The 40,740-nt window shown below is 72.4% G+C and carries 42 protein-coding genes; 22 read left to right on the top strand and 20 right to left on the bottom strand.

Going from position 1 to position 40,740, the window contains the following annotated elements; translation table 11 throughout:
* Positions 1-21: 21 nt before the first annotated feature.
* Positions 22-273, top strand: coding sequence for a hypothetical protein (locus E1165_RS12230; protein ID WP_132390865.1), 252 nt, complete (start codon positions 22-24; stop codon positions 271-273).
* A gap of 24 nt (positions 274-297) precedes the next feature.
* Entirely contained in the window at positions 298-504 is a 207-nt protein-coding gene (locus E1165_RS12225; protein WP_132390863.1) for a hypothetical protein, read from the top strand.
* A gap of 81 nt (positions 505-585) precedes the next feature.
* On the opposite strand, the gene E1165_RS12220 is transcribed toward E1165_RS12225, so the two are convergent.
* The 3 genes from E1165_RS12220 to E1165_RS12210 are packed head-to-tail and all read right to left on the bottom strand — an operon-like array spanning position 586 to position 1,793.
* On the bottom strand, positions 586-1,119 hold the full coding sequence (locus E1165_RS12220) for a DUF1360 domain-containing protein (RefSeq protein WP_132390869.1): 534 nt from the start codon (positions 1,117-1,119) through the stop codon (positions 586-588).
* A gap of 39 nt (positions 1,120-1,158) precedes the next feature.
* Positions 1,159-1,485 (bottom strand): hypothetical protein, encoded by a 327-nt coding sequence (locus E1165_RS12215; RefSeq protein ID WP_132390861.1) that lies wholly within the window; start codon positions 1,483-1,485, stop codon positions 1,159-1,161.
* Positions 1,482-1,793 (bottom strand): DUF6158 family protein, encoded by a 312-nt coding sequence (locus E1165_RS12210; RefSeq protein ID WP_132390859.1) that lies wholly within the window; start codon positions 1,791-1,793, stop codon positions 1,482-1,484. Before E1165_RS12210 ends, E1165_RS12215 begins: the two co-directional genes overlap by 4 nt.
* 116 nt (positions 1,794-1,909) lie before the next feature.
* Between E1165_RS12210 and E1165_RS12205 the strand changes: the two genes are divergently transcribed.
* Together E1165_RS12205 and E1165_RS12200 are read left to right on the top strand one after the other, a co-directional pair.
* Positions 1,910-2,323, top strand: a complete 414-nt coding sequence (locus E1165_RS12205) for a hypothetical protein (protein WP_207916854.1) — start codon at positions 1,910-1,912, stop codon at positions 2,321-2,323.
* A gap of 26 nt (positions 2,324-2,349) precedes the next feature.
* Positions 2,350-2,679, top strand: coding sequence for a DUF3817 domain-containing protein (locus tag E1165_RS12200; RefSeq protein ID WP_132390855.1), 330 nt, complete (start codon positions 2,350-2,352; stop codon positions 2,677-2,679).
* Positions 2,680-2,692: 13 nt separating this feature from the next.
* On the opposite strand, the gene E1165_RS12195 is transcribed toward E1165_RS12200, so the two are convergent.
* Positions 2,693-3,205 (bottom strand): DUF6232 family protein, encoded by a 513-nt coding sequence (locus E1165_RS12195; protein ID WP_132390853.1) that lies wholly within the window; start codon positions 3,203-3,205, stop codon positions 2,693-2,695.
* 470 nt (positions 3,206-3,675) lie between these two features.
* Between E1165_RS12195 and E1165_RS12190 the strand changes: the two genes are divergently transcribed.
* A complete protein-coding gene (locus E1165_RS12190; protein ID WP_132390851.1) occupies positions 3,676-4,653 on the top strand; it encodes a C40 family peptidase in 978 nt (325 codons plus the stop codon).
* 73 nt (positions 4,654-4,726) lie between these two features.
* On the opposite strand, the gene E1165_RS12185 is transcribed toward E1165_RS12190, so the two are convergent.
* Entirely contained in the window at positions 4,727-5,716 is a 990-nt protein-coding gene (locus E1165_RS12185; protein ID WP_132390849.1) for an RNA polymerase sigma factor RpoD/SigA, read from the bottom strand.
* 578 nt (positions 5,717-6,294) lie between these two features.
* Positions 6,295-7,203 (bottom strand): MurR/RpiR family transcriptional regulator, encoded by a 909-nt coding sequence (locus E1165_RS12175; RefSeq protein WP_132390845.1) that lies wholly within the window; start codon positions 7,201-7,203, stop codon positions 6,295-6,297.
* Positions 7,204-7,274: 71 nt separating this feature from the next.
* Between E1165_RS12175 and E1165_RS12170 the strand changes: the two genes are divergently transcribed.
* On the top strand, positions 7,275-7,964 hold the full coding sequence (locus E1165_RS12170; RefSeq protein ID WP_132390843.1) for an SDR family NAD(P)-dependent oxidoreductase: 690 nt from the start codon (positions 7,275-7,277) through the stop codon (positions 7,962-7,964).
* Here the strand turns inward: E1165_RS12170 and E1165_RS12165 are convergent.
* The gene (locus E1165_RS12165) at positions 7,949-8,695 is read right to left on the bottom strand and encodes a dTMP kinase (RefSeq protein WP_132390841.1); all 747 of its coding nucleotides are present in this window, start codon (positions 8,693-8,695) and stop codon (positions 7,949-7,951) included. The genes E1165_RS12170 and E1165_RS12165 overlap by 16 nt on opposite strands.
* On the opposite strand from E1165_RS12165, the gene E1165_RS12160 reads away from it, so the two are divergent.
* From E1165_RS12160 to E1165_RS12125, 9 genes are all read left to right on the top strand, one after another.
* On the top strand, positions 8,600-9,469 hold the full coding sequence (locus E1165_RS12160) for a nucleotidyltransferase (RefSeq protein WP_371687333.1): 870 nt from the start codon (positions 8,600-8,602) through the stop codon (positions 9,467-9,469). The two genes, E1165_RS12165 and E1165_RS12160, sit on opposite strands and share 96 nt — an antisense overlap.
* Before the next feature lie 53 nt (positions 9,470-9,522).
* A complete protein-coding gene (locus E1165_RS12155) occupies positions 9,523-9,732 on the top strand; it encodes a hypothetical protein (RefSeq protein WP_243704723.1) in 210 nt (69 codons plus the stop codon).
* Positions 9,733-9,745: 13 nt separating this feature from the next.
* The gene (locus tag E1165_RS12150; protein ID WP_132390835.1) at positions 9,746-10,474 is read left to right on the top strand and encodes a metallophosphoesterase; all 729 of its coding nucleotides are present in this window, start codon (positions 9,746-9,748) and stop codon (positions 10,472-10,474) included.
* A 42-nt stretch (positions 10,475-10,516) separates the two neighbouring features.
* Positions 10,517-10,660, top strand: a complete 144-nt coding sequence (locus E1165_RS28940; RefSeq protein ID WP_165521906.1) for a GPGG-motif small membrane protein — start codon at positions 10,517-10,519, stop codon at positions 10,658-10,660.
* A gap of 441 nt (positions 10,661-11,101) precedes the next feature.
* The gene (locus E1165_RS12145; protein ID WP_132390833.1) at positions 11,102-12,442 is read left to right on the top strand and encodes an ABC transporter substrate-binding protein; all 1,341 of its coding nucleotides are present in this window, start codon (positions 11,102-11,104) and stop codon (positions 12,440-12,442) included.
* Between the two features lie 68 nt (positions 12,443-12,510).
* A complete protein-coding gene (locus tag E1165_RS12140; RefSeq protein ID WP_132390831.1) occupies positions 12,511-13,560 on the top strand; it encodes a carbohydrate ABC transporter permease in 1,050 nt (349 codons plus the stop codon).
* 1 nt (position 13,561) lies between these two features.
* Positions 13,562-14,524, top strand: coding sequence for a carbohydrate ABC transporter permease (locus tag E1165_RS12135; RefSeq protein ID WP_132390829.1), 963 nt, complete (start codon positions 13,562-13,564; stop codon positions 14,522-14,524).
* Between the two features lie 64 nt (positions 14,525-14,588).
* A complete protein-coding gene (locus E1165_RS12130) occupies positions 14,589-15,644 on the top strand; it encodes a LacI family DNA-binding transcriptional regulator (protein WP_132390827.1) in 1,056 nt (351 codons plus the stop codon).
* Positions 15,645-15,686: 42 nt separating this feature from the next.
* Positions 15,687-17,357: a glycoside hydrolase family 13 protein gene (locus E1165_RS12125; RefSeq protein WP_132390825.1), complete on the top strand. Its 1,671-nt coding sequence runs from the start codon at positions 15,687-15,689 to the stop codon at positions 17,355-17,357.
* Between the two features lie 109 nt (positions 17,358-17,466).
* Here E1165_RS12125 and E1165_RS12120 read toward each other — a convergent pair whose 3' ends face one another.
* The 3 genes from E1165_RS12120 to xylA form a co-directional block, all read right to left on the bottom strand.
* Positions 17,467-18,879 carry an MFS transporter gene (locus E1165_RS12120; protein WP_132390823.1) on the bottom strand — a complete coding sequence of 471 codons (1,413 nt, stop codon included), beginning with the start codon at positions 18,877-18,879 and terminating at the stop codon, positions 17,467-17,469.
* 61 nt (positions 18,880-18,940) lie between these two features.
* Positions 18,941-20,398: a xylulokinase gene (gene xylB / locus E1165_RS12115; RefSeq protein WP_132390821.1), complete on the bottom strand. Its 1,458-nt coding sequence runs from the start codon at positions 20,396-20,398 to the stop codon at positions 18,941-18,943.
* 11 nt (positions 20,399-20,409) lie between these two features.
* Positions 20,410-21,597 (bottom strand): xylose isomerase, encoded by a 1,188-nt coding sequence (gene xylA, locus E1165_RS12110; RefSeq protein WP_132390819.1) that lies wholly within the window; start codon positions 21,595-21,597, stop codon positions 20,410-20,412.
* 53 nt (positions 21,598-21,650) lie between these two features.
* Here xylA and E1165_RS12105 point away from each other — a divergent pair, with 53 nt between their 5' ends.
* Entirely contained in the window at positions 21,651-22,910 is a 1,260-nt protein-coding gene (locus E1165_RS12105; protein WP_132390817.1) for an ROK family protein, read from the top strand.
* A 49-nt stretch (positions 22,911-22,959) separates the two neighbouring features.
* On the opposite strand, the gene E1165_RS12100 is transcribed toward E1165_RS12105, so the two are convergent.
* Positions 22,960-23,481: a MarR family winged helix-turn-helix transcriptional regulator gene (locus E1165_RS12100; RefSeq protein ID WP_132390815.1), complete on the bottom strand. Its 522-nt coding sequence runs from the start codon at positions 23,479-23,481 to the stop codon at positions 22,960-22,962.
* Between the two features lie 96 nt (positions 23,482-23,577).
* On the opposite strand from E1165_RS12100, the gene E1165_RS12095 reads away from it, so the two are divergent.
* Positions 23,578-24,708 (top strand): PP2C family protein-serine/threonine phosphatase, encoded by a 1,131-nt coding sequence (locus tag E1165_RS12095; protein WP_132390813.1) that lies wholly within the window; start codon positions 23,578-23,580, stop codon positions 24,706-24,708.
* 10 nt (positions 24,709-24,718) lie between these two features.
* Here the strand turns inward: E1165_RS12095 and E1165_RS12090 are convergent, their stop codons facing one another.
* From E1165_RS12090 to E1165_RS12055, 8 genes are all read right to left on the bottom strand, one after another.
* Positions 24,719-26,203: a sugar transferase gene (locus E1165_RS12090; RefSeq protein ID WP_132390811.1), complete on the bottom strand. Its 1,485-nt coding sequence runs from the start codon at positions 26,201-26,203 to the stop codon at positions 24,719-24,721.
* Positions 26,204-26,402: 199 nt separating this feature from the next.
* Positions 26,403-28,145, bottom strand: a complete 1,743-nt coding sequence (locus E1165_RS12085; protein WP_207916850.1) for a substrate-binding domain-containing protein — start codon at positions 28,143-28,145, stop codon at positions 26,403-26,405.
* Between the two features lie 164 nt (positions 28,146-28,309).
* Positions 28,310-29,341: a lactonase family protein gene (locus E1165_RS12080; RefSeq protein WP_207916848.1), complete on the bottom strand. Its 1,032-nt coding sequence runs from the start codon at positions 29,339-29,341 to the stop codon at positions 28,310-28,312.
* Between the two features lie 164 nt (positions 29,342-29,505).
* A complete protein-coding gene (locus tag E1165_RS12075; protein WP_132390807.1) occupies positions 29,506-30,108 on the bottom strand; it encodes an ATP/GTP-binding protein in 603 nt (200 codons plus the stop codon).
* Complete coding sequence (locus E1165_RS12070) at positions 30,089-30,469, bottom strand: DUF742 domain-containing protein (protein ID WP_132390805.1); 381 nt, start codon at positions 30,467-30,469, stop codon at positions 30,089-30,091. Before E1165_RS12070 ends, E1165_RS12075 begins: the two co-directional genes overlap by 20 nt.
* On the bottom strand, positions 30,459-30,881 hold the full coding sequence (locus E1165_RS12065; protein ID WP_132390803.1) for a roadblock/LC7 domain-containing protein: 423 nt from the start codon (positions 30,879-30,881) through the stop codon (positions 30,459-30,461). The genes E1165_RS12070 and E1165_RS12065 overlap by 11 nt, the downstream gene beginning before the upstream one ends.
* Entirely contained in the window at positions 30,881-33,214 is a 2,334-nt protein-coding gene (locus E1165_RS12060; RefSeq protein ID WP_132390801.1) for a nitrate- and nitrite sensing domain-containing protein, read from the bottom strand. The genes E1165_RS12065 and E1165_RS12060 overlap by 1 nt, the downstream gene beginning before the upstream one ends.
* A 218-nt stretch (positions 33,215-33,432) precedes the next feature.
* Complete coding sequence (locus E1165_RS12055; protein ID WP_132390799.1) at positions 33,433-34,932, bottom strand: catalase; 1,500 nt, start codon at positions 34,930-34,932, stop codon at positions 33,433-33,435.
* Positions 34,933-35,199: 267 nt separating this feature from the next.
* Here E1165_RS12055 and E1165_RS12050 point away from each other — a divergent pair, with 267 nt between their 5' ends.
* The 5 genes from E1165_RS12050 to E1165_RS12030 all read left to right on the top strand — a co-directional run bounded on the left by E1165_RS12050 (position 35,200) and on the right by E1165_RS12030 (position 39,342).
* Positions 35,200-35,793, top strand: coding sequence for a hypothetical protein (locus tag E1165_RS12050; RefSeq protein WP_132390797.1), 594 nt, complete (start codon positions 35,200-35,202; stop codon positions 35,791-35,793).
* A 10-nt stretch (positions 35,794-35,803) separates the two neighbouring features.
* Positions 35,804-36,736: a hypothetical protein gene (locus tag E1165_RS12045; RefSeq protein ID WP_132390795.1), complete on the top strand. Its 933-nt coding sequence runs from the start codon at positions 35,804-35,806 to the stop codon at positions 36,734-36,736.
* Between the two features lie 124 nt (positions 36,737-36,860).
* The gene (locus E1165_RS12040) at positions 36,861-38,519 is read left to right on the top strand and encodes a sodium:solute symporter family protein (protein ID WP_132390793.1); all 1,659 of its coding nucleotides are present in this window, start codon (positions 36,861-36,863) and stop codon (positions 38,517-38,519) included.
* 62 nt (positions 38,520-38,581) lie between these two features.
* Positions 38,582-38,887: a hypothetical protein gene (locus E1165_RS12035; RefSeq protein ID WP_132390791.1), complete on the top strand. Its 306-nt coding sequence runs from the start codon at positions 38,582-38,584 to the stop codon at positions 38,885-38,887.
* Positions 38,888-38,958: 71 nt separating this feature from the next.
* Positions 38,959-39,342, top strand: a complete 384-nt coding sequence (locus E1165_RS12030; RefSeq protein ID WP_132390789.1) for a hypothetical protein — start codon at positions 38,959-38,961, stop codon at positions 39,340-39,342.
* 110 nt (positions 39,343-39,452) lie between these two features.
* On the opposite strand, the gene E1165_RS12025 is transcribed toward E1165_RS12030, so the two are convergent.
* A partial coding sequence (locus tag E1165_RS12025; protein WP_132390787.1) for a glycoside hydrolase family 6 protein occupies positions 39,453-40,740 on the bottom strand: 1,288 nt, incomplete at its 5' end.

Genomic DNA, 40,740 nt, shown 5'->3' with positions numbered 1-40,740 from the left:
CGGGCGGGTAGGTGTGCCGGCGTGACCGAAGACGTTCCCGTGACCGACGCGCCCGTGACCGACGCCGCCGTCGACGAGCCCGACACGCGGCGCATCGACGAGCTGCTCAGGGACCTCTACCGCGGCCAGGAACGGATCAGCCAGGCGGACATCTACCGCCGGGCCGTCGCGGCGGAACTGCCCGCGCGGCTGCTCACCCGGATCAACGCGCTGCCGCAGGGCGAGTACGCGGTGGACGAGGTCGCCGACCTGCTCGGCGGCTCGGTCATCTGACACCCCCCGGGAGAGGAGACCACGATGTCCGACCGCGAGGCGCACCGCGAGGTGCCGGCGCTCGGCCAGCCACCGGAGGGTACGGACACCCTCCCCGAGCCGGACTTCGCCAACGAGCACGACCGCACCGCCGTGGACCGCGACGTCATCACCGGCGCCGACGACGACGTACGGGAGCCGGAGGCCGCGCGCGGCTGGGCCGGCGAGGACCACGGCACCGTCCCCACCTGACGGGAGGCGCGGGGCCGGCGCAGCCGGCCGGGGCGCGCGGACGGGGCCGGCGACGTCGCCGGCCCCGTCCGCGCGTCCGGTTCACCTCTCGTCGTGGGGCCGGCCCTCGGCGGCCTGCTGCGCGATCGCGTACCCCATTTGGAGGAAGTCCGACGCGGCCACCGCGGTCAGCGCGGTGGCGACCAGACGGGTCAGTCGGGGCGCCAGCACCAGTCCGCCGGTCAGGCCGGTGGCGATCCACACCGCCAGACAGAACGGGCAGCTCAGCAGCTCGCCGATGGCGTGCCGGGTCGGGCTGCCGGAGTCCCGGACCTGCTCCATCACCTCGCCGCTGCCGATCGGGTGGTCGTAGCGGGTGAACGGGGCCCGCAGCGGGCTGGTGACGGCGTCCTTGGTGAGCAGCCGGCTCAGCTTGTGCGTGGCGATGCCGAGCAGCACCACGTCGACGGTGGCCGGCCGCTCCGGCACGGGCCGGCCGGTTGCCCTGACCAGCCCGGCCAGGGACGCGGTCACGGCCGCGTAGCTGCCCATCGCCTTCAGGTACCCGTCCAGCGGACGGTTCTCGTGCGGCGCGTACGCCCGGCGCAGCCGCGCCACCCGTTGTTTCACACCCATCCCGGCCACGCCGGCCTCCTCGTGCTCGTCGGGGTCCGCTCAACCGGCGGTCAGGTTGTCGGCCACCTCACCGGCGAGGTTGGCCAGGGCCTCGTCGGCCAGGCCGTCGGGTCCGTCCCCGGTCAGGTCGAGCCGGACCCGGGAGCCCCCGGCGTCGGCCGGCTCCACCTTGATCTCGGCGGACCAACCGGGGGCGGAGTCGTTGCTCCACCGCGCCCACAGCTGCTCGGTGCTGGTCTGCGGGCGTCCCCCGCCGCCGGACCGCAACGGCTCGGGCAGCCACGCCGACACCCGGTCGGGGTCGGTCGCCGTGCTGAACACCACCTCGGGTGGGGCGGACATCCCCTGCTCGGCGCGCGTCGTCATGAGGCGTCCCGCAACCGGCTCGGGTCGACCTCGCGTCCCGGGTTGCGGGCCAGGTACTCGGTCTCCAGTTCCGCGGTGCGGCGCAGGTGGGTGGCGAGGGCCGAGTCCGACGCGTGGCGCAGGGTGTCCAGCCGGGTGCGGTGCAGGCTGTGCAGCTCGCGGATCAGGTCCTCGTCGTCGAGTTCTCCCGGGTCGATGCCGGGCAGGTCCTCGTCCACGTCCACGGCCGTGGCGGCGTGGTCGCCGTCCCACTCGGTCATCCGTTGCTCCGGGCTGACCTCGCCGGATTGGCGTACTGATTCGGTCATGTCGCCCCCCTGGGCTCGTCTGGGCTGGCATCTAGACGGATGCCCACACCACCTGTCACCAAACCACCTACGACACCGCGTCGGAGATGCCTGGCCGTCCCGGTACGCTCGATGCCATGAAACGGCTCTGGACACCGGGGTGGATCGCCCGCCACGTGGCCATGGTCGTGCTGGTGGTCGGCTTCCTGGCGCTTGGCTGGTGGCAGATCAGCCGCGCCGCCTCGGGCAACACCCTCAGTTGGGCGTACGCCGTGGAGTGGCCGATCTTCGCCGGCTTCGTGGTCTTCGTCTGGTGGCGGGAGGTGCGGCACGCACTGCGTGGCGGGGACGCCGCCGCGGAGCCGGTCGCCAGAGCGAGCGATCCCGTGACCGTCGGTGACGGCGCGGTCCCGGCGGTACGCCGTCCCGTGCGGGTGTCCCGGGCGCCAGCGGTCGAGGTACCGGAGGACACCGACCTGGCCGCGTACAACCGCTACCTGACCTGGTTGAACGCCAATCCGGGCGCGAGGCCCGGTGACTATCCCGGCTGAGCGCCGGCGTGGAAGGACGGACGACGGTGGGCGCAGCCCTTACCCGGTACCGCGTGATCGCCTGGATCGTGGGCGTGGCGCTGGTCGTGCTGGTGCTGATCGGCATGCCGCTGAAGTACGCGTTCGACGAGCCGATCGTGGTGGCGGTCGTCGGCACGGCGCACGGCTGGCTCTACATGGTCTACCTGGCCGCCACCTTCGACCTGGGTCGCCGGGTCAACTGGCCCTTGAAGCGGATGCTGCTGGTGATGCTCGCCGGCACGGTCCCGTTCGTGTCGTTCGTGGCCGAACGGAAGGTCACCCGGGGGCTCGCGGCCCGTCCGGAGCCGACCCGCGAGCCGCTGCCCACCGCCTGAGCGCGCCCGCCGCTCAGCGGTCCGGCCGCCAGAATCCGGTCGTCGTCGCCTGCTCGGCGTCGGCGTACCGGTGTTCCCGCAGCGCTCGGGCGAGCGCCGCCGCGACCCGCGCGAACTCTCCGGCGTCGTCGCTGCTGAACAGCAGCACCTCGACGCCCCGGCAGTGCCCCCACAACTCGTACGCGGGGGGCCGCCAGCGATCCCCGGCCAGCGCCAGCAGCACGGGCAGCGTCCAGACCACCCCCAGCGCCAGGTACGCCCCGGCGGTGAGCCGGTGCAGTCCTCCGGTGAAGCCGAGCAGGACACCGACGGCGGCGATGGCGGCGGCGGTGGCCGCCACGACGCGGACCGCCAGCCGGTCGTGCGGCCCCCGGCCGGTGCGTAGGTGGGTGAGTTCGGCGACCAGGAAGCTGCTCCGGCCGACGGTGAACCGTTCGGTGGTGACCACGATTCCCGGGCGGGCGTAGAGCAGGGTGCTACGTCGCTGGTCCCGCGGTGGGCGGGTGGCGGAACGGTGTGCCTGCACGGCGTACTCCCCCCGGCCGGCGGTGCCGGTGCTCCCGCCATCGCCACCGGCGTACGGCGGGATTCCCGGCCTCAGGGCTCCATTCTGTGGCGCTGGTGCCAGCCTCGCCCGGCGAGATCCGACCCGCGCGCCGGGGGGCATGCCGTGAGTTGACCTCCATTTCCCCTTTGTCGGACAAGTGGCGGGGGGCACCGACAGCATCCGCCCGGAACGACAAAACGGGCTTTTTGCTTAAGGCGGTCGAGTTCGCCGACTCCAGCGACACATCGGCCACGGTCACGTCACTCAGCGCAGCAGCACTTCCTGCCCCTTTGCCAACTTTTGCCCCTGCTTCCCCACCAGCGGCTCCCGTCACGGGTTAGGTTGGGCAGGCCGGCCTGGTCCACCGCCATCCGTCCGGATGGCCCCGGGTCGGTGTCGCCGGAGGGGTCAGCACCCTCCGGAGACTCCTGGAGAGGAGCCTTCCGCTCTTGCCGTCCTTACGGATGCTGGTGCGAACGCTCACGGTCGCCGGCCTCTCGGCCGCGCTGATCGCCCCGTCAGCGATGGCTCGGGCCGAGCCCTCCGTCGCCGAGCTGACCGCACGGATCGAGAAGTCCTCGACGGAACTGGAACAGATCGTCGAGTCGTACAACAAGCTCAACGAGGAGATCAAGGCGAACAAGGCGACCGCAGTCCGGTTGCAGGCCCAGATCGGGCCGCTGGAAACGCAGACCGCCCAGAGTCGGGCCGAGGTCGGCGCGATGGCCGCGACCGCGTACAAGACCGGCGGACTGCGGACCGCACGCGCGCTGCTCGAACCGGGCGGCCCGGCCACCCTGATGGACCGGCTGAGCACGATCGACCAGCTCACCCGGGACCGCCAGGAACGGATCAGCGGCTTCACCGACAACCAGCGCAGGCTGTTGGACGAGAAGTCCCGGCTCGACGCGACCCTGGCCCGGGAGGCCGCGCAGGCCCGCGCCATGGGGAACACGAAGAAGAAGATCGAACGCGATCTGGCGAAGCTGTACGAGATGCGCCGGGCGGCGTACGGACGGGCCACCGAGGCGCCGGCGTCCCGGCCGGCGGACCGGCCCGCCGGCGACGCGCCGGCGGTCCCCGGCAGCGCCGGGGCGGCGGTGCGCTACGCGTACGGGGCCATCGGCAAGCCGTACGCCTGGGGAGCCGACGGCCCCGACGGGTACGACTGTTCGGGCCTGACCTCCGCCGCCTGGCGGGCGGCCGGCAAGTCCCTGCCGCACAACACCCGGATGCAGTGGGGCGTGGTGGCACACATCGGCCGTGGCGAGCTCCGCCCCGGCGACCTCGTCTTCTACAGCGGCCTCGGGCACGTGGCCCTCTACGTCGGCGGCGGGCAGATCATCGACGCGCCCAGTGCGGGACGCAACGTGCTCAAGCGGGGCATGAACATCATGCCGATCCAGGGGTACGGCCGGGTCCGGTAACCGGCGGCGCGTACACCAACGGCCGGCGTCCCCCATCGGACGCCGGCCGTTGGCCGTTGTTGTCGTCGTTCGGTCAGGCGGCCTGCAGCCCCTCGGCCCGGGCCAGCTCGCGGAGCCGGCCGAGCGCCTGGATCTCCAGCTGGCGGATCCGCTCCCGGGAGAGCGAGAAGCGCGACGCGACCTCGGTCAGCGAGTGCTCCCGCCCGTCCTCCAGGCCGTACCGGGCCCGCATGATGCCGGCGGACCGATCGTCGAGGTGGTTGAGCAGGCCCTCGATGCGCTGCCGCTCCAGGCCGGTGAGGACGATCTCCTCCGGCGACGGGGCGTCGCTGTCGGCGACCAGGTCACCGAGGTTGGTGTCGCCGTCGTCGCCCACCGGGGTGTCCAGCGAGACGGTGTCCTGCGACCAGCGGACCAGTTCATTGACCCGCTCGACGGTGACCCCGAGGGCCGCCGCGATCTGCTCCGGCTCCGGGTCGCTGCCCAGTTCGCGGGTGAGCTGCCGGGCCACGTTACGCATCCGGTTGACGTCCTCCACCAGGTGCACGGGCAGTCGGACCGTACGCTCCTGCTGGGCGATCGCCCGGCTGATGGCCTGACGGATCCACCAGGTGGCGTAGGTGGAGAACTTGTAGCCGCGCTCGTAGTCGAACTTCTCGACGGCGCGGACCAGACCCGTGTTGCCCTCCTGGATGAGGTCCAGCATGGGCATCCCGGAGCGCACGTAGCGACGGGCGATCGAGACGACCAGCCGCAGGTTGGCCCGGATGAACAGATCCTTGGCCCGTTCGCCCTCGACGACGAGGCGCTCCAGCTCCTCCCGGTCGACGCCCGCGGGGACGCGATCCTCGCCGAGCAGGTGCTCGGCGTAGAGGCCGGCCTCGATGGCCTTGGAGAGATCGACCTCCTTGGCGGCGTCCAGCAACGGCGTCCGGGAGATCTCGTGAAGGTAGACGCCGACCAGGTCACGCTCCTCGGCGACCTCGTCGGTGCGCATGCCGATATTCTTGTCCACGTTGCCCACGGTCCCCTCGCTCGCGCCGGTTGCCCGGTTCCTTGCCATCCCCACGTCCGTCAGCCCTTCCCCGCAACCTCCGATGTGCCCGTCGGTGCTGACACCTACACAACAGATGAGACGTGTCGGGGATTCCATGTCGTGGGTCGAAAGTGTCACGAATGCCTGAGTACCAGCTGAAAGCTCGGTCCACGTTTGCTGTCAGCACCTCGCTCGTGATCAACTGGTAGACACCACGAACGGGCTGGCGGGTCAGGAGAGACCTCCTCCGCCACCAGGCATCGCATCATTGCGACGACCCGTGACGCAGCGACCCTCGTCACCGCCCGGCTGCGATCCTGGTCACTGCCAATCACGCGCCGGTGGACCGGTCGGTTCATCCACGCACGGTGGATTACCCCACGGCATGGACAACAATCCGTGGCGTGGTGGACGTCCCGCGCCCGACGTGTTCCGCGTCTCACCCGGTCCCGGCGGGGATCAGCAGGCCCCGGTCGAGGCACGGATCAGCGGCCGAGCCCCGGCACGGCCCCGGTGCGTCAGCCGGCCGCCGGAGGCGGTTGTGGCACCCGTCACGTCGATTATCAGGTTCGGGCGCACCCGCCCGGGGTGCGCCGTCCCGGCCGTCATGCCCGCCTCCGGCCGGCCCGGTGCGCGTCGGCCGCGTCGGCGGTCGCCGCCAGGGCCTCGCGGGCCCGGGCGCGGCCGCGGGCGGCCACCGCGACGAAGAGCACGTCGACCACGGTGAGCTGGGCGAGACGGCTGGCCGTCGGCCCCGAGCGGTAGGTGGTCTCGCGGGTCGCGGTGGTGAGCACGAAGTCCGCCACGTCGGTGATCGGCGAACGGGGGAAGTTGGTCAACGCGACGGTGCAGGCGCCCCGGGCCCGGGCCCGGGCCAGCACCTCGACGACGGCGGTGGTGGCGCCGGTGTGCGAGATGCCGATGGCGACGTCGCCCCGGCCGAGCAGCGCGGCGGAGGCCAGGGCTGTTTGGCCGTCCGGGAAGTAGCACACGGTGCGACCGATGCGGTGCAGCTTCTGCTGGAGGTCGGCGGCGACGACGCCACTGCCCCCGGCACCGTAGACGTCGGTGCGGCCGGCGGCGGCGATCGCGGCCACCACCCGCTCGCAGACCGCCGGGTCCAGCTGCTCGGCGGTCTCCTCCACCGCCCTGGCGTCGTGGAACGCGATGGTGGCGATGATCTGCGCCAGGTCGGCTCCGGGCGGGATGTCGCCGCCGGCCATCCGGGCGTCCGGCGGCGCGATCCGGCGGGCCGCGTCGGCGGCGAGCCGGATGCGCAGCTGCGGGTAGCCGGCCATGCCCACGGACCGGCAGAACCGGATCACGGTGGCCTCGGAGGTGTCGGCGGCGGTGGCCAGGTCGGTGATGGTCCGGTGCGCGGCGCCGGCCGGGTCGGCCACGACGAGCCGGGCCACCCGCTGCTCGGCGGGGGACAGTGAGGGGAGCAGGCCGTTGATGTGGACGATCAGCCCACCGGACCCGGCGCTCGCAGAAACCTTCGCGCTTTTCGCCACGTACGAAAATTACTTACAGCGCGGACGGGCGTCAATGATCGCCACGGCACGACGGGGTTACCGTATGGCCCATGTCGGAACGCAGCGTGCTGGTCACCGGGGGAACGGGTGGACTCGGCGGGGCGGTGACGGCCGCCTTCGCGCAGGCGGGCTGGCGGGTGGTCGTACCGCAGCGGGAGAGCCTGCCCCCGGCCGGCCCGGCGGCCGGCGTGGTGCGCCCCACCGCCGACCTGATGGACCCGGTCGCGGTGGCCCGGGCGGTCGAGGTCGCCGCCGGGGACCCGGCCGCGCCGCTGCGCGCGGTGGTCAACCTCGTCGGCGGGTACGCCAGCGGCGGCAGGGTGCACGAGACCCCGGTCGAGGAGTTCGAGCGGATGCTGGCGATCAACCTGCGCCCCACCTACCTCGTCACCCAGGCGGCGCTGCCGTACCTGATGGCGGCCGGTGGCGGCGCGGTGGTCTGCGTCTCCGCCCGGGCCGCGCTCGCCCCCTTCCCGGGCGCCGCCGGGTACGCGACCGCGAAGGCGGCGGTGCTCGCCTTCGCCAACGCGGTCGCGGTCGAGTACCGGAGCGCCGGAGTGCGCTGTAACACGGTGCTGCCGAGCGTCATCGACACCCCGGCCAACCGCGCCGCCCAGCCCGGGGCCGACCACCGCCGCTGGGTCGACCCTGCCGAGATCGCCCCGGTGGTGCGCTTCCTCGCCTCGGACGAGTCCGCCCCGACCAGCGGCGCGGCCGTCCCGGTCTACGGCCGGGCCTGAACCGCGACCGGCCGGCCCACCAGGTGCCGGCCGAGACCGGCCGAGGGGGCGTCGCCGGACGGCCCGACATCCGGCGCCGCGTCGGGCGAGGGCGCGGCCGACGGCAGCCACTCCGCCAGGTGCGCCTGGATCCGCCGGGACACCTCCTCCGGCGCGCCGGAGGCGTCCACCAGCACGAAGCCGGGGTACTCCGGCAGCGTGCGGTACGCCGCGTCGGCGGCGGTCAGCCAGCCCATGGTCTCGTGGTCGGTGCCCCGGCGCTCGATCCGCCGGTAGGCCTCGGCCGGGTCGACCGTGAGCAGGAAGGTCACCTGCGGCGGCGGGAAGACCCGGTACCCGGCCCGGGCGAGCCACTCCCAGCGCCCCCCGCCGTGGGCGCGGATGCTGGCGTACTGGCAGACGGCGTAGCGGTCCATCACCGCCACCCGGCCGGTCACCAGGCTGCCCAGCAGGGCCGCGGCGATGGCGAGCCAGCGCAGCACGGACTCCACGGCCAGCACCCCGTTGCGCCCGAGCAGGCGCTGCGCGTCGGGGCGGCCGAGCCGGTTGGCCAGCCGGCCGAGCCAGCGCCGACCGCCGGCGTTGCGGTGGTAGGTGGCGGGCCGGCCCGCCGCGGTGAGCGCGTCGGCGAGACGGTGCGCCTGGGTGGTCTTGCCCGAACCGTCGATGCCGACCAGGGCGACCCGGCGCAGTCGGGCCGTACCGCCGGTCGACTGCTGTGTTCTGGCCACCTTCCACAGACTATCCGACGTGCGCTCCCCTGCCCGGGTGGTTCGTCCCGGTCCGCCCCTCGCCGCCCGCTCTGCCGGGCCACGGAGGTGTGGGCGGGCAGCCTGCCGGGTACGCGATGTCATTTCCGACCACCTGTCCACCTTGACCACGATCGACGGGAGACCCAGATGGCCGAGCGCGGGGACGAGAGTCTGTTGCACACCCTCAAACGGGTCGCCGCCGTGCTCAAGCAGAACGAGATCCCCTTCGCGCTCGGCGGCAGCTTCGCCGTGTACGCGCACGGCGGGCACTCCAGCGAGCACGACGTCGACTTCCTGATCCGTGAGGAGGACGTCGAACGGGCGCTGGAGACGCTCACCGCAGAGGGCTTCACCGCCGAGCGGCCACCGGAGGACTGGCTCGTCAAGGTCTACGACGAGGGACGGATGGTGGACCTGATCCACCGGCCCATCGAGACCCCGGTGACGGAGGAGACCTTCGCCGACACCGTGGTCCGCCCGGTCGACGCCATCCACCTGCCGGTGCTCTCGGCCACCCGGCTGATGGTGCACAAGCTGCTCAGCTTCTCCCAGCACTACTGCGACTTCGCCCGGGGACTGCCGCTGGCCCGCTCGTTGCGGGAACAGATCGACTGGGAACGGGTACGGAGGGAGACGCAGCACTCGCCGTACGCGGAGGCGTTCCTGGTGCTGCTGGACCGGCTGGAAGTGGTCCCGTACGCCGGCACCCCGGTGCCGTACGCCAGGACGCCCGAAGGAAAGGAGACACTGTGACCGAGCATGGCACCGGCCCACCGGACGAGTACGTCGAGGCGGAGATCCACCGGATGCTCGCCGAGGATCCCGCCGTCGCCGAGCAGGGCATCACCGTCGTCCGCCGGGAGCGCGGTCTGGTCCTGTACGGCGAGGTGGAGAGCCCGCACCGACGGGAGGAGATCCTGCGCCGGGTTTCCGAACGCTTCCCGGACGTGCCGGTCACCAGCGACATCGGGGTGATCCGCACCCAGGCGCCGACCCAGGTCGAGGAGCTGCCGTGAGGAGGAGCCGACGATGATCCGGATCGCCGCCGTCGGCGACGTCCACCTGGACGAGGACGTGGTCGGCCGGTTCCGGCCGGCCCTGGAGGAACTGCCGGACTGTGCCGACGTGCTGCTGCTCGCCGGCGACCTGACCCGGCACGGCACCGAGGCCGAGGCGCGCTGCGTGGCCCGCGAGTTCGGCGACCTGGGCGTGCCGGTGATCACCGTGCTCGGCAACCACGACCACCAGTGCGACCAGGTGCCGCAGGTGGTGAAGGTGCTGGAGGACGCGGGGATCACGGTCCTGGAGGGGACCGGCACGGTGCTGGAGTCCCCGGGCGGGCGGCTCGGCGTCGCCGGGGTGAAGGGCTTCGGCGGCGGCTTCGCGGGCCGGTGCGCCAGCGACTTCGGCGAGCCGGAGATGAAGGCCTTCGTCCGGACGACCAACGAGAGCGCGGACGCGCTCGGCCGGGCGCTGCGCGGGCTGGACTGCGACGTGCTGGTCGCGCTCACCCACTACTCCCCCGTGCCGGACACTCTCGCCGGCGAACCCCTGGAGATCTACCCGTTCCTCGGTTGCTACCAGCTCGGCCAGGCGATCGATTCCGCACCGACCGCGCTGGCCCTGCACGGGCACGCCCACCACGGCACCGAGCGCGGCACCACCCCGGGCGGGGTGCGGGTGCGCAACGTCGCCCACCCGGTTATCAAGCAGGCGTACAGCGTCTTCCACCTGGGAGATCGAGATCATGTCGACTGACCGTGAGGTTTCCGGAATCACTGGCGCGGGTACTTGACAGCCATGGAGCTGATTCTCTGGATTCTCGCAGTCGTACTGGTGGTCTCCGGCATTCTCGCGCTCTTCCGCCGGCAGATCCTGTGGGGCATCGTCCTCATCGTGGTCGGCCTGCTGGTCGGCCCGGGTGGTGTCAGCATCTTCAATTGACGTCGGTTGACCGCGTCACCGGACCCGCCGGGGTCGTCGTAAACCGGGCCTCCGTCCTCCCAGATAGGAGCCCCGGCAGCGACGACCCCGGCGTTTCGCGTCCGGGGTCCGCCGGCGCCGGGGAACCTCTCGACCACGCGGACGACCCGGAGCCGGGGGCACGGTGTGCGTACCTGGTGGGCCCGGGCCACCGTCGCCGCCTGCCTCGACTTCGCCGGCTGGCGGCCGGACACCTGACCGTGGTCGGCCGGGGCCGTCGTACGCCCGAAACCCGACCGTGGGAGCGAGACCATGGCTGGTGAGGCGGTTTCGGCATTGTTACCGGGCCGTGTCCGTTCAGGGGTGGACCAATCACGATGCAAGCGCTTACATGTGGGGACCACCATTCGGACCGGCGCGAGTGCGACTTCCCCCGATGCGCCGGCAAGGAAGGAGAACGGCATGGCCTTTGCCAGATCACGCCAGACTCTCGCGATCGCCGGCGTACTGGGCCTGGCGCTCGGCGTCACCGCCTGCGGCACCGGCAACGACAAGAAGAGCGGCAACGCGGGCTCCGCCGAGTGCACGGCATACGAGAAGTACGGCGACAACGACGGCAAGAAGGTCACCATCTACTCGTCCATCCGGGACATCGAGGCCGACCGCCTCAACGAGTCCTGGAAGCAGTTCGAGGACTGCACCGGCATCGACATCGACCACGAGGGCTCCGGTGAGTTCGAGGCGCAGCTCGGTGTGCGCGTCGACGGCGGCAACGCCCCCGACCTGGCCTTCATCCCGCAGCCCGGTCTGCTCAAGCGGTTCGTCGACGCCGGCAAGCTCAAGCCGGTCGGCGCCGCGACGAAGACCGAGGCCGAGGCCAACTACTCCCCCGACTGGCTGAAGTACAGCACCCTCAACGGCCAACTCTACGGCGCGCCGCTGGGCTCGAACGTCAAGTCCTTCGTCTGGTACTCGCCGAAGATGTTCAAGGATAAGGGCTGGACCGTCCCCACCACCTGGGACGAGTTGATCAAGCTGAGCGACACCATCGCCGCCAGCGGGACCAAGCCGTGGTGCGCCGGCATCGAGTCCGGTGACGCCACCGGCTGGCCGGCCACCGACTGGATCGAGGACGTGCTGCTGCGCACCGCGGGCCCCGAGGTCTACGACCAGTGGACCACCCACGGCATCCCGTTCAACGACCCGAAGGTCGCCGACGCGCTCAACCGGGCCGGCACCATTCTCAAGAACGACAAGTACGTCAACGCCGGCTTCGGCGGAGTGAAGAGCATCGCCACCACCTCCTTCCAGGAGGCCGGCGTCCCGATCACCACCGGCAAGTGCGCGCTGCACCGCCAGGCGTCCTTCTACGCCAACCAGTGGCCACAGGGCACCAAGGTGGCCGAGGACGGCGACGTGTTCGCGTTCTACTTCCCGGCCATCGACCCGGCGCAGGGCAAGCCGGTGCTGGGTGGCGGCGAGTTCGTCGCGGCCTTCAACGACCGTCCCGAGGTCCAGGTGGTGCAGACCTACCTGGCCTCCGGCGAGTACGCCAACAGCCGCGCCAAGATCGGTGACTGGGTCTCGGCGAACAAGAAGCTCGACCTGGCCAACGTGCCGAACCCGGTCGACAAGCTCTCCGTGCAGCTCCTCCAGGACGAGAAGACCGTCTTCCGGTTCGACGGCTCGGACCTGATGCCGGCCGCGGTCGGCGCGGGCACGTTCTGGAAGGGCATGGTCGAGTGGATCAACGGCAAGGACACCGCCGCCGTGCTGAACGGCATCGAGGGCAGCTGGAAGTGATCTGAGGCGGTGGCCCGGTCCGACGTGGCCGGGCCACCGTCCTCGACCGAACCCTGGAAGGAGGGTCGATGGAGTTCGACTTCGCGGCGGAACAGCCGAAGTTCCTGATGCTGATGTACGGGCTGATCGCTTTCGTCGCGGTGGTGGGCGGCCTGCTCCTGCTCCTCGACGTGGTGCCGGCCTGGTTCGCCCGCCGCCGGGAGGCGCAGCTCGTGGCCGCCTCGGTCAGCGGCGCCCCGCTACCCCGGCGAGGCAAGCCGCAGGAGGGCCTGTTCGCCCTCTTCTTCCTGCTGCCGACGCTGCTGCTGCTCGCCGTCGGGCTGGTCGGTCCGGCGATCCGCACCACCCTGCTCTCCTTCATGGACGCCGGCAGCAACAACTGGGTGGGTCTGCGCAACTACGGTTGGATGTTCTCCGATCCCACCATCCTCCGGGTGCTGACCAACACCCTGATCTGGGTGATCCTGGTCCCGCTGGTGGCCACCTCGTTCGGCCTGATCTACGCGGTGCTGGTGGACAAGGCCCGGCTCGAGGCGGTCGCCAAGTCCCTGATCTTCCTGCCGATGGCGATCTCGTTCGTCGGCGCCAGCATCATCTGGAAGTTCGTCTACGCCTACCGCAGCGAGGAACAGCAGCAGATCGGCCTGCTCAACCAGATCGTGGTCAGCCTCGGCGGGGAGCCGAAGCAGTGGCTGCTGGACTCGCCGCTGAACACGTTCCTGCTCATTGTGATCATGGTGTGGATCCAGGCCGGTTTCGCGATGGTGGTGCTCTCCGCCGCCATCAAGGCGATCCCGGCGGACATCGTGGAGGCGGCCCGCCTCGACGGCGTCAGCCCATGGCAGATGTTCTGGCAGATCACCATGCCGAGCATCCGACCGGCGCTGATCGTGGTGGTGGTCACGCTGTCGATCGCCACGCTCAAGGTCTTCGACATCGTCCGCACCGCGACCAACGGCAACTACGACACCAGCGTGATCGCCAACGAGATGTACAACCAGGCGTTCCGGTACGGCCAGAACGGGCAGGGCTCGGCGCTGGCGGTCTTCCTGTTCGTCCTGGTCATCCCGATCGTGATCTACCAGATCCGCAACCTGCGTCAGCAGCGGGAGGGCTGAGATGACCACCGCCACGCCCACCGTTCCGACCGGCGCCCAGGCGATCCGCAAGAGCACGGCCGCCGGCCGGGTCCGCAAGCGGCTGAACAGCCGTACCGCCACCCTGGTCTCGATCGTCATCGCGATCGCCTGGACCGTCCCCACCGTCGGCCTCTTCGTCTCCTCGTTCCGGCCGGAGAACGAGATCAAGACCACCGGCTGGTGGACGGTCTTCAGCAACCCGCAGTTCACGCTGGAGAACTACCAGGAGGTGCTCTTCGGTAGATCCTCCTCGTCGGGCCAGCTCGCCAGCTACTTCATCAACTCGTTGGCGATCACCATCCCCTCGGTGCTCTTCCCGCTCGCCTTCGCCGCGCTGGCCGCGTACGCGCTGGCCTGGATCAACTTCCGGGGGCGGGACTGGCTCTACATCGCGATCTTCGCGTTGCAGATCGTGCCGCTACAGATGGCCCTGGTGCCGCTGCTGAGGTTCTTCTCCACCGGCGTCACGATCGCGGGCGTCCAGGTGCTGCCCGCCTGGGACCTGGTGGACGAGCAGAAGTTCGCCCAGGTGTGGTTCGCGCACACCTGCTTCGCCCTGCCGTTCGCGGTGTTCCTGCTGCACAACTTCATCTCGCAACTGCCCGCAGACCTGATGGAGGCGGCCCGGGTCGACGGGGCCACCCACCCCAGGATCTTCCGCACCATCGTCCTGCCGCTGATCACCCCGGCGCTGGCGGCCTTCGGCATCTTCCAGTTCCTCTGGGTCTGGAACGACCTGCTGGTGGCATTGATCTTCGCGGGCGGCGGCAACGAGACCGCCCCGCTCACCGTCCGGCTGGCCGAGATGGCCGGCAGCCGGGGCAACGAGTGGCAGCGGCTCACCGCGGGCGCGTTCGTCTCGATCGTCGTACCGCTGATCGTGTTCCTGTCCCTGCAGCGTTACTTCGTACGCGGCCTGCTCGCCGGCAGCGTCAAGGGCTGACGTCGGACCGCCGCCGCCCGTCGTGCCGGGCGGCGGCGGTGCCGTCGTGACGTAGGGAAACACCATGACCAGGATTGATGACGTCGCCCGACTCGCCGGGGTCTCGACCGCCACCGTCTCCCGGGCGCTCCGCGGGCTGCCGACGGTCTCCGCCACCACGCGCCTGCGGGTGCTCGCCGCCGCCGAGCAGCTGGAGTACGCGGTCTCGCCGAGCGCCTCCCGGCTGGCCGGCGGTCGGACCGGAACCGTGGCCGTGGTGGTCCCCCGGATCACCCGGTGGTTCTTCGCCACCGTCGTCGAGGCGGTCGAGGAGTTCCTCCACGAGGCCGGCTACGACCTGCTGCTGTACAACCTGGGCGGCCGCGAGCAGGTCCGCCAACGGGTACTGCGCACCGCCAACCTACACAAGCGGGTGGACGCCGTCATGCTGGTCGCCACGCCGCTGCGGCCGGCCGAACTGACCGCGCTGACCCAGCTGGACCTGCCCGGGATCACCATCAGCTCCGGCAGCCGGGTGCCGGGCTGGCCCTGCGTCCGCATCGACGACGTGGCCGCCGCCCGCACCGCCACCCGACACCTGCTCGACCTCGGGCACCGCCGGATCGCGCACATCTCCGGTGACCCGGACGACGAACTCGCCTTCACCACCCACCTGGACCGCCGCCGCGGCTACCGGGCGGCGCTACGCGCCGCGGGCATCACACCGGACCCGAGCCTGGACATCGAGTCCCGGTTCACCATCGAGGGCGGCGCCCGGGCCGCCGCCGAGTTGCTCGCCCGGGGTGAGCCACCCACCGCGATCTTCGCCGCCTGCGACGAGATGGCGATGGGCGCGATCAGGGCGCTGCGCGACGCCGGCCTGCGGGTCCCGCAGGACGTCAGCGTGATCGGCGTCGACGACCACGACCTGGCCGGCGTGCTGGGGTTGAGCACCATCGCCCAGCCCGCCGCCGAGCAGGGCCGGCTCGCCACCCGGCTGCTGCTCGACCCGCTCGCTGCCGAGCCGGACCCGGGACCGGTGCCCCCGCCGGGCGCCGGCGGCGACGCCGCGACCCGCCCGGTGATCCTGCCCACTCGGCTGGTGGTGCGGGCATCGACCGCGCCGCCGCGGGCACACTGAACGGAATCGACCCCACCCACGGCTCGACACAGGGAGCACGCTCTGAACACCGACGCGACGCAGCAGGAACAGCCCGGTGGACCGGCCACCGGGTGGTGGACCGAGGCCGTCATCTACCAGATCTACCCGCGCTCGTTCGCCGACTCCGACGGCGACGGTATGGGTGACCTGCCGGGCATCACGGCACGGCTCGGTCACCTCGTCGAGTTGGGTGTCGACGCGGTCTGGCTGTCGCCGTTCTACCCGTCGCCGCAGGCCGACGCCGGGTACGACGTGGCCGACTACCGGGACGTCGACCCGCTGTTCGGGCGGCTGGCGGACGCCGACCGGCTGATCAGCGAGGCCCACGCCGGCGGGCTCAGGGTCATCGTCGACCTGGTGCCGAACCACACCTCCTCCGCCCACCGCTGGTTCGCCGAGGCGCTGTCCGCCGCACCGGGCAGCCCGGAGCGGACCCGGTACGTCTTCCGCGACGGGCTGGGGCCCGACGGCGACCAGCCACCGAACGACTGGCAGAGCGTCTTCGGTGGCCCGGCCTGGACCCGGATCACCGAGCCTGACGGCCGCCCCGGGCAGTGGTACCTGCACCTGTTCGACACCGGCCAGCCCGACCTGAACTGGGACAACCCGCAGGTGCGGGCGGAGTTCCTGGACGTGCTGCGGTTCTGGCTGGACCGGGGCGTGGACGGCTTCCGGGTGGACGTGGCGCACGGCCTCATCAAGCAGGCCGACCTGGCGAACTGGCAGGAGCCGCAGGAGATCCTCTCCGGCCAGGAGGTGGCCAAGCCACGGCCCCCGATGTGGGACCAGGACGGCGTGCACGAGATCTACCGGGACTGGCGTCGACTCCTCGACGAGTACCCCGGCGAGCGCATCCTCGTCGCCGAGGCATGGGTGGAACCGGCCGAGCGGCTGGCCCGCTACGTCCGCCCGGACGAGATGCACCAGGCGTTCAACTTCGAGTACCTGCTGGCGGCGTGGAGCGCGCCCGCCCAGTACGCGGTCATCACGCGCTCCCTGGAGGCCACCGACGCGGTCGGCGCGCCGACGACCTGGGTGCTGTCCAACCACGACGTGGTCCGGCACGCGTCCCGGCTGGGCCTGACCGCCGACGGCGGCCGGCTCAACGGTGTCGGCGTCGGCGACCCGCAGCCGGACGCCGCGCTCGGGCTGCGCAGGGCCCGGGCGGCCAGCCTGCTGATGTTGGCGCTACCCGGCTCCGCCTACCTCTACCAGGGCGAGGAACTGGGGCTGCCGGAGCACACCACGCTGCCGGACGAGGCCCGGCAGGATCCGACCTGGGAACGCAGTGGACACACCCAGCGCGGCCGGGACGGCTGCCGGGTGCCGATCCCGTGGGAGGCCGACGCACCGTCGTACGGTTTCGGGCCGACCGACGCGAGTTGGCTGCCCCAGCCGCCGTCCTGGGCCGAGTACGCCCTGGACCGGCAGCGCGGCGTGACCGGCTCGACGTACGAGATGTACCGCACCGCGCTGCGGCTGCGCCGCGAGCACGGGCTGGGCCGGGGGCCGCTGGAGTGGCTCTCCACCGGCGACCAGGTGCTGGCCTTCCGCAACCGTGGACTGACCGTACTGACCAACTTCGGCGCCGCGCCGGTGCCCGCGCCCGCCGGCGAGGTGGTGCACAGCAGCGCCCCTCTCGACGACGACGGCCGCGTCCCCACCGACGTCACGGTCTGGGTCCGTCGCTGACCCGGCTCCGCCCACCGCCCCTCTCGGCGCCAGGCATGGCCGTCCCGGCCGCCGTCGCCAACCTCGTGATCGACGCGAGGCGCGACGGTCGGCCGGGGATCGGTCGGGCTCACAGACGGTCGGCGCGGGTGTGCAGCAGGTCGCGCACCGACCGGATGTCCCCGGGTGAGGTACGGGAGGCGAGCCAGTACATCAGCCCGGTGGGGATGAAGAAGAGCTGGAAGACGGCCAACCCGACGGCGTAGTTCAGCGGCGGCGGGAACGCCGCCCGCAGTCCGTGGAAGGCCACCCCGACCAGCGCGTTGCCGGCCGCCCGGCCGATCCCGTTGACCAGATTGCCCAGGCTGTAGACCGTGCCGCGGTGCTCCGGCGGATTGACGTCGGCTATCAGGGCGAACCAGTTCGGCGAGTTCGCCGAGGTCAGGGCCAGCGCCACGACGGCGGTGAGCAGACTCAGCCCGACCGTCGGCTCGGTCAGCACGCTGGCCAGCACGGCGCCCACCACGGCCCCGGAACCGCCACCGTCCGGCACGTCGATCCGGATCGGCACCAGGAACAGGACCAGGTAGAACGGCAGGGCCGCGAGCACGCCCACCGCCGCGACCAGGGCCCGCCCCCGGGGCGTACGCCGTTGCAGCGCGTCGCCGGCGACTCCACCGACGATCGACAGCACCCCGCCGAGCTGGAAGAGGGTGGCGAAGACGCTGCCCACCAGCACCGCGGTGGCCGGCGAGTAGCCCTGGTCCCGGGCTCGCTCGGTGAAGAGCACCGGCAGCCAGACCAGCGATCCGAACGCCGCCTGCGCGGTCAGCCCCTGCAGGACCAGCCAGCGATTGGTCCGCCGGGCCAGGATCCGGGGCAGGTCGGCCCGGCTGATCCGGTAGTCGTAGTCGGCACCGGCGTCGATCGCCCGGGCCAGCTCCGGTTCGCTCTGCCCCCGCCGCACGTCGTAGGTGAACAGGTAGGCGACGGTGGCCGCCACGCCGACCACGGTGACCGCCAGGAACGGGCGTCGCCAGTCGGTGCTGCCGACGATGCCGCCGGTGAGGGTCCCGGCCAGCGTGCCCACCCCCTGCGACAGCCCCCAGAAGCTCATCACCAGCCCCCGACGACGCGGTGAGATCAGGTCGGTGACCACGGAGAACCCCACCGAACCGACCGCGCCCAACCCGACCGCGGCCAGTAGCTGGGCGGCCAGGAACGCCGGATAGTTCGGGGCGAGAGCGCTGCCGCCGGTGCCGGCGGCCCAGACCAGCGTGCCGAGCATGAGCAACGGCTTACGGTCCGCCCGGTCGCCCACGTACGCCCAGACCACCGCCGCCACCGCGCTGACCAGGAAGCTCGCCGCGGTGACCAGCCCGAGCAGGCCCTGTGGCACACCCAACGCGCTGGAGATCGGCCCGTACAGCGGCGGCACCAGGCCGATCGCCACGTTGTCCAGCGAGGCGAGCACCACGAACACCACCACGCTGTAGGACCGGTGTGCCGCGTTCCCGCGCCGGGAGATCCTGGTACCAGCCATGACCGGCAGCAAACCAGGTCCGGGTCACGACCCGGTGACCGGGCCCGCGTCCACCCGACGGCTACGCCGGCGGAACCCGGTCGACGACCTGGTCGCGGGCCCGGGCGTACCCTTCCCGGACGGCGGGCACCGGCTCGGCGGCGAACTCGGCCAGACCGGAGACCGACCACTCGGGCGGTGTCGCGCCACCCAGGGCGACCCAGGCGGCCTGACGGGCGGCCCCGTCGGCGACGTACTCGCCGGGCGGCGGCACGACCACCGGCCGGCCGAAGACCTGCGGGGCGATCCGGCGCACCGCCGCCGACCGGGCACCCCCGCCGACCAGGATGATCCGATCGGCCCGGGCCCCCTGCGCCAGCAGGGCGTCCAAGCCGTCGGCGAGCGCGCAGAGCATGCCCTCGACGGCGGCCCGGGCCAGGTGCGCCGGGGCGGCGGTGCGCAGGGTGAGCCCGTGCACCGCCCCGGTGGCCAGCGGCCGGTCCGGGGTCCGCTCCCCCTCCAGGTAGGGAACCAGCACCAGGCCGTCCGCGCCGGGCGCGGCGGACAACGCCAGCTCGGAGAGGGTGTCGAGGTCGACGCCGAGCATCGTCGCGGCGGCGTCCAGCACCCGGGCGGCGTTGAGCGTGCAGACCAGCGGCAGGAATCGGCCGGTGGCGTCGGCGAAGCCGGCGACCGCACCGGCTACGTCGGCGGCCGGGACGTCGGAGACCGCGAAGACCGTCCCCGAGGTGCCGAGGGAGACGACCACGTCACCGGGGCCGGCCCCGACGCCGAGCGCGGCGGCGGCGTTGTCCCCGGTGCCGGGGCCGAGCAGCACCGCCTCCGCGCCGGACCTGCCCGCCGGGTCGGCGAACACGCTCCGGTCCAGCTCGCCGGCGACCTCCGCCGGGCCGAGCACGGCCGGCACCCGTGGCACCCGACCGAAGGCCCGTTCCAGCAGGTCCAGCCGGTACTCGCCGGTGCGGGGCGACCAGTAGCCGGTACCGCTGGCGTCGCCCCGGTCCGTGCGCAGCGCGGTCAGACCGGGGGCGCCGGCCAGCCGCCAGGTGAGCCAGTCGTGCGGCAGGCAGACCGCCGCCACCCGGGCCGCGTTCGCCGGCTCGTGCCGGGCGAGCCAGCGCAGCTTGGTGGCGGTGAAGCTGGCCACCGGAACCAGCCCGACCGCGTCCGCCCAGAACCGCCGGCCCGGCTCCCCGCCGCCGGCCTCGGCGATCAGGTCGGCGGCGGCCCCGGCGGACCGGGTGTCGTTCCACAGCAGCGCCGGCCGGACCACCTGGCCCGACTCGTCCAGGCAGACCATCCCGTGCTGCTGGCCGGCGACCGAGACGGCCGCGACGTCGGCCAACCCACCGGCGGCGTCGACCGCCGCCCGTAGGGCGTCCCACCAGGCGTCGGGGTGGACCTCGGTGCCGTCCGGGTGCGGCGCCCGGCCCTGCCGGATGAGGGCGCCGGTCTCCGCGTCCCGGATGACGACCTTGCAGGACTGGGTCGACGAGTCGACGCCGGCGACGAGCGGCATGGTGGCCCGCCTCAGCGCGCGCCGAGCAGGTGCTCGACGGCGAGCTGGTTGAGCCGCACGAAACCGAAGCCCTTCGCGCCGGCCGCGTCGACGTCGAAGTCCTCGAAGGCGGACCGGTCGGCGAGCAGGTCGGCGTAGCTCTCGCCCGGGGCCAGGGTGGGGGTGGCCAGGTCGCCGACCTGGCTGGCCGCGAGCGCCTCGGCGACCTCCGGATCGGCCCGGAAGGCGGCGGCCCGCTCCTTGAGCAGCAGGTAGGTGCGCATGTTCGCCTCGGCCGAGGCCCACACGCCGGAGAAGTCCTCGGTGCGGGAGGGCTTGTAGTCGAAGTGCCGGGGGCCGTCGTACGCCGGGCCGCCGTCGGGACCGCCGTGCTCCAGCAGGTCGACCAGGGCGAACGCGTTGAGCAGGTCGCCGTGGCCGAAGACCAGGTCCTGGTCGTACTTGATGCCGCGCTGGCCGTTGAGGTCGATGTGGAACAGCTTGCCCTGCCAGAGCGCCTGCGCGATGCCGTGGGCGAAGTTCAGCCCGGCCATCTGCTCGTGGCCGACCTCGGGGTTCAGGCCGACCAGCTCGGGATGGGCGAGGGTGGAGATGAAGCCCAGCGCGTGACCGATGGTGGGCAGCAGGATGTCGCCACGCGGCTCGTTCGGCTTCGGCTCGATGGCGAAGCGCAAATCGTACCCGGAGTCGATGACGTACTGGCAGAGCAGGTCGACGCCCTCCCGGTAGCGGTCCAGCGCGGCGCGCACGTCCTTGGCCAGGTCGTACTCGGCGCCCTCCCGGCCGCCCCACATGACGAAGGTACGGGCGCCCAGCTCGGCGGCGAGGTCGACGTTCCGCAGCACCTTGCGCAGCGCGTACCGCCGGACGTCGCGGTCGTTGCTGGTGAAACCGCCGTCCTTGAACACCGGGTGGTTGAAGAGGTTGGTGGTGACCATCGGGACGACCAGACCGGTCTCGTCGAGGGCCTTGCGGAAGCGGGTCAGGTGGGCGTCGCGGGTGGCGGCGTCCGAGCCGAAGGGCACCAGGTCGTCGTCGTGGAAGGTGATGCCGTACGCGCCCAGCTCGGCGAGGCGGTGCACCGCCTCGACCGGGTCCAGCGCGGCCCGGGTGGCGTCGCCGAACGGATCGCGGGCCGGCCAGCCCACGGTCCAGAGCCCGAAGGAGAACTTGTCGGCGGGGGTGGGGCGGGGTGCCATGGCAGACCTCCGGCTGGTGGTGTCGTCCACTATTTGTTCAGTGGTTGAATTAAATGGGGACGGTGTGGCATTGTCAAGCGGTGACCAGTGCCAACATCGCCGGGGCGGTCCGCCAGGGCAGCCTGCGCGAGCTCAACCTCGCCGTGGTGCTGGGGCGGATCGCCACCGCCGACCGCCCGCCGTCACGGGCGGCGATCGCCGCCGACACCGGCCTCACCCGGGCCACCGTCTCCGCGGTGGTGGACGACCTGATCGCCGGCCGGCTGGTCGCCGAGGTCGACCCGGAGCCGCGTACCGGCGCGGGGCGACCCGCCCGAGGGCTGCGGCTCGCCGCCGACGGGCCCGCCGGGCTCGGGCTGGAGATCAACGTCGACTACCTGGCCGCCTGCGTCGTCGACCTCGCCGGAGCCGTCCGCCACCACGAGGTACGCCGGGCCGACCTGCGGCCACTCTCCCCCACCGAGGCGCTCGCCCGCCTGGTCGAGCTGGCCGGCCGGGCCCGCGCCGCCGCCGACCGGCTGGGGCTCACCCTGGCCGGCGCCACGCTGGCCGTGCCGGGGCTCGTCGACGCCCACGGGCTGGTCCGGCTCGCTCCCAACCTCGGCTGGCGCGACGTGGACGTCCCCGCCCTGCTCGCCGGCCATCCGCCGCTCACCGGCACGGTCGACGGGGTGCCGGCGCTGACCGTCGACAACGAGGCGAACCTCGCCGCCCTCGGCGAGCTGCACGCCGTCCCGGGCACGGCAAGCTTCCTGCACGTCTCCGGTGAGATCGGCATCGGTGCCGGGATCGTCCTCGACGGCGCGCTCTTCCGGGGCGCCCGAGGCTGGAGCGGCGAGCTGGGTCACGTACCGGTCGACCCGGCCGGGCCGCGGTGCCGCTGCGGCGGCCGGGGCTGCCTGGAGACGTACGCCGGCCAGGAGGCCATCCTCGGCGCGGCCGGCCTTGCCGGCGCGGACCTGCCGGCCGACACCGCCGCCCGGCGGCTGGCCGACCTCGCCAGCGCGGGCGACCCGCAGGCCCGCGCCGCGCTCCACGCGGCCGGCACCGCCCTCGGCGTCGCCGTGGCCGGCGTGGTGAACCTGCTCGACCTGGACACCGTCGTCCTCGGCGGCGGATACGCGACCCTGGCCCCCTGGCTGCGCCCGCCCGTCGCCACCGAACTGACCGCCCGGGTGCTGACCGCCGCCTGGTCCCCCGTCTCGGTCCGCGCCGCCGCGCTCGGTCCGGAGTCGGCGGTGGTCGGCGGCGCCGGTGCGGTGGTCCGTCGGATCGTCGCCCGACCCTCCGGTTGGCTCGGTCGCCGGGAGTGACCAGGGCGGAGTCAGGCGCTCGGGCTGCCGCCGCGCACCCGCAGCGGCGTCACGCCGGAGCGGCCCAGGCCGAGCGGGTCGCCGACGGCGGGCCGCCGAGCGACTCGGGCACGAGCGGCGCGACCACCGACTGTGCGGCGGTCGGCTCCGCCGCCCCCTCCCGCCGCCGGGCCACCCGGTCGAACTCGCGGATGCCGCGCAGCAGGTCCTCCCGCCCCTCGACGCTCATGTCGGAGAGCACCTCGGCCAGCCGCCGCTGGCGATCCTGCCGCAGCTCGGTGAGGAGCCGCCGCGCCTCCGGGGTCAGGTGCAGGGCGATCTCGCGCCGGTCCAGCCGGCCCGGCTCGCGTTCCAGCATGCCGGCCGCGACCAGGCGGTCACAGAGCCGGCTCGCCGAGGAGAGCAGCATGTCCAGCAGGGCCGCGAGCCGGCGGAGGTTGATCCCGTCGTGCCGCTCCACCACCATGACCGCACGCAGCTGGGCACCGGACAGCCGGCTGGTCGTCCCCTCCCGCGCCGCCTCCCACACGGACAGGAGAGCGCCGGCCGCCGCATCGAGCTCGGCGGCCATACTCACGTGTGGTCTGCGAAGACCGCTGTCATCGGCCATGGTGGGCCCGAGACTACCCCCACGCCGGGTCGTCGGCCCGGGTCAGAAGGAGTGACGATGCGCGGACCGGACGACCGGGCCCGACAGGTGCTGATCGAGGCGCCGGTCGACCTCCTGCTGGACCGGCTGGCCAGCCAGCTGGCCAACGACTTCGCGATCACCGCTACCGAGCTCTACCAGGTCGACTACCGACTGTCCGTGCTGCTGCCGATCAGGGACGGGGAGCCGGTCACCGGGCCGGGCCACCCCGCCTGGCGCTGCTTCGACCACCAGGAGCCGATCCTCGCGGGCGACACCGGCTGGTTCCCGGTCGGCATGCGCGGGGATCGACGCGGGGTGCTACGGCTGACCCCGGCACCGCAGGACCAGGAGGCCGTCGACCAGCTCACCGCCATCGCCACCGCGCTCGGGCACGAACTGGCCGCCGTCTCCGCCGGCACCGACCTGTACCGGGCTGCCCGGCGGGCCCGCCGGCTCACCCTCGCCGCCGAGATGCAGTGGGAGCTGCTGCCCGGCCGCAGCCGGGTCCGCCCGTCGTTCAGCCTGGCCGGGCAGTTGGAGCCGGCGTACGCGGTGCGCGGCGACAGCTTCGACTGGTCCGACGACGGGCACCGGGTGTGGCTGTCCACCGTCAACGGCACCGGCGAGGGGGTGGCCGCCGCGATGCTCACCACGCTGGCCACCCACGCGCTGCGCAACGCGCGCCGGGGCGGGCTGGCCCTGGCCGACCAGGCGGCCCTCGCCGACCAGGCGGTCTACGCCCTGCACCGGGGTGAGCAACACCTCGCCACCCTGCTGATGGAGCTGAACCTCGCCTCCGGTCGGTTGACCGTGGTCGACGCCGGCTCACCCCGACTGGTGTTGCTGCGCGACGGCGAGGTCAGCGAGCCGGTGCTGGAGAAGCAGTTCCCGCTCGGCATGTTCGACGGGACCGACTACCGGGAGCAGCAGTTCGACCTGCGCCGGGGTGACCGGCTCTTCGTGGTCAGCGACGGGGTCGTCGACGCGCTCGGCGGCAACGTCCGGTACGGGGAGACCGCACTGGACCGCTTCCTGCGCCGTACCAGGCCGACGGCGCCACTGGACGCCGTCCGCTCGCTGATCGGGGACCTGCGGGCGTTCGTCGCCGGGGACCTGATCGACGACGCCGTGGTGGTCTGCCTGGACTGGACCGGCCCCCGCCCCTGACACCCCGCGCTCAGTACGCCCCGCGCCGCCGCAGTACCGCGCCGAAGGTCTTCCAGAGGATGGTCAGGTCGGCGGCGAGCGACCAGTTCTCCACGTAGTACAGGTCGAGCCGGATGCCGTCCTCCCAGCTCAGGTCGGACCGGCCGCTGACCTGCCAGAGCCCGGTCATGCCCGGCTTCACCAGCAGACGGCGGGCCACGTCGCCGTCGTACCGGGCCACCTCCGACGGCAGCGGCGGTCGCGGGCCGACCAGACTCATCTGCCCGAGCAGCACGTTGACCAGTTGGGGCAGCTCGTCCAGGGACCACTCGCGCAGCAGCCGGCCGACCCGGGTCACCCGGGGGTCGGCGCGCATCTTGAACAGCAGCCCGTCGGTCTCGTTGCGGGCGGCCAGTTCGGCCAGGAGCTCGTCGGCGTTGACCACCATGGTCCGGAACTTCAGCACCGCGAACTCGCGCCCACCCTGCCCGACGCGGGTCTGCCGGAACAGCACCGGCCCCCGGCTGTCCAGCCGGATGGCCAGCGCGATCACCGCGATGAACGGCAGGGCCAGCAGCAGTGCCAGCGCGGCGAGGGTACGGTCGACGAGTTCCTTGACCAGCTTGCGGGCGCCCCGGAACTCGGGGGCCTCGACGTGGATCAGTGGCAGGCCGGCGACCGGCCGGGTGTGGATGCGGGGCCCGGCGACGTCGGTCAACGCGGGCGCCACCACCAGGTCTATCCCGGTGCCTTCGAGCTGCCAGCCCAGCCGGCGCAGCCGGGCGGCGGTCAGCTCGCCGGAGGCGGTCACCGCGACGGTGTCCGCCCCGATCGCTGCCGCCGCCTCGGGCACGCCTCGCAGCGAGCCCACCACCGGCACGTCGCTGAGCCGCTGCGGCACCGGCGCGAGCAGCGCGTCAGGGATGCAGGCGCCGACCACGTGGTAGCCGGCGTACGGCTCGCGCCGCAGGGTGTGCACGAGTTCCAGCACGTGCGCGGTGTCACCGACGACCAGCACCCGGCGGGACCAGCCGGCGCCGTTGTACCGGGCCAGGTGCAGCCGCTTGCGGGCGGCGAACCGGGTCACCACCAGGGCCGTCGTGCCGAAGGCGAAGGAGATGGCCAGGAACCCGCGGGACACGCCGACGTCGGCGATGTAGCCGGCGATCGCGATGCCACCGGCCAGACGCAGGCTGGCGGTGCTGACCCGCCGGTACTCGTCGGCGCCGTAGCCGAGCACCCGGTCGTCGTAGCAGCGCAACGCCTTGAGGGAGACCAGCCAGGTGAGCACCAGACCCGGAGCCACCAGGACGTAGGGGATCTCCGACCCGACCGGCGTCCGGTCACCGAAGCGCGCGGCGTAGCCGGCCAGCACGGCGAGGCAGAGAACGGTGGTGTCGAGGACGACCAGGAGCCGCACGTACGCCCGCTGGTCGGCGCGGGCGACGGGTCCGGCCGCACGGCCCGCCGACACCGACGATGTCGGGGTGGGCGTGGACAGGGTTGCCGAACTCACCGGGCCTCCCCTCGTCGCGCGAGTCGGCTCCGACCCGTCGCCGCCCGTGGGGGCAGCGACGCCGGAACGCTTCCGACATCTTGCCGCAGAATGATGGTTACCGATTGCTTCGGACGTATTACCGTCAGTTTGCCCTCGTCGCGGAACGTGGACCGCCGCACCGGCTCTCCCGGTGCGGCGGTCCGTGCCGTTCCTCGACTCAGCGCGGCGCGTTCGGGCGCAGCGCGATCGCCTTGAGGAAGATGTCACCGATCTTGGTCGGGTCCTCGGTGACGAAGGTGCCGCCGCCGGTGACGCTGGTGATCGACTGGAGTTCGGCCTTGGAGACCTCGTTGCCGATGCCGATGATGACGACCTGCACCGGCCGCTCCGGGTCCGCCAGCGCCTTGAGTTCGCTGAGCAGCTTGGTCTGCGAGATGCCGTTGTCATCCTCGTTCTTGCCGTCGGTGAAGAGCACCACCGAGTTGACCCGGCCCGGCTCCCAGTCCCGCTGGACGGTCTTGTACGCCTCGAGCATCGTGTCGTACAGGCCGGTGTTGCCGTCGGACGGTCGAACGAAGCCCAGCCCCTGCTCCAGCCTGCTCCGGTTGCTCGACAGCGGGTTGATCGGCACGATCTCCCGCCAGTCCCGCGAGCCCACCAGGTTGGTGGAGAACGTCCACAGGCCGATCGACCAGGAGTCGTCGAACAGGTTCAGGCCGCGGCTCGCCGCCGCCACGGTGACCTGGGCACGGCTGGCGTTGTTGGCGGAGGGGACCTCCGTCTTCATGGAACCGGAGACGTCGATGACGCAGAGCATCCGGCCGGACTGGGTCGCGATGGACCAGCCGGAGACCGCCCGGTCTATCGCGACCGGGTCCAGGCCACCCGCGGCGCCGACACCGGCCGGCGGGACGGTCGACTGGCCACCGGCCGGGCTCGGAGCGCCCTGCGGCGCCCTGAAGCCCTCACCCCAGTTGCCGTCCGGGGCGCGCAGCGACTGGGCGGCCAGCCGGTTCTTGAAACCCTGGGTGGTGAGCAGCTCGTAGAGCACCCGGGCGGCCGAGGCCTTCGACGGCTCGACGCCGGGCAGCACCGCGTACGGGTAGTCCAGCGGCATGGGCGACGGCTCCAGGTAGAGCGCGGCCAGCGGGATCGGCGGCTTGGTGTTGTTGTACGCCATGACGTCCTCCTCCGACAGCGCGGCGGCGGAGAGCGCGCTGGCGATGGACGCCGGGTCGTTGGAGCGTGGGAACCGGGCGAGCAGGTCCTGCCGCAGCGCGGAGCGGCCGGTGGCCAGCGCCCGGAGCGCGCCGGTGGTGGCCTGCTGCGCGTCCCCGCCGGAGGCGCTGGCGGCGGCGGTGAGAGAGAGGAGCCCGGACAGGCCGGCGGCGTCCCGGGTCGGCTCGACGATCCCGGCGCGCAACGGCTTGTCGCTACTGACCGCGCGGAGCAGGTCGGTCCAGCTGAGCTTCTTGTCCGGCCAACCGAGACGCGAGGCGGCGACCGGCTCCGGCATGGCCACCACGATCGGGCTGCGGGCGATCGACGCGCCGTTGCCCGGGGCGAAGGCGGTGGCGCCGTTGTTCTTCAGCCGCAGCAGCCAGGTGGAGGAGTCCGGGATCCAGACGTCGGGGGTGACCGCCGTACCACTGGCCTGCCCCACGCCCGCGAGGGTGGCGCCGTGCTTGCTGGCGACCGCGGCGGCCACCTCGACGGAATCGGAGGAGGTGACGGTGACCGCGATACACGTTCCGCCGACCGCCGCCCCGTCCTTGACCCACTGGCTGGCGGCGTCAGCGACCGCCGGCGCCAGTTCCGGCGTCGCGGCCACGGAGAGCTGGATCTCCCCGGAGCAGGACGGGCCAGCCAGCTGCTGGTAGCCGAACCAGGACCCGGCAACCACGACGGCGAGCGCGGTCGCCACGGCTGCGGCTCCTGCTCCACGAAAACTTGAACGCATGCGATGGCGGCCAGACACGCCGACCATCTTGCGCAGGTCGGGCGCTTACCGCCATAACCGTTCGGACGAAAGTTACTGAGGAGAAACAGTTGATCACCGTTTCGCCACATTGAGTAGTCAGTCCGTTTCCAGGCGTGGATCTGTCCATCCCGGAGTGCCATCGGTCAGGCTAGGACACAGGTGGGGCTCGGTACCTCCACCGGCTCGCCGAGCGGCTCGGGCACACCCGAGCCGGGATCCACCCGGAACACGCGCACCATGTCGGCCCGCTCGTCCGCGACGTAGAGGTGTTCCCCGACCAGCACGAAGTGCCGCGGCCACTCCCCGCCCGTGGGTACCTCCGCCACCAGCCGCGGCAGCTCGCCGTCGAGCGCGAAGACCGCGACGGTGCCGACCCCCCGGTTGCCGACGTAGAGGAAGCGCCCACCCGGACCGACGGCGATCTCCGAGGGCTGGACGTGCCCCGCCCGGCCGCTGGCATCGACCCGTCCCCGCTGGTGCAGGGCTCCCTCCGCGGTCAACTCGTACGCGGTCACCGTCGCGTCCAACTCGCCCGCCACCCAGCACCGCCGCCCGTCGGGATGCCGGGCCAGGTGACGCGGCCCGGCACCGGCGACGGTACGCGCCGCGGGCGCGCGGGGGACCAGCCGGCCCGACCCGGCGTCCAGGTCGTAGCGGTAGATCGAGTCGGTGCCGAGGTCGACCGCGAGCAACGGACCGGCGCCCGGGTCCGGGGACACCATGTGGCAGTGCGACTTCTCCTGGCGTTCCGGGTCCGGGCCGTGCCCCTCGTGCCGGACGAGGTCGCTGCGCTCCCCCGGCACCCCGTGGTCGTCGAGCGGGAGGACCGCGACGCTGCCGCCGCCGTAGTTGGCGACGAGGAGGTGCCCACCGTCCGGCACGACCGCCAGGTGACACGGCTCGGCGCCACCGGTCGACCGGACGGCCAGCGGGGTCAGTTCGCCCCGCTGGCCCACGCCGAAGGCGCTGACCCGGCCTTCGGGAAGCTCGTTCACCGCGTACAGCACCGGCAGGGCGGGATGCCGGGCGAGGAAGGAGGGAGACTCGGTGCCCACCACCGTGCCGAGCGGCGTCAGCTCTCCCGAGCCCGGGTCCCGACGGGCGGCCACGATGCCGTCCCCCCGTCCGCCGCTGGCCGCCGTGTATCCACCGATGTAGACGATCTCACTCGTCACCGCTGTGTCCCTCCGCCGTTCCTGCCGTCGCTCCCACCAGAACCTCTCCCCGGCGATCCCGGCCGTCAGGCCCCTTCCCGGATTCTGCCCGGACGGCCGCCGCGGCGGCGGCGGACCGGCCAGCAACCGGACACGACCGGCCGGGCCGAGGGCGGACCGGCGGGTCAGGCCACCGGAACCGGTTCACCCCGCTGCCGGGCCACGTGCTCGACCAGCGAGATCAGCACCATCTTCGCGGACTGGCGGTCCCGCGCGTCGCAGAGCACCACCGGCACCTGCGGATCGATGTCCAGCGCCTGCCGGACCGCCTCGATGCCGAACTGGCGGGCCCCGTCGAAGTGGTTCACCCCCACCACGAACGGGATGCCGCGCTGCTCGAAGTAGTCGATCGAGGGGAAGCAGTCGGCGAGGCGGCGGGTGTCGGCGAGCACGACCGCGCCGAGCGCCCCGAAGGCCAGCTCGTCCCACAGGAACCAGAACCGGTCCTGGCCCGGCGTGCCGAAGAGGTAGACCTGGAGGTCCTCGGTGATGGTGATCCGGCCGAAGTCCATCGCCACCGTGGTGGTGGTCTTCCCCTCCACCCCGGAGAGGTCGTCGGTGCCGATGCTGACGCTGGTCAACACCTCCTCGGTCTGCAGGGGGCGTACCTCGCTCAGGGCGCTGACCAACGTCGTCTTGCCCGCGCCGAAGCCGCCGGCAATGAGGATCTTGAGAGCCAGCGGCAACCGGGCCCCGGAGGAGTCCCGGTCAGAGCGCACGTAGTCCACTGACCACCGCCTTGAGGATGTCGTTGTCGGGAAGTGCGGCGGCCGGCGGCTCGTGCACCGAGACCAGCCCCCGGGCGAGCAGATCGCCGAGGAGAACACGGACCACGCCCACGGCGAGGTCCAGGTCGGCGGCGAGGTCCGCCACCGCGGCCGGACGCCGGGCCAGTTCGACCAGACGCCGGTGTTCGGGCTGCAACCCGGGCTGGCCGGTCGGATTCCCGACCGCCAGCACGAACGCGACCAGATCGAAGCCGTCGAAGGACGGGCGCACCCGGCCACCGGTGAGGGTGTACGGCCGGACCACCGGACCGGCGGCGCCGTCCAGCCACTCGTGCTGAGGGCCCGGCGGCTCAGCTCGCATCGACGGCCCCTGCCGCCGCCCGCGCCGGCGCGGTCAGGTTCTCCCCGACCCTGATCACCAGCATCGCCATCTCGTACGCCACGAACCCGATGTCCGCGTCGGCCTCGCAGACCACCGCGAGGCAGGTGCCCTGACCGGCGGCCGTGACGAACAGGTACGCGGACTCCATCTCCACCACCGTCTGCCGGACCCCACCCGCGTCGAGGTGCCGGCTGGCCCCCTTCGCCAGGCTGGAGAAGCCGGAGGCCAGGGCGCAGAGATGTTCGGCGTCGGCGGTGTCCATCCCGGTGGAGGCACCGAGCAACAGGCCGTCGGCGGAGAGCACCACCGCCTCCAGGGCGGGGGGCACCCGCTCCACCAGTTCGTCCAGCAACCAGCCGAGGTCGGCGCTCTGCCTCGTCGTGTGCACCACTAGGCGTCCCTCTCAGTCGCGGTCGGGCATTCGGGGGCCGCCGCCGGCTCGGCCGGCGACGGGGACGGCTCGGGGGCCACCCGCCCCGAGGGGCCGTCGGTGGCCGCCGGGCCGGGTGGCAACGGGCGCAGCGCCACGCCCTCCCGCCGGCCTCGGGCGGTGCCGGCCTGCAGTGCCGACATCTGCCGGCGCACCTCCTCGGGCGAGCGCGGGGCCGGGGCCTCCGCGGCCTGCGACCGGGGCCGGGTCGCGGGCCCCCGCCGGCGGACCCGGCGGGGCAGGCCGTCGCCGTCGGGGGCGACTTCCACCGCGGAGGTACGCGCCGGCGCGAACGGCAGCACGGTCTGGTCGGAGCGTTCCCGGGTGGTCCGGCCCGACCGGGCCCGGACCGGGACGCCCAGCCGGCTGACCGGGGCACCCGGGCGGCCCACCGGGATGGGCGACACGGGCGGCTCGTCGGTGATCAGGTCGGTCGGCACGAGCACCACCGCGGTCAGCCCACCGGGCTGCTCGGAGCGCAGGGTGACCATGATGCCGTGCCGGGCGGCGAGGCGGGCCACCACGAAGAGTCCGAGGCGGGCGCTGTCGGCCGGGTCGAACTCGGGCGGGTCGGCCAGGCGGCGGTTGGCCTCCGCCACCGCGCCCGGCGCCATCCCCAGGCCCTGGTCGGTGATCTCGACGACGTACCCCCTGGCCACCTGCTGGCCGGCGATCCCGACCCGGGTCTCCGGCGGGGAGAAGGCGGTGGCGTTCTCGATCAGCTCGGCGAGCAGGTGGACCACGTCGGCCACCGCCCGGCCCGCCAGCCCCGCGGGCTGCACCTCCCCGACGTCCACCCGGTCGTACGCCTCGACCTCGGAGACCGCGCCGCGGATCACGTCCAGCACGGCGACCGGCTGTCGCCAGCCCCGCCCGGGCACCGCCCCGGCGAGGATGACCAGGTCCTCGGCGTGCCGGCGGAGCCGGGTGGCCAGATGGTCGACCCGGAACAGGTCGGCCAGCTCGTCCGGATCCTCGGTGCGCCGTTCCATCCGGTCGAGCAGGGCGAGCTGCCGGTGCACCAGACCCTGGCTGCGGCGGGCGAGGTTGAGGAAGACCTCGTTCAGGCCCCGGCGCAGGGTGACCTCGTCGACGGCGGCACTGACGGCGGTACGCCGGACCTCGTTGAAGGCGCGTCCGACGTCGCCGATCTCGTCGGCGCCGTACTCCAGCGGCGGCGCCTCACGCGCCACATCGACCTGTTCTCCCCGGCGCAGCCGGGCCACCACGTCGGGGAGCCGGTGCTCGGCCATCTCCAGGGCGGCGATCCGCACGCCGGTGAGCCGGCGGGCCAGCGTACGCCCGACCCGCAGCGCGACCAGGACCGACACGACGACCGCCAGCAGTCCGAGCACTCCGGCGGCGGCGAGCCGGACCAGGATGGTGACGGCCACCGGCACGGTGCGGTCGGCCAGCGCCTGTGCCTCGCGCAGCTCGTAGTCGATCATCTGCTGCTGCACGGCGTCGTAGCTGGCGACCCACGCCCGGCCGTCCACCGGCGGACGGCCCGACGGGTCGGCGCGCAGCAGCGCCTCCTGCATGGCGCGCAGTCGGACGAACTCCTCCCCGGCGACCAGCCGCTGGTAGGCGGCCCGGTCCTCGACCGGCAGGTCGGCCACGGACATGTCGGCGAGGAACCGCTCGTTGCCGATGATCTGCACCAGCCGCAGGTGCTCCCCTTCGGTGAACCGGCCGCTGGCGACCGCCCCGGCCACCAGCGCGTCGGTCTGGCCGCGCAGCTCACGGGTCCAGCCGAGGCCGGTGAGCGCCAGGGCCTGCCGGTTCAGCTCCGCGTCGGGCGCGTCGGCCATCGCGTAGAAAGCCCCGAAGACCGCTCCGATGACGCCGGTGTAGAGACCGCTCGCGCCGACCCTGTCGATCTGCCGGCGGTCGATGAATCCACGCCCGGCCGGCAGTGTGTCGAGGGCGGCGGCCAGCTTGTCCAGGCGGCTGTCGAGCAGGTCGCCGCCGGCGTCGCGCAGCCGTTCCCCGCCGATGCGCCGGCGCAGGTCGGCTACCGCGGTGTCGGTGCGCTGCCGCTGCTCGGCCAGGGCTGGCAGCGTCCGCGTACCGACGAGCTGGACCACCGAGAGTCGCCGCTCGCGTTGCAGCTCCGCGACGACCGCGCCGCCGGGGCGGCCGAGCTCTTCGAGGAAGGTACGCGCGACGAGCAGGTCGAGCGCGGGGCCGAGGGCGAGCGTGGTGGTGAAGATCCAGAGGGCCAGCAGGGCAGCGACCGGGGTCACGACCAGTGCGGTCAGCTTGGCGCGGATCGACCAGTCGTGGGTGTCCATTGAGTCCTCGCCCGAAGGGATGGCAGCGGTGGCGCCGGCGCCGGCCGGGCAGCACCCGGCCACGGCGCCGGGCACCGGCACGGGCGCCTTGGGCAGGATACGTAATCGGGGCCCGCAGCACTACCGGGTGACAACGGTCCCACCTGCGCTCCGTTGTGGATCCTCGGCTCGGCGAACGCCCCGCCCGTCCCCGGCGGGGCGTTCGTCCAGAAGGGAACTCAGCCGTCGGTCGACAGGCCGAGGCCCTCGGCGACGCGGCGGCCGTAGTCGTGGTCGCACTGGCTGAAGTGCCAGACCATCTTCTCCTGGATGTGCTTGTCACACCGGGACAGGTTGGTCACCAGGTTGAGGACGAGGTCGTCGCGCTCCCAGTCGGCCATCTCGCGGTACCGCCGGCCAGCCTGGGAGTAGTTGTCCTGCCGCTCGATCGGGGCCTTCATGACCTGCCCGGACACGAACGGGCGGTACTCCCGGTACGACTCGTCGGCCTCGCGCAGCCCGGCCGCCGAGGACGGTTCGAAGTTGATGTGCGGGTTCGCGCCCCGGTTGTCCACCCCGTACGACATCGCGCCGCCGGACTGGTTGGTGCTGACCACCACGTCCTCGCGGGGCCGGTTGACCGGCAGCTGGAGGTAGTTCGGGCCGACCCGGTAGCGCTGGGTGTCCGAGTAGGAGAAGGTGCGGCCGACGAGCATCTTGTCGTCGGAGAAGTCGATGCCGTCGACCAGCACGCCGGTGCCGAAGGCGATCTGCTCGTTCTCGTTGTGGTGGTCGGTGATGTTCCGGTTGAGAGTCATCATTCCGACAGGCAGGTACGGGAAGTCCTCCTCCGGCCAGATCTTGGTGTCGTCGAGCGGGTCGAAGTCCAGTTCCGGGTGCTCGTCGTCGCTCATGATCTGGACGTTGAGCTCCCACTGCGGGTACTCGCCGCGCTCGATGGCCTCGTACAGGTCCTTCGAGGCGTGGCCGAGGTCCCTGGCCTGGATCTCCTGCGCCTGCGCCTCGGTGAGGTTGTGCTCGCCCTGTTGGGAGAGCCAGTGGAACTTGACCAGCACGCCCTCGCCGCCGGCGTTGACGAGGCGGTACGTGTTCACCCCGGAGCCGCGCATGGTGCGGTAGTTCCTCGGGATGCCGTACGGGCTGAACAGCCAGGTCAGCATGTGCATGGCCTCGGGCGTGTTCGACATGAAGTCGAAGATCCGGTTGGGCTCCTGGCGGAAGGTCACCGGGTCCGGCTTCAACGCGTGGATCACGTCGGGGAACTTGATCGCGTCGCGGATGAAGAAGATCTGGAGGTTGTTGCCGACCATGTCCCAGTTGCCGTCCTCGGTGCGGAACTTCACCGCGAAGCCACGCGGGTCGCGGGCCGCCTCGGAGGAGTCCCGGCCGCCGATGACGGTGGAGAACCGGATGGTGACCGGGGTCTTCTTGCCCCTGGTCTGGAAGAGTTTGGCCCTCGTGAAGGTGGACGCCGGCACGGCCTGGTCACCGGTTCCGACCGTGCCGTACGCCTCGAACTCGCCGTGGGCGACGAAGCCGCGGGCGTGCACCACCCGCTCGGGAATCCGCTCCCGGTCGAAGTGGCTGATCTTCTCCAGGAAGTGGTAGTTCTCCAGCGTCGCGGGCCCACGCGAACCGACCGTGCGCTGCTGCTGGTTGTTGTGGACGGGGTGACCCTGACGGGTGGTGAGGATGGGCTTGTCGGCCTGATCGCTCATCGCTGTCCTCCTGATGGGTTCTGGCGGTCGGGGTGACCCCCGGTGGGTGGTGTCGGTGGACCCCACCGCGGACGCCGTCGCCAGCACCGCGGGACCGCGCGTCACGCGGCGGGCGGCGGGCGGGCGTACGACGCCAAACTCGACCGGCATCACCCCACCCAAGCGCGTTGTCTGGAATCAGTCAACTTTTAGCCGCCAGGAAAGTCCACCGGATCGGGATTGGCGATCACCGGACGGAGGGAATACCAGGGTGGCGAAGGAGGAGCCATGTCGCCCACGCAGGTAGTCGTTGTGGTGCTCGCCGTGCTGGTGGTCGCGGTGCTGGTCGCCGTGGCCGTCGTGACCGGCCGGCGCCGCGCGCTCAAACGCCGATTCGGCCCCGAGTACGACCGGGTCGTCACGGAACGGGACAGCCGCACCGCCGCCGAACGAGAGCTGCGCGACCGGGAACGCCGGCACGCCGAACTCGAACTCACCCCGCTGGACCCGCAGGCCCGCGCCCGCTACGCCGCCGCCTGGGAGGAACTCCAGGTGCGGTTCGTCGACTCCCCGGCCGAGACGGTCGGTGACGCCGACGAACTGGTCAGCCGGCTCATCGCCGACCGCGGCTACCCCGCCGGGGACTTCCCGGAACAGATCGCCCACCTCTCCGTCGAGCACGCCCGCACCCTCACCCACTATCGGGAGGCGCACGAGATCCGGCTGCGCAACGAGCGGGGTGAGGCAAGCACCGAGGAGCTGCGCCAGGCCGTCGTGCACTACCGGACCCTCTTCGCCGACCTGCTCGGCGAGGATCCGGTCGGGCAGCGACCGCCGGCGCAGCGCAGACCGGACAGCCCGCACGACGTCACCAGCCGCTGAGGAGAGCCCCATGCGCCAGGAAGAGCAGCAGGTCAGCCCGGACCACCCGGACGCGGTGCGGTCCACGCCCGTACCCGTCCCACCCGCCGGCGGGGCAACCGCGCACCGGGACCGGAACGGGCGCGCCGACACCCCGGAGGACATGCTGGAGGACCGGGGCACCTTCGACGACCCGACGGTGGCCCCCGCCGACGACCGCGCCGGCATCCGCCCGTACGGCGGGCGGGACCGTGACCCCGACGGCGGCCGGCCGGAGTTCCACGAACCGGCCCCGCTGCCGACCGCCTTCGGCGCGGCCACGGTGGGCGACGCGGTCGCCGCCTCGGCGTTGGCCAGCGGGCGTCCGGAGGACGAGCGGGATGCCCGGCTGGAGGACACCGCGCTGCCCGGCGACGGCGCACCCGGACGAACCGAGCCATTCGACGACGAACGGGCCGACCCGACGGCCGCCGACCGGATCCACGACCGCGACCGCTGGGAGGCCGGGCACCGGGACGCCGCGACCGGGAACGAGGCCGGCCCGGCCGGGGTACGGCGCGACGGTGACGCGCCGGCCGCCGGGTACGGCAGCGCCGCGCCGGCGATGGTCGACCCGGACGCCGAGGCACCGGGCGCCGGCGCGGCGACGGTCGCCGCCGGGGCGACCGGGGCGGCCGGCGGCAACGTGCCGACGCACGCGGCGACCCTGTTCGAGCCGGACGCGGCGCAGGGCTTCCGGGACCGCTGGCGGGAGATCCAGCTCCGCTTCGTGGACGACCCGCAGGCGGCGGTCGGCGAGGCGCAGTCACTGGTCGAGGAGGCCATCCAGGCGCTGTCGGCCGCGCTCTCCGCGCAGAAGCAGCGGATTGGCGGCTGGCAGGACGCCGGTTCGGCCGACACCGAGCAGTTGCGGGTTGCGGTCCGCCAGTACCGGGACTTCCTGGACCGGGTGCTCGGTCGCTGACTGCGCAGTCGGGCGCCCCGGTCGCAGGTCGGCCGGGGCGCCCGCGTGTGTGCCGTACGTCGCGCGTGGAAAGTCGACCTATCGGGTAGTAGCACGTCCACGCACGCGACGAAGGGTGGCGGGGATGGACGGTGGCGGCCTCCGGCTGAGCATGAACGCGCTGGACTACGGGATTCTCACGCTCTACTTCGTCACCGTGCTCGGTGTCGGTTTCGCGGCCCGCCGGGCCATCCGGACCAGCGTCGACTTCTTTCTCTCGGGGCGCTCGCTACCGGCCTGGGTGACCGGATTGGCCTTCGTCTCGGCGAACCTCGGCGCGCTGGAGATCATCGGGATGGCCGCCAACGGCGCCCAGTACGGCATGATGACCCTGCACTACTACTGGATCGGCGCCGTGCCGGCGATGGTCTTCCTCGGCATCGTGATGATGCCCTTCTACTACGGCTCCCGGGTCCGCAGCGTCCCCGAGTACCTGCGGTTGCGGTTCAACCGACCGACCCACCTGCTCAACGCGATCAGCTTCGCGGTGGCCCAGGTGCTCATCGCCGGGGTCAACCTGTACGCGCTGGCGCTGATCATGCAGGCGCTGCTCGGTTGGCCGCTGTGGGTGGCGGTTCTGGTCGGCGCGGTGATCGTGCTGGCGTACATCACCGTCGGCGGGCTCTCCGGCGCGATCTACAACGAGGTGCTCCAGTTCTTCGTGATCATCGCGGGTCTGGTGCCGATCACCGTGATCGGGCTGGTGAAGGTCGGTGGCGTGAGCGGCCTGATGGACGCCGTCCGCGAGTCCCCACTCGGCGAGGCCGGCCTGCACGCGTGGCAGGGCACCGGCGGCACCGACAACCCCCTCGGCGCGCACTGGATCGGCATCGTCTTCGGTCTCGGTTTCGTGCTGTCCTTCGGCTACTGGACCACCAACTTCGCCGAGGTGCAGCGGGCGTTGTCGGCGCGGAACATGAGTGCCGCCCGGCGGACCCCGATCATCGCCGCGTACCCGAAGCTGGTGATCCCGGTGGTCACCGTGATCCCCGGCCTGATCGCGCTGGTCACGGTGCACGGGCTGGGTGCCTCGGAGGGCGATCTGGTCTACAACAACGCGATTCCGCTGCTGATGCGCGACCTGCTCCCCAACGGGGTGCTCGGGGTCGCCGTGACCGGCCTGATCGCCTCGTTCATGGCCGGCATGGCGGCCAACGTGAGCGGCTTCAACACCGTCTTCACGTACGACATCTGGCAGGCGTACGTGCGCCGGGACGGCTCGGACGAGTACTACGTCCGGGTGGGCCGGATCGCCACCGTCGGCGGCGTGCTAATCGGCATCGGCACGGCGTTCATCGCGGCCGGGTTCAGCAACATCATGAACTACATCCAGGCGCTCTTCTCGCTGTTCAACGCCCCGTTGTTCGCGACCTTCATCATCGGCATGTTCTGGAAGCGGATGAGCCCGCTGGCCGGTTTCTGGTCGCTGCTGTCGGGCACCGTGGCCGCGCTGGCCACGTACCTGCTCTACAAGGGCGGGGTGCTGCACTTCAACTCCGACCTGGAGGAGAGCTTCTGGGGGGCGGGGATCGCCTTCGCCACGGTCGCCGTGGTGGCCGCGATCGTCACTCCGCTGACCCGCCCCAAGCCCGACGGCGAACTCCAGGGCCTGGTCTACGGCATGGGCGGGGTGGACCTGAAGGGCGACGTGCTGGCCGGCGACCGGGTCTGGTGGCGCTCGCCGGTGCTGCTCGGCGCGATCGCCCTGGTCCTGGCCGTGGTCCTGTACATCCCGGTCTTCTGAGGCTACGTCCCGGTCTTCTGACGCCGGTCCCCCGGCGGTGACACGAGAGGAAGGTCGACTCCATGGAACAGCACAGTGAGCGGGCGGAGGATCCGCTGGTCGAGGAGACCGAGAAGGAGCGGGCGAGGTCCGCGGCGGCCCGGCTGTTCGACATCCGCCGGGTGATCGGTGGCCTGTTCGTCGTGTACGGCGTGCTCGTCGGCCTGGTCGGCCTCTTCGACGGACAGTCGGAGATCGACAAGGCGCAGGGCATCCGGATCAACCTGTGGGCCGGTCTGGTGATGTTGCTCTTCGGCCTGTTCATGCTGGCCTGGCAGTGGCTCCGCCCGGTCGAGCCGCCCACCGTCGAGGAGGCCGGGGAGGTCTGATCCGCGCCGGCATGGGCCCGTCCCAGCGGGGTACGCGAGATCAGAGCATCCTGGGACAGGAGGGCAGCGCCATGACGGATCGTGACCCCAACCGTGGCCGGCCGCTGGAGGAGAGCCCCGAGGTGGCCGCCGCGGTCGACGACGACACCACCGTGCCGCAGTTGGCCACCGACGGCGGCCCGGACCGGGACAACCCGGCCTTCGCCGAACCGGGCGGGGCGACGACGGACAGCACCGAGGAACTGCTGGGTGACCCGTACGCGGCGGGCACCGGCGCGACGGGAACCGGCACCGGCGCGACCCCGGACAACATCCGCACCGGCGCCGAGCAGCAGTGGGAGCCGGAGGACCTGGTGACGGCCCGGGGGCAGGACCTGACCCCGGAGAACATCGAGCGGGCCCGCCGGGATCTGGCCGAGCTGGGGCCGGCGGCGATCGAGCGGACCGTTCCCTGACCGACCGCGGGGGCCCCTGGCCCGACCGGTGACCGGTCGGGCCAGGGGCCCTGGGGAACCTACCGCGGCAGTGCCTCACTCCTGCCGCGGCAGGTAGGCCGTCCGCCGGATCAGGAGAGCGGCGGGTAGGCGTTGCGCATCAGCTCGGCGAACTGCGCCGGGAACCAGGCGCCCGAGATCGGGGCGTCCGGCAGGGCGCCGCTCATGTTGTTGCCGTTGCGCGCGTTGCCCTCGTAGGTCGGGTCGCACATCCGGTCGAAGCCCTTGCCCTCGGTGTTCGGGATCTCCTTGCTGGAGCCGTCCGACTCACCCGGGGGCTTCACCCAGACGTACGCGTCGATGCCGGGCTCCGGAGCGGCCTTGGGACGCTCGCCCAGACCCGCACCGGCCTGGTTGCACCAGTTGCCGGTGTGGAAGCGCCGGTCGACCCGGCCACCGTTGACGTAGGCGTCGACGCTGGTCGTCGGCCCGGGGGCGGTCGGCCGGGCCGAGCCGCCCCACCCGTTACGGGAGGTGTCGATCAGCATGCCGATGTTCGTGTCGAAGCCCTTGGACACCAGCTCCCTGCGGAACGCCTGGGCGAACGAGAGCTCGTCGACGTACCAGTTCCAGTCGACCCACTTGGACTGCCGGACGGACGTCCCGCCCACGGTGTCGGTCACCTTGAAGTGCGGCTCCCGCAGGGCCGAGTAGTTCGCGGTGTTGACGATGAAGCCGTGCACGTTGGCCGGGGTGCTGCCGGACGCGCCGGCCGCCTCGCGCAGGATCTGGGCGGTCGGGCTGAAGTTGCTGTCCCAGCCGATCCAGCCGTGGTGCGCGGCGTCGATGTAGTTGTAGACGTTCGGGATCGCGCCGAACTTGGCCAGGGCGTAGCCGACACCGTTGACGTACGCGCCGTTGTTCTTGACCGTGTCGCACATGACCGTGCCGCCCGGGTTGCCCGAGGTGTTGGTCACCAGGTTCGGCAGCGAGTCGATCTCGATGACGTTGATGATCCGCAGGTTGCGGTACTTCGCGTCACCCTGGATCGCGGCGATCGGGTCGATGTACTCGGCCTTGTAGCGGGGCAGCTCGTGCGCCTTCAGCTCACCGTTGGAGGCGAGCGCCGAGCAGTCGCGGCCGGGCAGGTTGTAGATCACGATCTGGATGTAGTTGGCACCCTGCCGCAGCGCCTCGTCCAGGTGGTCCCGCAGGCCCATGGCGCCGTTGGAGCTGCTGTCCGGCGTCCCGTTGATGGCGGCGATCCGGTCCAGCCAGACCGCGGTCGGGGTGTTCGAGACGCGGTTGCCGCCGGGCACCGACTCGGCCTTGGCCTTCCACTCCGGGTTCACGTACCCCTTGGCGTTCAGGTACGGGTTGTCCACCCGCTGCCCCGGGGTCGGCGGCGGGGTGGTCGGC

Origin of the sequence: Micromonospora sp. KC723 (assembly GCF_004348595.1) — a bacterium.
Lineage (GTDB): Bacteria > Actinomycetota > Actinomycetes > Mycobacteriales > Micromonosporaceae > Micromonospora.
The sequence above is the reverse complement of the archived record's forward strand: the minus strand, read 5'-3'. Positions and strand labels throughout refer to the sequence as shown.

Bases quoted from the DNA above. Each gene is read 5' to 3' on its own strand.
- E1165_RS12120 (WP_132390823.1), bottom strand. From the start codon at position 18,879: ATGGCTGGTACCAGGATCTCCCGGCGCGGGAACGCGGCACACCGGTCC.
- E1165_RS12215 (WP_132390861.1), bottom strand. From the start codon at position 1,485: ATGACGACGCGCGCCGAGCAGGGGATGTCCGCCCCACCCGAGGTGGTG.
- E1165_RS12070 (WP_132390805.1), bottom strand. From the start codon at position 30,469: ATGCGAGCTGAGCCGCCGGGCCCTCAGCACGAGTGGCTGGACGGCGCC.
- E1165_RS12060 (WP_132390801.1), bottom strand. From the start codon at position 33,214: ATGGACACCCACGACTGGTCGATCCGCGCCAAGCTGACCGCACTGGTC.
- E1165_RS12100 (WP_132390815.1), bottom strand. From the start codon at position 23,481: ATGGCCGCCGAGCTCGATGCGGCGGCCGGCGCTCTCCTGTCCGTGTGG.
- E1165_RS12130 (WP_132390827.1), top strand. From the start codon at position 14,589: ATGACCAGGATTGATGACGTCGCCCGACTCGCCGGGGTCTCGACCGCC.
- E1165_RS12135 (WP_132390829.1), top strand. From the start codon at position 13,562: ATGACCACCGCCACGCCCACCGTTCCGACCGGCGCCCAGGCGATCCGC.
- E1165_RS12210 (WP_132390859.1), bottom strand. From the start codon at position 1,793: ATGACCGAATCAGTACGCCAATCCGGCGAGGTCAGCCCGGAGCAACGG.
- E1165_RS12105 (WP_132390817.1), top strand. From the start codon at position 21,651: ATGGGGACGGTGTGGCATTGTCAAGCGGTGACCAGTGCCAACATCGCC.
- E1165_RS12185 (WP_132390849.1), bottom strand. From the start codon at position 5,716: ATGGCAAGGAACCGGGCAACCGGCGCGAGCGAGGGGACCGTGGGCAAC.
- E1165_RS12140 (WP_132390831.1), top strand. From the start codon at position 12,511: ATGGAGTTCGACTTCGCGGCGGAACAGCCGAAGTTCCTGATGCTGATG.
- E1165_RS12150 (WP_132390835.1), top strand. From the start codon at position 9,746: ATGATCCGGATCGCCGCCGTCGGCGACGTCCACCTGGACGAGGACGTG.
- E1165_RS12220 (WP_132390869.1), bottom strand. From the start codon at position 1,119: ATGGGTGTGAAACAACGGGTGGCGCGGCTGCGCCGGGCGTACGCGCCG.
- E1165_RS12040 (WP_132390793.1), top strand. From the start codon at position 36,861: ATGGACGGTGGCGGCCTCCGGCTGAGCATGAACGCGCTGGACTACGGG.
- xylA (WP_132390819.1), bottom strand. From the start codon at position 21,597: ATGGCACCCCGCCCCACCCCCGCCGACAAGTTCTCCTTCGGGCTCTGG.
- E1165_RS12155 (WP_243704723.1), top strand. From the start codon at position 9,523: ATGCTCGCCGAGGATCCCGCCGTCGCCGAGCAGGGCATCACCGTCGTC.
- E1165_RS12095 (WP_132390813.1), top strand. From the start codon at position 23,578: ATGCGCGGACCGGACGACCGGGCCCGACAGGTGCTGATCGAGGCGCCG.
- E1165_RS12205 (WP_207916854.1), top strand. From the start codon at position 1,910: ATGAAACGGCTCTGGACACCGGGGTGGATCGCCCGCCACGTGGCCATG.
- E1165_RS12045 (WP_132390795.1), top strand. From the start codon at position 35,804: ATGCGCCAGGAAGAGCAGCAGGTCAGCCCGGACCACCCGGACGCGGTG.
- E1165_RS12035 (WP_132390791.1), top strand. From the start codon at position 38,582: ATGGAACAGCACAGTGAGCGGGCGGAGGATCCGCTGGTCGAGGAGACC.
- E1165_RS12145 (WP_132390833.1), top strand. From the start codon at position 11,102: ATGGCCTTTGCCAGATCACGCCAGACTCTCGCGATCGCCGGCGTACTG.
- E1165_RS12050 (WP_132390797.1), top strand. From the start codon at position 35,200: ATGTCGCCCACGCAGGTAGTCGTTGTGGTGCTCGCCGTGCTGGTGGTC.
- E1165_RS12085 (WP_207916850.1), bottom strand. From the start codon at position 28,145: ATGCGTTCAAGTTTTCGTGGAGCAGGAGCCGCAGCCGTGGCGACCGCG.
- E1165_RS12055 (WP_132390799.1), bottom strand. From the start codon at position 34,932: ATGAGCGATCAGGCCGACAAGCCCATCCTCACCACCCGTCAGGGTCAC.
- E1165_RS12170 (WP_132390843.1), top strand. From the start codon at position 7,275: ATGTCGGAACGCAGCGTGCTGGTCACCGGGGGAACGGGTGGACTCGGC.
- xylB (WP_132390821.1), bottom strand. From the start codon at position 20,398: ATGCCGCTCGTCGCCGGCGTCGACTCGTCGACCCAGTCCTGCAAGGTC.
- E1165_RS12225 (WP_132390863.1), top strand. From the start codon at position 298: ATGTCCGACCGCGAGGCGCACCGCGAGGTGCCGGCGCTCGGCCAGCCA.
- E1165_RS12030 (WP_132390789.1), top strand. From the start codon at position 38,959: ATGACGGATCGTGACCCCAACCGTGGCCGGCCGCTGGAGGAGAGCCCC.
- E1165_RS28940 (WP_165521906.1), top strand. From the start codon at position 10,517: ATGGAGCTGATTCTCTGGATTCTCGCAGTCGTACTGGTGGTCTCCGGC.